Raw genomic sequence first — 55750 nt, forward strand, 5'->3', positions numbered from 1 at the left:
TGTGATAACTATTTATTATCCTACCTCAATCTACATGAATAAATATGCTAATAGAGATAAAGAGTATTATAAATTCACCTCTTCAATAGAAAAGAATAACATCATTATGATCAAGGCTAATAAAGCTTGTGGCATAACATCTTTTCTCAAAGAGAAAATAAAATTTCACAACTTAAATCTTGTTATTTATGTGGATGCTTCTTCTAGTGAATCATTGACTCAAAGAGTATTGTCTGTTCTAATGAAAAATGATTTATTTAAAGAGCAATTGCAAGATATTACAAATGATAAACTATGTGTAATAAATAAGAGCCCCCTAATACAGAGTGCAATAAAGGCAATTCCTTTTGCTGGAGAACTTGCTTCCGCACTTTGGTCTAAATTTGTAAGTAGCTTCAAAAAAAAGAATCGTTTAAAAAAAATTCTTATAAAATATTCTAAAGAAGGGACTTCAGGCATATATTCAGGCGATTACATCTCTGTGCAAATAGAGATATTAAGCCTATTTTTTGAAAAGTTTACCCTGCCTAATAATGGAAAGTTAGTTTTGGTAATTGATAATGCGCAAGATGCAAACGAAGAGACTTTGGATTTTTTTAGTATAAATAGTAAGAATAGCAACAACATCTGCTCTGTGTTCGTTATCACGGATAATGATATCAATAAATATTCAAAATTAAAGAATTCAATTAGCTTACATAATCAATTAGAATTAGATGAAATTGAGTTTTCTATTCCTGATATAAATCTAGTTATTGAGATAGGAAATATATTTGATAAAAAAATAGAAGAAAATAAAGCAAACATCATATTAAACCAATCACAATATAATATTCACCGAATAATCGAATTTATAAGAAATGAGAATTGTATAACTCTTGAGTCTTTATCTCTAGTCGAAAAACAAATATTATTTACTCTCCTCATTTATAATGACCAAGTTTCAAAGAATCAAATTTACAATATATTTCTACGAGGAAATATATACTCGGAGGATCTCAATAAAGAAATAATAGAGAAACTGAAAATTTTAGAAGAAAAATCCTTGATTCATAAGATTGATAACGTAAGTGGCGAATTAGTTTTTTATCAAATTATAGCAAGAAACAATCCTATTATTCAATCCTTGAAAGAACAGGTTGCAGAATTATTAATTATTGAAACTATCATCCTAAACTACCTTTCAGACAAGGATATCGATTGCCTGAATGAATCAGAGATCTTATTGGCATATAATCTGACAGTAAAGCACCATAATAGCAGCAAAGAAAAATATGCCCGAAAATTGTTGAAGATATATTTGAAGAATAAAGCTACAATAGAAAGTGATATTGTATCAAATGCTACATTACAGAAAACAAATATTAAAGATTGTCTGATAGCAGCGATTTACCATTGTAAATTAGGGGAGTATAGTATCGCTCTAATGTGGATTGAATATATCCCCAAATCCAAAAGAAATTTTAATATCAATAAATTACATTCGGTTTTACTAGATAGAACAAGAAAACTGAAAGATGCTTACAGCTTGTTAAGCAATTGTATAGATAAGGAAAAAGATAATAAATACAAGTCTATACTTTTATCATTCCTTGCTGCTAATTTGCTTCATTCTAACAGAATTGATGAGGTAAAAGAATTATATAATAAATGGGATAAACATTTATCCGGATGCAAAAACTATGGATATTTTCTACGCACAATTACTTCTGCTTATCGAAATACAGATGAATTATATGAAAAAGCATTATCCAATTTCTCATTAAACAATGATAACTTCGGTTATTACACTTCCCTATGTAATTATGGATACTACCTCATTCTAAGAGACAGATTAGATGAAGCTTTCGAGAAATTATATGAAGCAAAAATAGGAATGGAGAAATTTGGAATCCATAATTGCCATATAGTTTATAATGATATAGGTATATATCATCTCATGCGGGGTAATAAAGATGATATCCTAAGAGCAGTTCAATATTTTAATTTATCTATCAGTATCAGTAAAAACAGTATGCCCAGAATTTTTTCACAGATAAATCGAGCCTGTTGTTATACCTTTTTGGATGAACACGAAAAAGCTTTATCCGCGATTAGAGACCTTGAAAAAGATGTAACAACACACACTTTAGATCGGGTTAGGGAACAATATTATGCAAACAGGATATTTATCGAATATAGCTGGGGAAATAAAAATCTTATCGAACTAATAGAAAAAAACAAATGTTTTAAAAACAGGTATAATCCCAAGCTGACAGAAGAAAGATGCAAGTTTTATGAACGGGCAATTAGTACTGAGTTTTCATATACATCTGGTCAAAAGCGATTCCTTTATTCACCTTGTGGTCTTGTATATTGGTTTGTTGATCCTCTAAAATTGCTTCCCGAAAGTATTTTGAATTAAACCTCCTCGGAAAAGACTAGAATAAGTTATATTTAGCAATAGATTTTCATAACTTATTCCTACACTTTCAGCTGATTGTGATATAGTAGAATGCTCTCCTAGATTGCAACATACATTAAATTCAAGAAAAAAGATTTCATTTGTATTAGAGTCAACAATATAGTCGAATCGAGTATAATCCAATGGTTGAATTAACTTAAACATTATTTTAGAGTTGTCGTGTAGCTTTTTCTCAATATATAGATCTTCATTTATAGAACGAGTAAGTCCTCCTATGATTTTCCGTTTTTGTTCATATGTCACTACATTTCCTTGTAATATAGATAATTCTTTGATACATGGTAGAAAAAGAGGATTTCCAAAATTATTTAAAACAGGAGATGTATAGTATATTCCATCTATCTGTTTCTCTAAAATAACATCTAATTGTTTTGAATGAAGATACTTTATTCGTCTCAGAGCTTTCTCCCAGTCGATGCAAATTGATTTTTCGTCAATAAATTTAGATGCAGCCCCAAATCTAGGTTTGACAAAATAAGGACCCTCAAATTCTGGAGGATATATTTTATTTTTAACATTATAGACAATCCATTCAGGAGTATTTATACCACAACTCTTAGCCATCATTTTGGCTAAATGTTTATCTTCGGCTAATGCTCTTATATTAGGTGTTGCTCCTAAGTATGGGATTTTATGGTATTCAGCCACAGAAGAAATAAATATTTCTGAATTATTGAATGGCATACGATTATATAGCGAAAATATATAATCGATTTTACTTGATAAACTATCATCAAACATGATCTTTGGATCATTGGTCGATATTACATTTTGGAAATTATTATATAAAAACTTATAAATTCTATGGTGATACACTGCATATACCTTATCTGGGATATCAACAGGCAAAGGTTTGCAAATATCCGGAGGAGCATAGTGTCCTAAAAATAGTATATTTAAGTTGACTTTTATATCTTCCATAATAAATAGTTATCAATTGTTCATTGCGAGTTGCAGTGTTTCTCTAATATGGTTTTTATATAACTGATAATTTTATCCAATGATGGTGGATTAAAATTCATACAAGGTAATAGTATTAATAGTATATTTACTAATCAAAAGGTTTAATGATTTATATTATAAATAAAATTGCTATTTTTGTATAAAATATAGTACATTATGAAAGGAACAAAGACAGTGCTATTGCCCAGACTAACTAAAATACTGGAAGAAATTGGTGGAAATATAAGGTTGGCTCGTTTAAGAAGGAAGCTCACAACCGAGCAGATAGCGGAACGTGCCGGAATATCGCGTTCTACATTATGGCAAATAGAAAAAGGACTGCCGAGTGTTTCTTTAGGAACTTATGCTCAAGTTCTGTTTATATTGGGCTTGGAAAAGGATTTACAACTAATAGCAAAAGATGACGTATTAGGCCGGAAGTTGCAGGATGCAGATTTATCAATAGGTAAACGGGCTTCGAAAAAGTAATAGGATATGAAGATCGAAAAGAAAAAAATATATGTTTATGCTGATTGGATTGAACTCAAAAACCCAACCTTAATGGGTATTCTTTCAATAGAATTTTTAAGAGGAAAAGAAATCTTTTCATTTAACTATGTGGATGATTGGTTAAGTTCTGATAATACACAAATATTAGATCCTGATTTAGGGTTCTATTCAGGAATTCAATATTTAAGGGATGAAAAAACAAATTTTGGTTTATTCTTAGACTCCTCGCCTGACCGTTGGGGACGGGTATTGATGAAACGCAGGGAGGCTGTTCTTGCCAAATCGGAGAAGAGAATAACCAAAACTCTTTATGAATCGGATTTTTTATTAGGGGTTTATGATCTGCATCGCATGGGGGCATTACGATTTAAACTTGATCCTGATGGCAGTTTTTTAGATAATAACAAAGATTATTCTGCTCCCCCTTGGACTTCCATACGGGAATTAGAACATGCAAGCCTTGAACTGGAAAAGAATATCGGACAGGATAATCCTAACTTGTTGAAATGGTTGAATATTTTAATGGCTCCCGGGTCTTCTTTGGGAGGTGCCAGACCTAAAGCAAGCGTACAGCATACGGATGGGTCTCTTTGGATTGCCAAATTTCCCAGCAATAATGATGATACGGATATAGGAGCATGGGAGATGGTTGTAACCGAGTTGGCACAAAGATCAGAAATAACCACAGCTGAGTCAATCATAAAGAGATATAATAATAAGCATCATACTTATTTGACAAAACGTTTTGACCGTACTGTGGATGGAAAACGTATTCATTTTTCTTCGGCCATGACTTTACTGGGATATACAGACGGAGTTGGAGCAGAAGATGGCGTCAGCTATCTGGAACTGGTTGAATTTATTATTCAAAATGGATCAAATGTCAAAAAAGATCTGACCGAATTATTCCGACGAATCGTGTTCTCAATTGCAGTCAGCAATACGGACGATCATTTAAGAAACCATGGGTTCATCTTAACAAAATACGGGTGGACTTTATCTCCTGCTTATGATGTAAATCCTAATCCATATGGGACAGGGTTAAAACTAAATATATCCGAAAACGACAATTCATTAGATTTTGATTTGGCATTAAGCGTCGCTCCTTATTTCAGATTAACCGAGAAAGAAGTTATTACTATAGTCGGGAATATCAAATCGACTGTCTCTGATTGGGAAGAAATTGCAGCTAAATATCAAATCTCTAAATCGGAGCGCGATATGATGAGTACTGCTTTCAGATATTAATTATGGTTTAAAGAATCCTCATAATTTGATCGAATAAGAATGAAAAAAAGTAAATTCCCAATGAAATACCTCCACATCAAGACAGACAATCAATCATTTCCCGTCAGTTGTAGCTTTCTTCTCGGATGTTTGGTCGATAATATTTTCTTTTGCTTGCTGATATTCACATGAGTGTATATTTGTGTTATAGCGATAGAACTATGTCCCAGCATATTTTGGATATATTTTATATCTACATCCTCTTCCAAAAGCAAAGTTGCGAAAGTATGCCTGAATGTGTGTGGCGTAATATGCTTAGTTAATCCGGCTTTGCTAACATAGGATTTCACCATCAGTCTGACAGACTGTGTCGATAATAGAAGTCCTAAACGATTTATAAAGAAATTTCCATTCTTGATCTGAGTTTTATGTAATTGATAATAGTTTTTTATTATAGAGATCGTTTCAGACTGGCATATTTGTATCATCCGCTCTTTGCTCCCTTTACCGAAGACTTTGATAACTCCAGTTTTCAGATTTATGTCTTGTAATTGCAAACTACAAACTTCCGAAACTCTCATTCCAGTAGAAAACAAGATTTCAACAATTGCTATATTACGAACCAGAGCCTTATAGGTACATTGATTAACGTTGTTGCTATTTTCAAGTTCTTTATACATGATGCTTAATATTTTTTTTACTTCATGTAGTGTCATAACTGATGGAATAAGGCTAGGTTCTTTTAAGCGAACTTTAATTTTTCTGAAAGGATTAATATATTCATCGTCTTCATACTCTAAATAGTTTAGCATAGCTTTTAATGAGGCTACTTTTCTTTTTATTGTTTTTGGTTTTAGATTTGAAATTTTCTGAAGATAGCTTTTCAGTGTATCTTTAGTCATACTCTTGAATCTTTTCTCATCTTCAGTGCCTTTTATATATATAGCGAATTGTTCCAAATCTGTTGTATAGGCCCGTAATGTTTTTGTACTTAGATTCTTTTCGAATTGGCAATGGAAAAGAAAACCTTTGATAACTTCCTTAATATTTATTTCTTGTGTGTTTTTACCTGGATTTTTTGAGTTCATATTTTATCTGTTTTAATGATTTAGATGCGAAGAAACAGATTTATGGTATAAACTGAGCAATATTCAAGTAAAATTTAGGCTACTTGAATAACTGATAACTTAATATTATGAGTGATACTGAAAGGGCTAAAAGAATAATCGATTTCTTCAAAAAAGAGGCTTCTGAGATTTCTGTATTCCTTGTGATAAATATGAAAACACAAGGGTTTTCATCAAATGATATATATGACTTGCAGACAGAATATTTTTCTGATGAAGAGTTAGGAGATTTTATTAATGTACTTGAAGAACTTGGTATCTACCATGAAATTTCATATGGAGAAAAAGAGTTTGCTCAAAAAGTAATCTTTGGTAAAATACCATCTCTCCGATTTAAATATAAAATAGTATATAACACTACTGGTGGAGGCAAAAGTCGCTCTAAATCGTCTATAGTTCCTGCTATCTGCGAATTATATGGATTAAGCTATGCATCTTCAGATATATTTTCTTCGTCATTACTCGAAAATAAAGTTCAAAGTTTTGCTTTATTGAAATTTTACCAATTACAAACTCCGCATTTTTGGATTTATGATAATGTGAATGGTTGGCTCAATGGGCAACCTAGTGACGAACTAAAACTGATATCCAAACCAGCTTACGGTTGTGCAAGTCTTGGAATTTCCTCCAGAAATGTTTCTTTTTTTACAGAGAATTATGAATTAATGATTAGTAAGCTGGCGAGAAAGCTAAATCAGCCTATTATAGTACAAGAATTTATATCTGGCTGGGAAGTTGAAATGCCTGTTTTTGATCTAGGATATCCCGTAACTTTCGTTCCAGTTGGTGTAAAAATAAATGAGACGGAACATTTAGGAGAGGATATTCTTACTTATGAATTAGTTTCAGAAGATAGGTATAGCTTTTATGATTTTGAAGCATACAATCTGCAACTTGCAAACAAAATCAGAGAGATTGCACGTCATTCTTTCAACATGCTATCATTAAAAGGAAGCGTAAGAGTAGATTTTAGAATTACTAGTGATGGACAATGCTATATAACAGATTATAATAATTCTCCACACCTAACACGCTTTCATTCATATGCTTGCTCTGCTAGTTATGCTGGATTCAGCTACTCGGAAATGTTTTGTCTTTGTCTGTATAAAGCAATTCAAAATATTGAATACTAAAACTCTGTCCATATTTGCAGATCCGAGAATAGATATCCCTTTTTAAATTTTGTCCAAATTGGACTTAGATAAACTGATTGTTTTTCTTCAAATTTCTGTTGAATTTCCTGAAGATTGATACAGTCTTCATTTTCCAAGATATAGAGCAGTAAGTTATAGTGTTTATTGTAATATTTTGTAATATTAGAGGATACTTGGTCGGTATATTTTCCTATTTCTATTAGTTGTTGCAGGGCTGCATCCTGTTGCTTATTAAGGTATAATATTATGGCATAATTGAGCTGGTAATAATAATGGTAATAAATATCAACTTCATTGTTACATTCATTTTTTTCAATTAATTGCAGTGCTTCTTCATGTTTTCCATTAGCAACTAATAAACCAGCAAGATTTGTAATAATCAGTATCTCATCTTCTTCTGATCGAACGTCAAATATAGCTTTATACTTATCAATAATCTGATCAACCTCATTCTCATTAAAAAAAAACAGTGCAAGGTAAAGATTATTATAACATACTTCACGATGCGAAAAATGAACTAATGAAAATTCATTAATCAGCCAAATTGCCTTATAAGACGATTTTACGGCAGTATCATATTCGCTTAGTATCAATGCATTACCTGAAAGATTTGTTTCTGCAATATATAGTTCAAGAATTGAATCATATTTTTCGTTATTTACTTCTTTTTCCAACTGATTTACAAGAGTAATGAGTTTTTTATGTGAGAGCTCAGGCGGATCTATAATATCAGAATATAAACAAATTCTATTGAGTAACTTTGCCGATTCTTTATCAAAAGGAATCCGTTTGGAAAGGGTGTTAATTAGCCTTGTCCGTGTTATTTTAGCTTCATTTACTAAACAAATTTCTGCTTCAAGTGCAAATTTCAGAAACATACACCGTGTCCAAATTTCAAGTTCTTCCTTTTCGAGAGAAGCTATAATCTCATTCATTTGGAGTAAAGCTTCTTTCCGATTTTCTATATTGTTACTTTTAAACTGTATGAGGCAAATTAAGTATTGTTTTTCAACCAAAAGGTAAAATGGTAGAGAATCGGGAATGACATAAAGTTCTAACAAAGCAACCGAATCCTGACCATCAAATACTAATCGGTAGCACTCTAATAGTTTTTTTAAATAATCTGTAATAATTGCTTTATTAGGTGAAATTAGTCTATCTTGAATGTTGGCAACTTCCCCAAACATTCCATTTCTAAATCTTTGTAATGCATAAAGAGCATAATAGATGTCAGCAGTAGAGTAATCATTTATTTTTTGTGATAATAATGCTCTTTTGGCATAATGTGAAGGTGAAATTTCTTTTATACAGTTGGAGTATTTAAGATAGAAAGCATTGGAAAATTCATTTGCGAAAAGATCGAAGCAACTCTTTACTATTTCATGGCTGAAATATATATAATCATCTTTAATGGTTAACAGATTGAGGGATATGGATTCATTTATAATATCACACAAATTGTTCGAGTTTCCCATCAAACAATGTATTTCGTTATTGGAAGCTTGTTCGCCGATTAGTGAAAGAGAACAAAACATCTCCCTCGCTTCGTCACGATTATCCCCAAAATCTTTTAATCTTGTTTCAATTATCTTAAATAAAAGATTCTTTTTATCAATTAGATGTGAGGAATACATAACTTCACCAGTAGAGAGATATTCTACAATACATTGGATCAAATAAAGATGTCCACCAGTAGATATATGTATAACCTCAAGCATTTCCTCCGAAAGCTCTTTCTGAAATTTCCATTGTTTTATTATTTCTCTAATTTGTTTTTTATCAGGTAGCTTTAGATGAATATCTGTTTCTTTATTGTTTAGGAAACTTATTCCTTTGTTAGGTGCTGATGTATTGATCGAATTAATCAAACTGATGTTAGCTGAAAAGTTGTATTGTAGTTTACGGAAAATATCATATAGGTAATTTGCCGTTTTCTGATCAAAATACTGGATATCATCGCAAAATATTACGACTTTCTTGTTTTGGTTTATAAGTGATAGAAGTTGTAATGAAAATTCCTTATGAATCTGAAAAGTATGAATATTAAATATATCTTTTTGCTCATTAAACTGATCATAATCAACGACTTCTTTTAATATTTCGTTTGTTGCTTTTCCAACCACTGGAATTTCAGAAATTAGATTCATTACAACATTGGTGCTTACTTTCTTTATTTTGTAAATCTTTTCTAGGTATTCGTCAAGAGGATAATAATCAATTTCTTTTTTTCCTATATCACCTTTTAGTAGGATACATTTATATCCACTATTATTCAAATCAGAATATAAATTTCTCAATAAATAGGTTTTTCCTGTACCAGATTCACCATATAAATTAACAATGGCAGAATAGTTTTTTGTAATTAAACACTTAACTCTGTCACTATAATCTTTTATGTAATGAATCATTTTATCACTCATAATATTAAGTTATCAGTTGTTCATCGAAAGTCAAATATACAGTTAATTTTTATTAATTTATATGATAGGGAATAAAAAAATGGGATTGATTTATTTCAATCTTTACAATTAAGGAGTAACATTCAGTTTTATTTGTTCACAGTTGAAAGTGAATATTTAATTTATGGTGGCATTTTAGTGTTTGGGTATATAGTTTGGAGAATCGGCTGAAGTATTTGCCAGTTTGTCGCTTTTTTACGCTTAAAAATACAAACAATCAGATACTATTTTTTCAGAGTTTATGGATGAGCTTCCTCAAGATTATCCATGAATACAAGAGTTAAGCTCTTCTAATAATTTATATTTGTAGGATAGCTTTGATATACTCATAAGATTTAGAATCATTTGTGTTTTACTGTTTTACCAAAGAATAATCCAATCACAGATTTAGCCCCTAACTTTACCAGTTTTCGTTTCATCTGAATAAAGCTGTCTCCGGTCGTAAATATATCATCTACCAAAAGAACGTCTTTGTCTGTTATATATCTGCTATTGAAGTCGAGATTGAATATTTTATCCTGACTGGTTTGCCCTTTCATCTGCTCCCGGTCTTCCTTTATCCATATTGCTTTAAAGCCATCTTCTGTTTTCAATCTTTTTGCCAGTAAGTAGTTGAACCGCGCAAACCGTTGTCTGTTCCGTTCTCTTGTTGCCGCGGGTATGGGGATCAGTACCGGATTTCCCATCTCTTTGAAAAAGGGCATACGCAAGATGGCTAAAGAGAAGAGTTTAGCAACTAAAGCTGATTGCTTCCCTTCCTTAAAGCGAAAGATAAGATTAGAAACTTTTTTTTGATGGATCGATATTTCTTTTTGATGCGAGACCGGATAATAATCGTGGATATAGAAGCACAGGGCATCATCTACCCGCAGTTTCCCTTTGAAATGGTTGGTATAAGGGAAAAACTGGCGAACGAAACTGCTCAGAAAAGTAAAGTGAAGAATATCCCGCCACAGAGACAGGGTCTGTTCATCCTTCAATTTATACACCTCGCCTTCAGCATGATCTTCTCCGGCTAAACCGGCCCCGATTAGCAGTGATCGGTTAAACCTGTCCTGGGATACAATATACCAGTCGAACGAAAGGCATATCTTTTCAATAGGGCAATTATCAGTACATAGGAAATAAAATTGACTGTCTTCCTGCTGAATTAACAGAAATTCTCCGGGCAGTTTTAAAAACTCGAAATAATTCCCGACATCATTTACTCCGGCTTCTTCTATCGGGATGGATATTCTAAGGTTGTCGATCATTGGGGGAACAGGTTTTTATAATTATGAGTCTTAGCTCTCGTTTGCATCCATCGTTGTATATTACAATTCTCTAAAATAGTAAAAAAAGGGATTAAATAGCCCAACATCCAACTTTTTTTATAAAGCCTTTGCCTTAATACCGAATATTACTTAGTGAGGCTTTCTAAATTATACATTTTAGAAAGCCTCATTACTATTTTTAGAGAAGATAAATAAAATAGATAACAATATTGTTCACCACTATATTAAGTAATGAACAATGTCTATTTTAATTATATATTAGTTTAGAGAGAAAGTCAGGATATTACAATTAAGATCGAATTTTTCGTTGTTTACTCTATTGTTATAAAGATTTACTTGTATATGCCGCCTTATGATTTTTGAGTACATGGAACATATCCTGTAGCACAAGGCTATGATTACCTCAAAACTATAATAAATGGTAATACGCTCAATACCTTGTTCCTTATACCGGTACTCCTTGACAACATCTTTTTCATCTAAGATCCCAGCCTTAAATATTACCCGTAAATTGTTACTTATGGTATTTTGATAGACCATCAGTAAGCGGGCTATCTCCGGTTTTGTCATCCAAACCTCTTCTCCGGCAGGAACTATTTCAATAGATGTTGCTGCTTCTGGGTTTTCTGTTATTTGAACTATACTTCTGTTCATAACAATCTTATTTTATTATTTAACTTAATTACTTATTTCTTAGGTTTTCGCTTTATAGTATGTTTGACCGAGAGTATCGCCAGATTAAGTTCTACGGTCGTCTCTGTGTCCGTTGTTTCAAAATCGCTGGAAATGACATCTGCAATTATCTCCCCGCTTTTCTGCAACATGGACTGACGAGTATTGTTATCCTCCTGCTGGTGTAATTCTGCAATATTTCTTGAAAGTTCCCTTACTTTAGCAAAGGTTTCGATGATAGATATTGTTGTTTCGGTCGCTTTGGGTGATTTTAAGATCGTTGCAATCATGTACAAAGCCTTTTCGGTAAATGCTTTGGGAGAGTATTTAAAATGCCCTCCACGCCCCGGATTCTTTAAGGTCGAAAATTTCGACCTTAAAGAATCTGCTTCGTCATCCGACAGGTAGATAATATACCTTTCAGGGAATTTATCAGGATTATTTTTTACAGCTTCATTGACACGCTTTGTTTCAACACCATATAGGCTTGCGACATCTGTATCCAAGATCACTTGTTGCCCTTGAATATGTATGATCTTATCTTTAATATTATTTATATCCATTGCTTTTATTTTAAAATTGAACTTGTATTGATTCGATTAAACAGCTAATGTCGAACTGTTTGAGTCAGGACCTTTTAGTCTTTTAGCCAATTGATCCATATCATCACTTAGTTTCTTATCAATTATCCTGGCATAGATTTGAGTCGTTTTTATTTTGGTGTGTCCTAATAATTTTGAAACGCTCTCAATAGACATACCCTCTGTAAGACAGAGGGTTGCAAACGAATGTCGGGCTACGTGACAGGTTATCTTTTTATTTATACAGCAAAGATTGGCGATTTCCAGCAAATATTCGTTCATCTTTTGATTACTTATCACAGGTAAAAGCTTACCATCTTCCTGCAAATAATCATATTTTTTCAGAATAGTTACAGGTATGTCCAATAGGCGTACTTTATAGGGGACTCCGGTTTTATTCCTCGTATCCATAATCCATAAGTTGCCATCAATGCCAGTTTTAATCTCTTCTTTTGTCAGATTATACAAATCTGAATACGATAAGCCGCTGTAACAGCAAAAGAGAAAAACATCCCTGACTCTTTCAAGCCGTTCCGAACCGAATTTCTTATTGTACAATACTTCCAGTTCTTCTTTTGTCAGGTAAGATCGTTCAATTTTTTCAAAGCTGATTTTAAAATTGGCAAATGGATCTGCAAAATGTTCTCCTGTATTTTTGATATAGAAGAATACAGCTCTCACATGCTGAATGGTTTTCATGGCATTATTATTCCCCGATTTATATTCATTGCGTAAGAATAAATAAAAGTCCTGAAGAAAGACCGTAGTTATTTCCCGATATGGCATGTCTTTTACCTTACGCGTTTCTTCCATAAACTCACCCAAGCGTTTTTGAGCCAATTCATATCTCAAATAAGTGGTTCGTGTTACAACTGCTCCTACTTTCGACTTGTACTGTTCATTAAATTTATTGAAGTAGTACATGATCGTTTTACTCTTTTCTTCCAAACCAAACAGGGCATTTTTAATCTTTTCGGGGTGGGCATATCCATTTATATCCATCAGTTTATTGTAATGCATGGTGGCTTTGCCCCGAAAATTCTCTAACGCATTATTAATGCTTACAGCTTTTGCGTTATTGCCTTTTACTTTACCGGATTTGTTATCCCAGACCGTAGGGTTGATTTCTAACTTGGTGCTGAATTGGGAACGCTCACCATCGATAGTGATTCGTCCCATGATAACGACATTCCCATTTTTCTTTGGGTTACCTCTTTTGATATAGAAGAGGATTCTAAAAGTGCTTCGTCTCATACTCATTAATTTAAAATTGCAAAAATAGTTTTAACTTGTCCTGAAAGAAGGACAGATTGACGGACATTATGCGACAAATCAATGACTTAAGTAGGCGAATAGGTACCAATTTTAGATGAATTTGAATAGGTACCCAGCTAGTACCGATTCGGTGTTTGTTAGTGGCTTTTCTTAGTCTGTTAACTGGAATAGATATTAAAAAAAATAGCTTCCAATCTATTGATTCGGAAGCTATTATCTTCAATTTTCTCTCTGATGTCTCTCAGAGTCTGAGCGAAAGACGGGATTCGAACCCGCGACCCCGACCTTGGCAAGGTCGTGCTCTACCAACTGAGCTACTTTCGCAATTGCGAGTGCAAATATATAGGCTATTTTTAATTTTTCAAAATTTTTGCTTATTATTTTCAACCAAAAGATGTTTTTTTGCACAATAAATCTGGTATCTATCCTTATTTAGCAATTATAGACCACACTGTACAGCTTGCTTCTGATATCGATTAAATTCTTCTCTACATCCAAACTTCCGTATGTCATCAACTTCATAGGAATGGCAATACCGTCTTTATGATAAGCCGGTTGCTGATATTGTACATTTTCCCACAATCTGAATCCTATACGTTGATAAAATCCAATACGGCGCTCCGACAGTATAGTGGTAGGCAATTCCACCTCTAGTATAATAGGCTTGATGACATCTTTTATAAATAGATCCATCACTTTACGCCCATATCCCCCATTGCGAAACTCGGGCGAAATAGCAAAATGCTCGGCAAATATAAATTCATCCAGATCCCAGTAAGTTAGGAAGCCCACTATATTATCGTCCTCGAGGGTTATGGCAATTACAAAAGGTGAATTCCCTTTATATAAATCGAGCATTGTTTCCACCGGGCGGCGCTCGCTCAACGGAAAAGATTCTATATAAAGGTTTTCAATAAATGAAACCTCATTACTCTTTGTTAAATCTAATTTTCTTATTTCCATAATTCCCTCTGCTATATTTTTACTTAGTGATTCTGTGATTGGATCTGATTTCCCATCTTCACATCTTTCAGATGACCATCCTCACATTTTATGATTCTTCCCGGATATTTCTGGACAACGGCATAATTGTGAGTTGACATTATAACGGCTGTATTTCCTTCCGATATCGTATGCAAGAGTTGTACAATCTGATTTCCTGTTTCAGGATCCAAATTCCCCGTCGGCTCGTCGGCTAGTATAATTTCAGGTGAATTAAGAAGCGCACGCGCTATAACGATACGTTGCTGTTCTCCTCCCGATAGCTCATGAGGCATTTTATAGCCTTTATTCTGCATGCCAACCTGTGTAAGCACTTCCCCGATTCGTATATCTATCAGATCTTTATTCTTCCATCCGGTAGCACGAAGGACAAATTCAAGGTTCTTAGCCGCAGTACGGTCGATAAGCAATTGAAAATCCTGAAATACAATCCCCACCTTTCGTCTCAAAAATGGAATTTGTTTTTTCTTTATACTTTCCAGTTCATAATCGAAGATACGTCCATGACCTTTCTCTATAGGTATCTCATAATAAAGACTTTTCAGGAATGTACTTTTTCCCGAACCAACCTTCCCTATAAGATATATAAATTCACCTTCATTTATTGAGATGTTGATATCACTAAGGATGTTATTACCATCCCTGTCCAAATCAACTCCTTCATATTTTATAATTACATCCTTATCCATAACTATGTCAGTATAAAGTGAAAAGTGAAGAACGAAAAGTGAAAAATTAAAAATGGAGATTGATAAACATTTTTCACTCTTCACTTTTAGTTTTTAGTTTTTCTTATGACGCTTTTGAAGCTCCCTAGCGAGGTCTTCGAGACTTAGGCCTTTCGATGTTAATAATACAATCAGGTGATAAAGCATATCCGCCGATTCATATATCAAACGGTCGTCGGTACCATTACAGGCCTCTATTACCGATTCCAGTGCCTCTTCGCCCACTTTTTGGGCCATGCGGTTTATACCAGATTCGAAGAGTGATGTCGTATAAGAGCCTTCCGGCATCTCTTTGTAACGTTTTTCAATAAAATGCTGAAGATATTTCAAAAACAGGATATCTTCTTTATTCTCTTCTTCGAAGCAAGTATCTGCTCCTGTATGGCAAACCGGGCCAACCGGATTTACCTTAATGAGGAGTGTATCCTTATCGCAATCTTCCTTTATACTGATTACGTTCAGAAAGTTCCCGCTTTCTTCACCTTTTGTCCAAAGCCGCTGTTTTGTACGGCTAAAGAATGTCACCTTTCCTGTTTCCTGTGTTTTCTGCAACGCCTCAGTATTCATATAGCCAAGCATCAACACTTTGTTTGTCTCATTATCCTGTATAATGGCAGGTATTAACCCACCTACTTTGTCGAAATCGAGATTCATATTTTTAATTTTAGTCGTGTTTAATTTTCACATTCACTAACAATATATAGTTAAAAAGTAACAGAAGTAACAGTTTTTTAGCTATTAGCTGATAGCTTTTTGAGGACCTTCACATTCTGTCATGTTGAGCGGAACGAAGCATCTCTTCCTTAAAAAGTTTCTCTCGCAAAGATGCAAAGTCTAACTCATCACTTATCACCTCATTCACGTTTATTAACTACATTTAGTTAAAACCTGACACTTCTGACAGAATTTTCATTGTTTTCATTTCAAAATTTTCACATTAATTAACTATATATAATTAAAAGGTAATAAAGGTAACAGTCTTTACAGTAAACAGTAATACGATTTTCTCAACTTAGTACTTATCACTCAAAACTCATTACTTGTTAAAGAGTAACAACCAACGGTCACAGGAGCGAAGCGTATGTAAAAGTTACACTTATCACTCCTTCGCTAATATGCTAATTTAAAAATCTGCTATTTTTTTTTTCAAAGAACTATAAGCTGACAGCTAAAGGCTATCATCTCCACTACATAGATAAAGTTCTCAAATACTGATTCACGTAAACTACCTTACGTTTATATTTTCTTTTTTCAAATAATCCTTCAAATCTTTTATCGCTATCTCGCCAAAATGAAAAACGCTGGCTGCCAAGGCTGCGTCTGCTTTACCATTAACAAACACATCGCGAAAATGTTTCATATTCCCGGCCCCGCCGGAGGCAATAACAGGGATATTTAATATTTCGGATAATCGGCACAATGCCGCATTCGCATACCCGGTTTTGACTCCGTCATGGTTCATACTGGTAAAAAGGATTTCGCCCGCACCGAGGTTTTCAGCTTCCTTAGCCCAGGAGAAAAGTTCTTTATCTGTTTTGTTACGTCCACCGCTGGTGTAACATGACCATATCCCGTCTTCAAAGTTAGCATCTATTGCGCAAACACAAACCTGTGAACCGAAGTTTTTGGCTATCTCCTCAATTATCTTCGGATTTCTTATGGCTGTAGAATTTACAGAAACCTTATCTGCTCCGGCATTCAACAAGCGGTCTACATCCGATAATTCATTGATACCTCCACCGATGGTAAAAGGTATATTTATATTTGCGGCAATACGTTTTACCAATTCGGTAAATGTCTTACGCTCCTCGTGTGATGCCGTAATATCAAGAAATACCAGTTCGTCGGCTCCCTGTTCACTGTAACGCACACCAAGTTCCACCGGATCTCCGGCTTCCCGGAGGTTTACAAAATTGGTACCTTTCACAGTCATCCCATCTTTTACATCAAGACAAGGTATTATTCTTTTCGCTAACACGTGTTTTAATTAAAAATTATATGTTTATAAGTTATGTGAATCAATCATTGAAAATCTTAGACATGAGTTACACTCCTCTTCTGCGAAGGAAGAATTGCGCAAACTGGATTTATGATAGGCAAATATTGATATTATACATTACGTTCAACTACAGATTCGTATATTTTGTAAAAACAATAAAATTTATATTTTCTTCCGTTTTTTTACTCTGTTGAGGGTCTATATATGAATCAAGTTTTGATTTAACTTTTCTTGTATAATTGCTAATGATCGGATAATCTTTTTCATCATATCTGTCTATTTTTATCAACGATGTATCTGTACTATATATGTTCTGGATTTTTATTCTTTTTACCATATCCAATTCTTGAAGTGTAGATTCCCAAATATAAGATGTTAGTTGATTAGCCGAATGTTTTGCTGCGAATAACTCTAGGTTGTGGTTTACTATTAGAACTGATTCGTCAGGATTGGTCTGGTAACTTAAATGTGTTGTGTCGTATTCGCATTTTATAGTTCCGGTTATTGTGGTTCTAACATCATTTACTACTATTAAGGTTTTCATATTGGCCGACACCATATTCCCATCGCGGTATTTATATTCTACAATATCTTCATAACTTCCATTCGCTAACTCCCCATCATAATAGCGTATTTTTCTTTTGATGCAATTACCCTCCCATTCAAATTCATCTATAATGGGTAGCACATATCCTTCGGGTTGCTCTATACGTTTAACAATCTTGCCCGAACCATTGCATTTTAGTATCACTTTTATGTCCTTATTATGAGAATCACCAGTATTTATATCTATTATTTTTTCTACACCGTCAATATTAATAGTTCGTCCTAAATGTGTATAATTACTGGTTCTGATATATTGCTCTTTAATGTTCCCAACACTGTCTTTCCCGTAAGAGATAATAACAGAACTTATAAGTATTCCCTTATCGTCATAAACATATTTGGTAAAAGGTCTCTTAACCGAGTCACTGAACTCAACTTCTCCAGATTCTATCACTCGTTCATTATTTATCTGCACGTTAGTACTACAACTACAATATATTGCGAATGGTAGCATTATCGATATTATGCTTCTTATCATAGTTTTGTTTTCTTGGATATAATGATCTTATTGTTTCCTAAATTAATAATTAAATCTTGAGTTGCCAAAATGAAGGATACTTCTGTACGTAAAAAGTAACTGACGCATAAGATTATTCAACGACTACTCATAACTCGTAACTTACTTACGACTCAATTCGTCCAACGTCACCCGTTCTTCATAAATCGCTTTTCCTAAAATAACAGCAGGTACACCCACGCGCTCCAAATCGAGTATATCCTGAAAACTACTGACTCCGCCACTTGCAATTAAATAGAGATCCGGAAAAGATTTCAGGATTTCCTTATACAAGTCAATAGACGGACCTTGGAGCATGCCATCCTTGCTGATATCCGTACAGACAACTTTATTTATACCCTTCGCTTTATAATCTCCTATAAAAGGAATAATATCAACCGATGTAGATTCCTGCCAACCGGAAACAGCGATCTTACCATCCTTACAATCAGCCCCCAAAATTATCTTTTCGCTGCCATATTTCTCTATCCAGGAAATAAATAAATCTCTATCCCTCACCGCAATACTCCCTCCGGTAACCATAGAAGCTCCCGAATCGAAAACAATATCCAGATCGGAATCGCTCTGTACCCCTCCGCCAAAATCAATAACGAGGGATGTATTCGACGCAATCTTTTTCAGAACAGCCTGATTGACTACTCTTTTTGCCTTCGCCCCATCGAGGTCGACGAGATGAAGACGGCGGATACCCGCGCCTTCAAACATTTTCGCTACCTCCAGCGGATCTTCGTTATATACTTTCTTTGCATTATAATCGCCTTGTGACAGACGAACACACTTACCGTCAATAATATCTATAGCAGGGATAATCTCTATCATGCTCTGTTATTTAAGAAAAAAAAGTGATTGATAACGGATACTTCCAATATTCTCCGTTGCTGGCTTTTATAGCTGCAATGATTATGAATACGATTTCGAGTATTGCTATTATGATAAGCATCGGAAGACCTATTACAATTCCTATTATCGTGATGCAGAAAATACCGGCTATTGTCGCATAAATAAGCATACTTATCATGAAATTCGCGATATTCTTTCCATGCCTGTCTACCTCAGGATATTCTTTTGCATTTACCAGCCATAACACTATGGGAAGAATAAAGCCTAATCCCGGAATCAGGAATCCTGCAAACTGAGACAGATGCATCAGTACGATATATGTATCTTTCTGTATGCCGCCCAATCCTCTTCTATCGTTACCATAGCTGCCGGGATTCAATATTCTATGCTTTTCCTGCTGAAATTCTTCTTCCGAAATTGCTCCCTGAGCCCTAAGCTCTTCCAGCTTTCTTAATTCATCGTACTTATCCATGATAAATTATTATTTAGTGTTCGACAAAAAATTCTTTAATATCTTTTCACCCGCTCCTCCACTCTTTTCGGGGTGGAACTGGGTTGCATAAAAATTATCTTTATGGATTGCCGCACTAAATGGAAGGATATAGTTTGTTGTTGCTGCTGTATGCTTGCAACCGGATACATAATAACTATGTACAAAATATACAAATTCCCCCTCCAGTGAATCGTCAAAAATCTCACTCTTTAGATTGGTTATCGTATTCCATCCCATATGAGGCACTTTATCTTCATGTCTTTCAGAAACAAACCGTTTTACTTTTGCATCAAATATATTCAAACAGTTCACATCGCCTTCTTCGGAATGGGCGCACATCAGCTGCATGCCCAGACATATGCCCAAGACCGGTTGCCTTAGATCGGGAATAAGCTTATCCAATCCTGTTTGACGCAAATGGTGCATCGTGGAACTGGCCTCTCCCACCCCCGGAAAAATCACTTTGTCAGCAGTCCTTATCAATTCTTTGTCAGCAGTCACAATAGCTTCTACACCCAGACGTTTAAAAGCATGCTCTACCGAAAAGATATTCCCTGCATTATACTTTATAATAACGATACTCATCTGTATTATTTTTTCTCTACTAAAGAATCAATCAAGGCAACCATTTCGTTAAACTCCTCCATCTTGAAAAGCCGGGTAAGCATTACTATCTTTCCATTTTTATCAATAATGATATTCCTTGTGATCCCCGCTTCTTTTTCCGCGTATGTACCAAATATATCTGCTTTCGGGTCTAAACCTATAGGATAAGTCACTCCTGTGGCTTTGGCAAATTTCAAGACTGTTTCGGCCGGTTCTTCGCGGTCTATACCATATAACGCAAAATTAGGATTATTCTTATGCTTCTGCCATATCTCTTTCTCTATATGGGGCATCTCTTTGCGGCAAACGCCACACCAGCTGGCAGTGAACTGTAACATAACAACCTTACCCCGCAGAGAGGATAATTTCACCTTTTGCCCCGAAGGCAGACTCATTTCAAAATCGGGAGCAATGTCTCCCACTTTTACTTTATATTGATAATTCTCTTCCTGAGAAAATATACTCATTGAGAAAAATAACGCGAACAAAATAATGATTGATTTTTTCATATGTCTTCTTCCTGTAATTGTCTGTTTAACATAAAACGTCTAAACCATAGGGAAATAGGCAGGGATGCCAGTACACCCAGCGCATCAGCCAGAAAATCGTACCAATCTCCACTCCTTCCCGGGAAATATTCCGCTTGTATTATCTCTATCACTCCCCCGTAAATTATTGGGACCAGTATGGCGAAAACAACAAGCTTCAATATAATAATATGCCCTTTTTTGTAAAAGATATAATTGAAAGATGCCACTCCGGCCAGACCGAAATACATCAGGAAATGCACAATCTTATCGGCGGGGATAAAGAATTGAAACCCGACATCAGGTATATCATCTGTAGGGATAAGACAACATAAATAAAAAATGATAACAGCAATGACCGCAGGGGGCCAGGTATATCTTACAATTCTTTTCAGCATAGGATGAATAAGGTCGCTGACCTATTTATTACAATGATAAGTAAAACAGCAATAGCAGGTTAAGACTTGAGAATATCCCATTGAACTGCATGCATTACTCATATCAGGTATTTCCAATATAGGTTCAAAGATACAGAAAATATCAATATGTATATTATTCTGCGTACGAATCGTTAAATACTTTCATCTCACAATTCCGGCAATCGAACGAAAGACGCAATTTTGTATTGTTATATATCAAAAAGAAAGGCTCTTTGTAAGGATGTTTTTCAGTTCCTTCTTTCGGACACCAACCTAATGACTGTTTGATACAATGGCGTGTAAACATCAGAGGTACATCTTTTTGTCCCTGTTTTTCAAACGCAGGCTGCATCACCGACGATTGATGTTGCGTATAAAATCGCCTGCCCTTTTCGTTCATCACATTCCCCAGATATGTAATATCTTTAACAGGAAAAGCATGCGAGGTCTGTTTATGCAGGACAACTTCCTGTTGATATCTGATTTTTCTCACGGATAAAAGTTCCTCTGTCAGTTGTCGTCTCCATTCCGACAACAGCGACACCGGGACGAACCAACTATCGCTCCAATTTATATTGACCTGCTCTACTCTAAATATCGTATTGCCCGTCTTACTCAGGTTATTCCGGATATTTTCAGTTTGGTCTTTCAGGGCTGTTTGCTTCTCCGTTTCAAAATTGAGAATGGCGTAATTGTCGTCTTCATCGGCAATCTTTAAAGAAAAGCCGAACGGAATTTCATTCAGGTCAATGGTCGCGCTTATACGGCGCTCCGCCGATTTTTTCGACAACAACTTTTCAAACTCATGATCATAGTTGCGGTAAACAAAAGCACCACGCTTTACATCGGGAATCGTTGCCGGGAAGATAAGGTCTCCTTCTACACGGTTAACATGGATACCCTCCAGCTCTTTTTTATTATTGAAATAGCAAAGACCATCGCCGTTGTGTATCTTTACAGCGCTATTGACTTTTATATACTTTGTTGTGATCTCTGTTATTTTCCCAATTGGTTCACCTATCGATTTGGGTGAGTCTACCGACCACATATTACTACTGCGCTCGTGCAGAAAGTATTTGGTAAAGCCACGATTAAAGCTTTTTTCTGGATTAGGCTCGAATGTATAAACTGAAGTACCCGATGAAGCCCTTATATACTGAGGATTTCTCTTCAAAATCGCATCCAATTTCAATCGATAATAAGCTACCACATTCTTCACATAGGAAACATCTTTCAACCGCCCTTCTATCTTGAGAGAACTGACGCCAGCCTCCAGTAATTCTTCCAAATTATCCGATAGATTGAGATCCTTCATCGACAGAAAATGCTTCTTCTGTATTATCTCTTCCCCGTCTGCGTCAACCAGCGTGTATGGTAAACGGCAATACTGAGCGCATGCCCCTTTGTTCGCACTTCGTCCCGACAAGGCCTGACTGAGATAACACTGCCCGCTGTAGCATACGCATAATGCGCCATGAACAAAGACTTCGAGAGGAGTTTTTACCTGGGCGGCAATTTCGCCTATTTCATCTATTGTCAATTCCCGGGGTAATACGATTTGCTTAAATCCTGCATTTTCAAGAAACTTCGCCTTCTCCGCACTCCGGTTATCCATTTGTGTGCTTGCATGCAATGCAACCGGTGGCAGATTGAGCATAGTGATACCCATATCCTGAATTATGAGTGCGTCTACTTTGGCATCGGCGTATAACTGCCATATGAGTTTTTCCGCGTCATGCAATTCACTATCCGTCAGTATGGTATTCAGGGCAACATATACTTTTGCACCGAACTGATGTGCGTGCTCCGCCAGCGACTTAATATCATCAAGTGTATTTCCGGCGGCTGCACGCGCACTGAATTTCGGTGCGCCGATGTACACTGCGTCCGCCCCGTGATTGATAGCCTCAATACCACATTCCAGATTCTTAGCAGGGGCAAGTAGTTCTATTTTGCGTGCTTTAAGCAAAGATTACCTTGTTATAATGTTACTTAGATATGGTACATATATCCCTCATTCATAGGATCTATATTACCCAGATCTTTGATCTTCGTTTTATCATACGGAGTTTCCTGATAGACAAAGTAGTTGAGCCAATTATTAAATAAGAGATTACCATGACCCGACCAGCGCACCACCGGCCCGTTCTCAGGATTGTCATTTTTATAATAATTGAGCGGAATCTTTATAGGTAAGCCTTTTTCCGCATCCCGTATATATTCGTTATGAAGTGTATATGGTGCATATTCGGAATGTCCTGTCAGGTAAAATTCACGTCCTCCACGGGATGCAACTATCCCGACACCGGAATCATCCGACTCCGACAGTATTTTCAACTCATGATGCCGAAGTACATCTTCCCTCCTCACTGTTGTATGGCGGCTATGAGGAATATAAAACTCATCGTCGAATCCCCTGAACAACGGGAACTTCTTATCATGGGCAATATGCTTGAATACACCGAACATTTTCTCCGGTAACGGATATTTCTTCACCCCGTAGAAATGATACATGGCAGCCTGTGCAGCCCAGCATATATACAATGTGGAAGTCACATGAGTACGTGCCCAATGAAATATAGAAGATATTTCGGGCCAGTAAGTCACTTCTTCAAATTCATACAGTTCGACTGGTGCGCCTGTTATTATCATACCATCATAGAAATCATCTTTTACCTGACTGAAGTTCTTGTAAAACATTTCAAGGTGCTCTTCCGAAGTGTTTTTAGATGTATGGGTTTCCAGTTTCAGAAACTCAACTTCTACCTGCAACGGATTGTTTGATAATAACCTTATCAAATCAGTTTCCGTCATTATCTTTATAGGCATCAGATTGAGAATAAGCACACGAAGAGGACGTATATCCTGTTCGTTAGCTCTGAGTTGGTTCATTACAAAGATGTTCTCTTTCTTCAGAATCTCAATCGCCGGAAGATTGTTAGGTATATTAACTGGCATGGTCTATAGCTTTTACAAATCAAGTATGCAAAGTTATGATTTAGTTATGAGTTATAGGTTATGAGTTATGATTTTTTTAAGTTAACAGTCCCCCAGGGCCCGGAAGGGGGATACTGTTAACAGTAATCGGTTATCAGACACTTAATACTTACTACTGATTACTCTAAAATCAACAAACACTTTTTAAATACTGCACTGAGTATACCTGAATCTATTATATAGATAAACTTTTATATCTTCAAAAATGCCAGTTAAAACCGAATGTATAAGTCAGTTCAGCAAACCAGAAAGCCTGATGCGCTTGATCGTCCGGCGATTCGGTCGTCCTTATACTTGGCATATTGATATATCCTTCTTTCACTTCGGAACGGACGAAAAACAAGTTCCACAAGTTTACATCCAATCCGCCTTTTGCATTCAGTCCGAATCCCGCGAGATGAAAAGCATCGTGCCGTTCATTTCCCATCATCATAACATTACTACGGGGCATAAGGAATCCGGCTCCACCACCAATCAGGCCGTTCACTTTGAGAATACCTTTATGGTAAAAATTCTTATAATATTCTACTTCGGCATTGATATAGTTCAAACCGTCGGTATGCTCAAATGTAAGGAAATCATCTGTTAGTTTTATAGAGCCATCGTCTCTTACATGAGACTGATAATCAGGTTTTACATATCCATCTATATCTACCGTCTGATTCTGGTCCATCACATATTTCATATGATCCACACCTAAAGTTATAGCCAGATTATCCTTTATAAAATAACCCACTCGTAAATTAGTCTGGGGAATAGTTATGCGATCGAGACGAAGATAATTGAAGTAACTGATCTTATTCTGCTTATCGGAAGCCTTCACTTTATGGAGTGTAAAGTTATAATCATTACCTTTGAAATGAATATCCGAGTTTGTATATGCATCTCTGTTCCAACCCCACAGGGCAAAGAATGTTCCTTTTTTGTAAGCTGGTTCAGATTGAGCGAATATCAGTGATGAGTAGACAATTGCCAATAGGGCCAGTAATAGTTTCCTTTGCATGTTAGTGTTTTTTATTCGTGATTTTAAACACTAAGAACAAAAACAGACGACATTTGTTCAATCTATAAAATCAAACAGCATATAGAACAAACTAATAACAATATAAAATAATGTCATTAAAGAGAATTACATCGCATCAGGCCAAAGAAAAGTTATCCAAACCCGGCACAATACTGGTAGATATAAGAGATAAAGAAAGCTTCCGCAACGGGCATGTAGAGGGAGCAACACATCTTACCCAAGAAAGCCTTCCTCTCTTTCTAAACTCAGTGAATAAAACCGCCCCGATATTGGTCATGTGCTATCATGGAAATAGCAGCCAGATAGTAGCCAGCTTCCTTACAGAACAAGGATTCGAAGATGTATACAGTATAGACGGCGGATATGAAGGATGGGTATAATTCCTATTCCATTTCACTCTGACCGCCAGACAATATAAGATATATTCCAGAGTTCTTCCGATTGGGTTATTCCGTATTCAGTTTTCTTATGTTCTTTATCGTAGTACCATCCAAATGCAGTATTGCTGCCTACCAGATATATCGCATCGGTTACCCCGATATCGACCAGTGCCTGAGCAAAATCATGGAATGACTCGGCGCTACGGCTTTCTACCATTATCACCTTCCCTGAGCGTGTAGCTAATGCCCTGCGAACAGACTTGTTCTTCGGATTATTTTCCACTAGTACCCCATCATCTACCAATGGATATTGCCGGAAGAAATAACCTTTGGACTCAATTGCTTTTTGCAACAATGGTGTATTATCAGAAACCCCGATAATAACTTCGCCGTCAATGACCGCACAAAATCCGGTTTTGGCAACTCCTCTCGATAATTTTTCACCGGCAAGGACAAAATCGCCTACTATCTCATAATTATCACCCCTGATATCGGCAGCCTGTGTGATGAATACAATCGTTGAATCGGATTTATCCGGCATGCCTACAGATAATGACAGTGTTGCATGATGTGGTACGTAAACAAACATAGGCACGTCATTAACCGTCTCTTCCAATATCTCTACATAGCCCTTTATTGTATCGCCGGGGATAGCCTTTATCGTATCGGAAGTTACACCAGCCGTATACACAGCCTCTTCAATTTCAGGCTCGAAGTAATAGTCAGCAGTCGGTTTCCGCAATAGCAATATCAACAATATCGCTATAATAGCCACCACTATACAAGCCACAGCTATCAGCCACCACCTATTTTTGGAAGCGGACTTTTTATCCCTACTTTCTTTTGAGCCAAGAAAGTAGACTTCATTTTCCGTTTTTATATCTTTCTTGCTCATTATTCTATCCTCCTGTCCTTTAGACTTTCTTCCAATACTGTCTTCAACGCTTTCAATGCTTCTTTTGATGCAGAGAGGGCAAATTTATGGGGAAAACTGATATCCGAAAGGACAATCTGCTGTTTGGATACATTCACATAATAGATATATTGCGCATTTATAATCAAGCTTTTACCCAGACGAATAAAAGTACCGGCATCATTATCCAGCTGTTGCTCAATAACCTTTTCGAAAGTACCCAGATTGAACGAAAACAGATGTTCTTCCTTATTGACCAACACCATAGTGGAATAATTCCCGTCGGAGGATATATAGACAATCCTCTCGGGAGAAACCCTCACCAAGTCGTTACTGTTTGCCAATACAAGATATCTCAACATTACCTCATTAATTTAATACAAAAATAGATTATTCTTTATACAATCCGCTATCCCAAGGTATTTTATGTATTAAACAGGCTTTCTATTGTATGAAATATGTATGTCAAAGAACGAAATAGAACCGATCATCTTTAATAAAGATTTATTTATGTTCATTTTGGCATTGTCCAAAACGAACCAAAAGGCTAGCGCTTCATTCCTCGGCGACCCAAAACCGCCTCGATGGCTGAATCAAATAAATGGGCTATCGCCCCATTTGATTCTCCGCCATCTTTACCGGATTGGGTACCCCGCCTGCGGAACTAATGCACAGATGCTGACGCACTAATAGTGCAAAGCCCTTAAAAATTTTCAACTCTCAATTCTCAACTGTCAACTAATTCACTTTACTATCACTTCTATCCTTCCCGCCTGCAAACCTTTCGCCTTTGCTTCAAAGATCATCTTTCCGGCTTTTTCACCCGATTGTACTATCGAAGTCAACTGTCCGTTAAAGGCCTGCATCCGAGGCAAATAAAAGAGTTCGAGGGAAGTAGGATCTCCGTTTGCTGATGCTTTGTAGCTACCATTGCCCGTTACGGAGAAAGTTATCTGACGCTGATCATCAGGGCATAGATTACCGTCTTTATCTACTATTCTCACATTTATATATGCCAGATCTTTACCGTCAGAAGCTAACTGCATTCTGTCGGCTACAAGTTCTATATGATGAGGCTTACCTGCCGTACGCACAATCTTTTCTTCTGCGATTTTACCCTGCGCATCATATGCAACTACTTTCACTTCACCCGGTTCGTATATGGCATCCATCCACATCAGGCGGTAGCGGTTCTGCACCGTAGTATTATTTTTACTTTGTTTTCCATAGCTTTTACCATTGATAAAAAGTTCGGCTGACGGATAGCTCGTATAAACGAATACAGGAGTTTTCTCTCCTTCACGCCCTTTCCAGTTCCAGTGAGGCAGGATATGCAACGTGCTCTCATTCTTATTCCACAGGCTACGATACAGGTAATACCTGTCCTTAGGAATACTTGCCAGATCTATGATACCAAACATAGAACTATGATTCGGCCATGCATCCGTATCATAAGGAGAAGGTTCACCCAGATAATCGAATCCTGTCCATACGAATTGTCCCATAGTCCATTCATAATCGTCTGCCAATGCAAAATCATCATCGGGCAGATTTGACCATGCGCAATATTCGAAATCGTAAGATGAAGACTGGTGATCATCATATACGGCATCCGCTTTTTTCTCAACAGGGAATTTATATACTCCCCGCGAACTTACTGTTGATGATGTCTCAGCTCCAAGCACCAGATTTTGAGGCAGTTTTTCGTAACCTTCCAGATAACGATGAGCACGGTAATTGAATCCCGGAACATCCAGCATAGCTGCAAAACCGTTATTCAACACGCAACTAATCTGGTCCATTCCACAAGTAACAGGACGGGTAGGATCTTCACGATGGCAGATATCCTGCAAGAAAGAAGCCACCTTGTATCCCTGGTCACTGCACTGGGTAGGCACCTCATTACCAATACTCCACATTACCACACTGGCATTGTTGCGGTAATTGCGCAGCATATTTACCATATCCTTCTCTGCCCATTCGTCAAAAAAACGGTGATAGCCATTCTTGCACTTGGCGATGTCCCATTCGTCGAATGGTTCTATCATCATCATAAAGCCCATCTCATCACACAGGGCAACCAGTTCCGGCGCAGGCATATTATGTGCCGTGCGTATAGCATCACACCCCATATCTTTCAGCATAGTCAGCTGGCGACGCAATGCCGCTACATTAATAGCTGCTCCCAGAGGGCCGAGGTCGTGATGATTACAAACCCCTTGAAACTTACGTCTTTTACCATTCAGAAAAAATCCTTTGTCGGCAATCAGCTTTATATCCCTTATACCGAAACGTGTGGTATATTCGTCAATCTGTGTATCTTTTACATATACTTTCGATACTGCATTATATAGATATGGCGTCTCTGGTGACCACAGTTGTGGTTTATCCACAATAAGATTCTGCTCGAAAGGCTGGCCATGGTTTATCCTGAGGGTATTATCTTTTTTAGCAACGACATTTCCCAATGCATCTTTTATTTCGGTAACTATCCGTACATCCGCGTTATCCGAATTGCTGATTTCGGTTTTCAGCTTTACCGAAGCATATTCTTCCGAGACAAAAGGTGTAGTAATATAAGTACCCCATACAGGTACATGTATTTCTTCGGTCACTACTACATGTACATTTCGGTAAAGGCCTGCACCCGGATACCAACGCGACGACTGCGGTTTGTTTTCGAGCCGGACTGCCAGTATATTATTTTCACCGTTAGTATTCAGCAAATCCGTTACATCGCAATGAAAAGAGTTGTAACCAAAAGGCCAGAAACAGGCTTCTTTTCCGTTTACATACACACGCGCTTCACTCATAGCTCCATCGAAAAGCAGGCTGACACGCTTTTTTCCTTTCTCGAAACCGTTTACATTAAAAGAATTTCGGTACCAACCAATACCGACATAGGGTAATCCTCCGGTACGTCCGGTTTTTACAGTCGCTACTTTTTCCCCGTTCTGGGTAACCGCCACTTCCTGTAAATCGTGTTCGCGGTCGAAAGGTCCGAATATAGCCCAATCGTGGGGAACAGTTACCGACTCCCAGTTTTTATCATCAAAACCTGTTTTGACAGCATCCGGATAATCGCCTTTGCTGAATTTCCAATTCTTTTCTAATAAGAACTCTACTCTTTTTGTCTGCGACTGAATGGTGGCATTGCAACAAAACAGTATGGCTAAAATAAAAGTTATAAATTTTCTTTTCATTATAAAATTTAATCAGTTTCATTTTTAATTTTCAAAAGGTAACAAAAGTAACACGAAAAGCAATTAAGAATTAAGAATGAATAATTAGCTTTTATCAATCAACAGATCCAATGACTTATTACTTAAAACTTACGACTTGTTAAAAGGTAACAATTGTAACACCTTTTGTATCTTTATTCACCTGTCACTTTTATAGGTACAAGACCTGCCCCTAAATAAAATCCCAAAAGGTAATAAAAGTAACACATTTTACATATTTCTATCCTGTTACTTTTTTGTCCTCCCTCATTCCTATTCTCATTTTCAATTTCTTGCTTTTTATTCTCTTTGTAAGTCGGGGATTGAGGGGGCTCGTTCACCTTTTCAAAGAGCAATAAGCTGACAGTCTTTAGCTGTCAGCTTATAGTATAGATAAATATTATCTGAATGCATCCAAAGCAACCGTAGGTTTTCCCGAATCGTCAAAAGCACCGAGTGTATACGCATTCCAACTACCATACGCCTGCGGTTCCCAATAGAATACACCTAAGCCTTTGCCGTCTGGTAATGATTTTGTTTTTTCTATCAAATCGGTCAGAAAGGCTTTTGATGCTTCCGCTTCATCCCAGCTCATTCCTACTTCACAAAGCATTATTTCCGAACCATAACGCTCTATCATATCTTTCATATTGGCAAGGCAATCGTTGTTCATGGTCTTCCAATCATCGGCAGACGGATATAAGGACATGCCTATTACATCCCATTTTCCATTGTTACTTTTCAATCCGTCGAACAACCAACGGAACAATCCGTTATCCTGCCCGTTTTGCAGATGAACAATCACTTTCGCATCAGGAAAAACTGCCTTGACCGCATCATAGCCTGCATTATTAAGATCAGCATAGTTTTTCATATTGTCTTCTGCTTTTCCATCATCCCATAACATCCCGTTGCCTGTCTCATTACCCACCTGTACCCATTCAGGAGTGATACCATTTGTTTTCAACACATTCAACACTTCTTTCGTATGATTCGCTACGGCATTTTTCAACTCTGTAAAACTCAGGTTAGTCCATGCCGCCGGCTTCACTTGTTTCGATGGATCTGCCCAGGTATCGCTGTAATGGAAATCTACCATAATACGCATACCAAGATTTTTAGCCCGATATGCTTTCACCAACAAATCTTCGGTATTGCACCATCCGTCTACAGGGTCTACCCATATACGCAGGCGGACAGAGTTCGTCCCAAGACTTCTCAACAGCCTTATACCTTCCATTTCAGCCCCTGCTGCATTGTAGAATTTCTTTCCCGATGCTTCCATCTGGGTTATCCAACTCACATCAGCCCCTTTGGCAAAAGTTCCGGATGATAAGTCAGGATTGGTTGCACTGTTATCATCATCCTCGCTACAGGAAATAAACCCGAGGGAAACAATGAATGAAAGCGCTATAATCAAATGTTTTATATATAATTTCATACTATAATTTTGTTTTTAATGGATTAATCATTCGATTGTATACGTATACTTCTCAGGATTGCTCAGATTCATTGTAATGGTATAAGTACCCGGCGTGGCAATTTCTATATTCGCTCCGCCCAGAGTAATCTCTCCGTTACTGCCTCCGTATTTCGAATTCCAGTCGTTATTGGCAATTATCTGAATACCATACAATGTGTTCGAGATATTACAAGTCACTTTCCATACTTGATTTACAGCATCGTAAGTCATCACATCAGTAGCAAGGCTCCATGCATTGAACTCTCCGGTAACGGCAAAGGCAGTAATTTTCGTCTTACTCCATTTCATCGTATTGGTATTCGCTTTCAGAAGGAAATATCCGTCCTCTTCGAACCATATGTTCCACTGGTCGCTGCTATCATCCAATGTGTATAAATCATTCGGATTGGAACCATAAGTTACACCCGAAGTACTGCTCATTTCGGTCGTAAATTTAAAGTTATTCCATGCCTTAGCATTTACAAATCCTTCATATTCGCCATTTCCATTGCGTGAGCATAAGCGTGTTGTGTATTTATCCCATCCGCCGCTCAGGTCGCCCGGCATATATAAGAATGCTATTTCTTCGTAAGGGGTCACAGTCACTTCCACCACATTACTGTAAAGAGGATCCACATTAGCCGCAATAGTAGACTTCAGGCGTACATAAAGTTTTGCAGCCTGCGCTGTTTCCAAGCCCATACTCAGGGCCAGCGAATTCAAAGCCTTGCCTGTATAGGATTTCGCACTGGCAGTTTCCACCACATCTTTTGCACTGGCAAATGAACTCTGTGTATCGAACTGGAGTGTTGTCTTCAATGCATCGGCAGGAAGCCCGTACTTTTGCGAATATGTATTTGCTAACTCCCCTGCATTCCACATAAAGGATAAAACCAGTTTCCCGCTGTTATCATTCGTCAATACGACTTCCGATGCAGTCGCCCTCAATTCTCCTTCCTGAAAACCCGAAAGCACCACTTCATCTCCGTCACTATTACATGACACGGCCAGTATAGCCAGAAGGAACAGGAATATATATTTATTTATTGTTTTCATACTATTCTATATCTTAAAGATTAATACCCTTCGTTTTGTTTCAGATTAGGATTAGCTGCCAGATCGGCCGGAGGAAGCGGATACAAATTGAATTTGCTATCTGTCCCCGTACCATCCATTGTTCCACCTTTCCATTGCCACACATAAGACGAGCCTGTGAATTTTCCGAAACGGATAAGGTCGGTACGGCGGGTGCCTTCCCAATATAATTCACGTCCTCTTTCGGCCAGAATAAAATCGAGAGTCAGTTCATCTTCACTAACCTTTCCCGTCTCATTACCGTAAGCTCTTTTGCGTATCAGATTTATGTATTCAGCAGCAAGGCTCTTACTTCCACCCGTACCACCTCTTACTACAGCTTCGGCATACATCAGATACACATCAGCAAGACGTATTATCGGGAAATCGGTATCGACCAATCCTTCTGAAAAGTTTGAGCCGTTCTGTCCTGTCGATGTCTTATTAATGTATTTCACAATAGAATAGCCTTGAGTACCGATAGTAGGGTCTTCAATATCGAGACTCTGCCCATCAGTATAGAATGCTGCGCGTTTATCTGTCGCCCCTGTAATATCTTTGAAAAGTTTCACAAATTCCTTTCTGGTACGGATACTGCCCCAACCGGATTGCACTCCGTAATCGGTAGCTACCATAGAGCCTACTATAGGTCCGCAAACCAGATAGGTACTGCCACCCCATGTAGTGGTATGCTGTCCGTCGGCTTCTATAGGGAAGATAATTTCATTTGTGCGTAAATCGTTATCAGCATTGAACAGATTGGCATATGTATTTTCCAACGCATAACCTCCGTCTATTACTTTCTTGCTGTAAGTAATACATTCCGTATTCTTTTCGGTGCCTGTGTATACTTTAGCATTCAGATATAGTTTTGCTAATAACGACCAGGCTGCCGCACGGCTTACCCGCCCGTATTCGTTCTGCAATGGCAGAGGTAATTCTTCTTCTATGCCTTTCAACTCCGATTCCACATAACTGAACAGGTCTGCCCGTGTAATACGTGGAGGGAAGAATGCTCCCACAGGGTCCGACTCGGTTACAAAAGGTACATTTCCGTAAAAATCCAACGCATGATAATAAACCAAAGCTCTCAGGAAACGGGCTTCACTGCGGTAAACCTTTATCTGTTCCCTGTCGCTGTCGTTGAAACCTGATAGTTTATCATCGGTCGCATTGCGTAAAAATTCATTACAGATGGCCACAGTATAATAGATACGGTAATACATCGCCGAAGTCCATTCGTCCGAAGAATTCCATGTCATAAACTGGATACCGTTCAAAGCATCACCCCCACCCCATGTGTAAATGGCCTCATCGGTAGGTAGTTCCTGCAAATTGTAGAAAATACGCAGGTAGCCCCAATATGTTTTACCTCCGAGGTCGGTGTTCCCGTCCCCTTTTTCCTGTCCGGCAATAGCAAGGGATGCATATAGTTTTGCCAAAACGGATTTATAGCCTTCGGGTGTATTGTAAACCGTTTCGGGTGTAGCTTCTATTTTGGGTATCTGGTCGAGGTCGCCCAGACATGAGGTAAACAAACCTAGGGTCATCGACACCAAAAGAATGTATATATATTTTATCTTTTTCATTTTCGTAATTTTTAAGGTCGCAGACCTATTTATTATTTTTGTATGTATAGTAACAACAGTTAATTAAGACTGAAAAATATTTCATTATTTTTTTCGGTTACTTATAATTTATTAGAAATCAAGATTCAGACTTAAAGAGAATATTCTCGGACGAGGATAGAAGGAACTATCGAAACCATTTGTTATTTCAGGATCTACTCCATCGTATTTGGTAATAGTAAATACATTCTGGACCAAAGCACCTATTCTGAGGTTAGGGCCATTGAATACTTTCCCTACATTGTACCCTACCGAAATATTGTCCATTTTGAGGAATGATGCGTTTTGCACGTAATAATCGGAACGGAACTGGCGTGACTGGAATCCTGTATTCAGGAAGTCTCTCGACATATTATTGATTGCATACGGAATGTATTGCATCGTTTCCCATGCTCCTGCATTGGCTGCCATATTATTGTAAACATAGTTACCGAAACTCGCTCTCAAAGCAAAACCCAGCGACCAGTTCTTATATCTGAATTGTGAGTTGAATCCCAACAGGTAATCAGGCATCGGTGAATGGTAACGGTACAGGTCTTTTTCATTGATAACTCCATCATCGTTCAGGTCGGCATACATTCCTTCAATTGGTTTGCCTGCGTCATCATACACCTGTTTGTAGACATAGAACATATAAGGAGTATATCCTTCTGTCAGAATTTGTAGACCTTGCCCACCGACTTCAGGACCTGTATAAGATCCCGGAGAATTTTCGTTCTTAACCAATGACAGGTTTGTAATCTTCACTTTTTGGTATGTCGCATTAAAGCCGAGTGTCCAGGTTATATCTTTTGTGTCTATAGGAGTCGCGTTAATTGCAAACTCAAGACCGTTGCTTTCGATATTACCCACATTAGTGGTTGCTTTCTCGGCGAAGTTTGTACCTGCCGGAACTGATACTGTCGCCAGCAAATCCTTCGTTTTACGGTTATAGTAATCGAATGTACCATTGATGCGGTTATTGAGGAATCCGAAATCGAAGCCTGCATTATACGAATCTGTTGTTTCCCATTTCAAGTCAGCAACATAGGTCGACGGACGATAGAGGTGGTAATACTTATCCCCAAAACGGTATTGTGCATATTCGTTACTCAATGTATAAACAGGCAGGAATGAGTAGTTCCCGATACCATCCTGTTGGCCTGTCACCCCATAGCTTAAACGAAGTTTCAAATCGCTGATTACATTATTATCTCTCAGGAATGATTCCTGCGATATCCTCCACGCTAGTGCTACCGACGGGAAAGTTCCCCAACGGTTATCCGGATTGAAGCGGGACGATCCGTCGCGACGAACAGTTGCCGTCAGCATGTACCTGGAATCATAAGAATAATTCACACGCCCGTAGAACGATAATAAAACGTGAGTCTGATCCTGTGCAGGAGAGGTGCTTACCGTTTCGCCTGCAATGTTCTTATCTATAAATACGGGAGTTTTAGCTCTCCAGTGCTGGTAATCATAACCGGCAGTAGCGTCCAGATTGCTTTTTATGTTCTTAAAGAATTTCGAGTAATTCAGATAACTTGTAAACAGCTTGTTTGTTTTTTCCTGCGAATATTCATTATCCGTACCACCAATCTGATATACATTGGCAGCCTCAGCAGGAATATAGTTTGTACCTTCACCTTTGGCATAATCATAACCTAATGTCAGATGCGCTTTCAGTTCAGGCAGAAAATGAAATTTATAATCCACATCCATATTCCCGATACTGCGTTTCACTGTACTCTCATGTTGTTCCTGTTTCAATAAACCGACAGGATTGAGCAATGCTCCTGTTGCGGGAACACCTGCATTGTCGAGGCTTTCGTAATATCCTCCGAAATTTGAATTACCGGAATAAACAGGCTGGGTAGGATTAAAAACCGTCGCATTCCAGATAGCATCGGTATTGGCAAAGCTGTTTTTATTTATCGAGCCTTTCAGGTTGAAGTCAAATTTTAAGTGATTGTCGAAAAAAGTAGGACTTACAACGATACTTCCGGTATAACGTTTTGCATTATCGGTTTTCAAAATACCTTCCTGGTTATAGTAACCTGCCGACACCCTGAACGGAACTGTTTTGGAGAAGTTTCCGGCTACGCTCAGGTTATTATCCGTACCAACTGCCGTTTGATATATCTCATCATTCCAATTTGTATTGGACTCACCTAATAAGGCCTTCTGCTGGTCATTGCCTTTGCTGGTTATCAGATCACGGAACTCCTGAGCAGAAAGGGTTTCTGCTACTTTTGTCTTATTCTGCAAAGAGAATGTAGTATTAAAACTAATTTTCAATTTGTCGGAACTTCCTTTTTTAGTAGTGATAATGATTACCCCGTTCGAAGCCCTTGAGCCATAAATGGCTGTGGAAGAAGCATCCTTCAACACTGTCATACTCTCTATATCATTCGGATTGATAAGACTCAAGAAGTTATTGCTGTTACCGCTGATACCTCCGCTTTCCAAAGGCACACCGTCAAGAACGATTAACGGATCGTTACTCGCATTTAGTGATGCTCCCCCACGGATACGGATAGTGCTTCCCGATGTAGGCGAACCATTATTCGACATAATCTGCACTCCGGCGACCTTTCCGTTTATCAGTTGTTCGGGAGAACCGATAAGCCCCTGGTTAAAGTCTTTACTACTCACACTGGATACTGTTCCAGTCAGGTCTTTTTTCAGCTGCGTACCATAGCCTATTACAACGACTTCGGTCATTAGCTGCGCTTTGGGTTCCAGCTTTATGTTTACAACCCGGTTGTCAGTAACCATAACTATTTGTGTTTCATATCCGAGAAAAGAGAATTCCAGTTGGTTGCGCCCTTCCGGCAGATCAATCGAGTATTTACCATCTATATCGGTGGTAGTACCTAATGTGGTTTCCGAAACTTTCACAACGGCTCCGATAACCGGCTCGTTTGTTTCGTCTACTACTGTTCCCGTAATCGTCTTTGACTGTGCCGCAGCCATCAGGGGCGCGAGCAACAATAAAGCCAAAGCCATTACGAAGCGGAAATAAGTAAATTTCTTACAACTATCGTATTTTTTCATGGTTTTAAATATTTAATAAGGTGATTATTTCGTTTGTTCATATTCTAATTTATTTTTCATTCCAGCCATACACTGCCTAAATCTAAGGTCGCATCATTTATTATATCATCTACGGTTGACATTTCTAACATCTCTATTTTTTCTGTAGCGAATGGTATCTGTATGTCAGGCTCGAAATATCTCTCGAGAAAAGTCGGATACGGGGATGGCAACAGAGCCGTCTTCACCTGTCGCAAGTCTGATAAGGAAACTTTGTAAAGTCCGTCTTTATCGAGATTTACTACCGCAGTATAAGTAAATCCGTCGGAGGTAACAAAACCCACATTCAACTTATTGATCCCTTTTGTATTTTTCAGATTGACACATAGGTATTTTGATTTTTCCAGCCTATCTTTCCTTTTACTGACATAATCCCTGATATATTTTCTCCAAAAGAAGCGGGCATCTGCATCCGTTACCTTAAATCTGAATTTCAAAGAGTTCGCGCTTGTTAAATCTGTTACAAAGTTTCGTAATACATAAGACGTTTCCGGAATGCCATATGCCTCTACATCGCTGTATTCGTCCGTTATCTTTAGCAATACCAAAGGGTCTTCAGCTCTTACAACCGCACTCTCCCAGTATTCAGAACAGGTATAGTCCCAATCCAAGGGATTGCCTTCCGTTTTAGCAGGGTAAGTATAATTCTTATTATCCTTGCATACTATTATATTATACCTGAAAAGCCCTTCATTTATCATATCGGCAGGTATTTCCGCTCCGTAAGTATACCCATGTATACGTTTCATTTTCACAGACGGGTTCTTATCCGACCAGAAAGAAACTTTGTCTGTATAAATAATGACCGAATCGGGAAACGACGGTCCTACGATCTGTGCTTCTACCGGTAAAGGCTTGCCGCTTTCAATTACCTTTGCAGGCTGATGTACTACTGAAAATGTTTTTGCATGAGCCTCCGGCGCAACAAACTCCCCCAGCAGGATATCATTCCATCTGGTGTTTTTACCCCATTCGGCACTTGGGGTATAGCTTGCATTTTTCAGAAGATAGACGCCCGGTTTTACAGAAATGCCCGCACCCTTTGATAAACCATTATAAGCATTCCCATCATTGATAGCTGTGACAGTGAAATTCTCACCTAAACCGGGCAACCTAACTTCCATAGCCCATGTATTCCATGCGATAGTAACCACCTCTTTTTTCAGAGACGGCTTACTGAACGGATCTTCTATCTGCACGGCATCGGGCATAACCTCCAATCTCCATAACCCATTTTCCAGCTTGTCCAGAAAATAAGCGCCTGTACCTTCATATTTTACTATTGGTGAACTTCCGCAACCTGCTACCGACTGTAACTGTTCTGGCATAACAGGTGAAGATGCCGTATTATTCGAATAAAAGAACTTGTCCGTACTGTTCAACTCACTTAGATCCTGTGCATAGCTGACATGAAAATCGGTGAATACCGTATCATTCGGATATTTTGCATATTTCTGATACATCGGCACCTTATACGCCACTTCCGCTGCAATCTTCATACTGATTGCCTTATTCGGGGTATATGCCAGATTAAGGAAATGAGTCTGATATTCGGTATTTGCCCATGCTATATCGATAGGATCATAAGCAAACTGGGTAATCCACTGGAATCCCTGCGTGCGGAATGCGCGGGTCATTGCCGGGTACATATAAGAATAAGTGATGTCGGCAGGATCGTATTCATAGACGGCTTTCGCTTTTGTATCGAAGCCTTTCACATTAAAGAACGGTATGCCATAATCATCCACATACGGCAGAAAATTACCTTTGCGCGTATGTCCTGCAACCAGCCCGATAGGATACCACTGGTAGGTAGTACCCTGGATAGCTGTATTGAAATAGGCCTGTACATGCCCCAGATTGTGGCTCACATTATAAAACACAGGCTTATTGTTGCCTGCCTTTTTAATAGCAGACAGCATCCTGTTAATGTAGCTTTCGGTCTGCTGCGGAGTATCTGCATGGCAAGGTTCGTTATTTATTTCAAAGCCTACAATATACGGGTCGTCTTTATAAGATAGGCGTGTATAAGGATTTACATGTTTTACAAAACTATTTATATAATTTTCTTGAGCAACAATAGCTTCTTCAGTACTATGTATCTTACATTTATCATACAGATAAGAAAATGCCCCTGTATTCTGATTCCTTTCGGGATAACCATTTCCGAAATTTGTCATTGTTGTAATCAATACGCGTATATTGCGTTCCCTCAGCTTTGCTATCAGATAGTCCAGCAGGTCGAGATGATCGTTCTCTATCAGATTGCCTTTTGCATCGGATATTTCCACATCCCATACATGGATACGGTAAGCATTGAAACCTAGTCGCGCGAAATGGTATACATCCCTGTCGATGGCTTCTTTATGATTCTTCCCTATATAATTGACTGCACGGTAAGCATGGGCAAAAGGCATTGTATAATTTACCCCGTAGAAAGAAGCTTCCTGACGGGTATCCGACCAGCGCATCACACCGCTTTTGTCTATATAAATTGTAGGAATATCTGCTTTCTTCTGAGCGAAAACAGATAAAGAGAACAGCAAGCTGCATAGTGTTGTGAAAAGTAATCTCATGGTATTTATATTTAACTGTTTTTCCTTTTAAGGACAACAGCAAATTTATACCCAATGAATGATTTACACTATGCACAAATTAGACAGATGAGAACACAAACAGGACAATGGAAGAGTTTAACTTATTCCGAACAAATCAGTAAACACCTACAAATAAACACGTTAACTTTCACTCTCCATAAACTCGCGCGGGGTTTTTCCAAATTCAGCCTGAAAGCTTTTCGAAAAATACGAACGGTTAGAGAATCCGACCATATACATCACCTCAGCAATGGAAAACTTATTTTGGGAAAGGAGCATCGCTGCTTTTTTCAAACGTACCGAGCGTATAAACTCAACAGGCGAGAGTCCGGTCAATTGTTTTATTTTGCGATAAATCTGTTTGGATCCGACACCCGAAATATCACTGAGCGCATTTACGTTCAGATCGGGGTCAGCAATCTTATCTTCTATAATCGTTGTTATCTCGGAGAGGAACTTCTCATCGGGAGATGTAGCTTCTATTGCTTTCGGGGCAGCTATAGTTTCTATCCGCAGTTTGTCTTCCAGCTGTTGCTTACTCTTCAACAATTGTTCGATACGGGACAAAAGGATTTCAGGATCGAATGGCTTGGATATGAATGCATCTACATTCAGATTTATACTTTCCAGCTCGGTGGTCTTATCATCTTTAGCTGTAAGCAAGATAATAGGTATCGTAGAAGTCGGTATATTCCTGCGTATACGGCGGCTCATTTCCAATCCGTCCATCACAGGCATCATGATGTCGGCTACTATCAGAGAGGGATTAAGATTTAAAGCCATTTCCAGTCCCATTTTACCATTATGAGCCACTTCATACCTGTATTTGGACACGAGTGTCTGACATATGAAATCCGCTATTTCGGGATTATCATCGACAACCAATACAAGCGGCTTATTCCCATTATTATTTGCATCTCTTCTTTGAGATACAATATCTGCTTCAGCCTCATTGTCGTCCAGAGGCAGAGTAATAACAATCCGGGTTCCCTTATCTTCTTCAGACGAAACAGTAACCGCGCCTCCGTGCTGTTCGCTGTATGTCTTTGCCAGATAAAGGCCGATGCCTGTCCCCTCCTTCTCTTTCGAAGTTTTTGATGACTGGTAAAAACGTTCGAATATATAAGGAATATCCCGCTGAGGTATACCTATACCTGTATCCGAAACAGTTATTTCCAATATTTTGTCCGTATCGTTTGCTACGAGATTAAAGTTTACGTCTCCATTTTCTCTGGTATATTTGCAGGCATTGACTATAAGGTTATTCAGTACCGATTCTATTTTCAATACATCTATATTTATATGGATTTTCTCTCTATTGGTATGAAATGAGAACTTCAGATTCTTCTCTTTATACCCTTCTTCATAAACCGAGTACAGGCTCCGGGCAAATTCCACGAACTCGACTCTCGATAATATCAGGTTTGCATTCGTATTACTATCTATCCTGTTAAAATCAAGGACCTGACGGATGAGAGAGTTCAATTTTAAAGCATTTCGCTGTACCGCTTCAAGTTGTTTTTTCTTATACGGATCTTTTGTTTCCAACAAAAGACGGCTTACCGGAGCTATAATCAAGCTCAGCGGCGTCTTGAACTCATGCGATACATTCGTAAAAAAATCTATCTTGAGGTTAGATAATTCCAACGTCTTTTCCTTTTCTATCCGCTCTATTTTCAAATTGTTCCTCACCCTGAAAAAATTCATTATCCAAAGTAACAGGCATAATAATAAAAAAGCATAAATACATTTCGCCCAGACCGTATAATACCACGGCGGATTGATCTGAATGAAAAATGTATATATTTTATCTGATGGTTTGCCTGACGAGTCGAGCTTACTTATAATAAGGCTGTATTTTCCATACTCCAGGTTGGGATAAGTTATACGACCCGAATTTTGTTTCAGTATATTCCAGTCCTTGTCTATTCCTTCAAGCCTGTATACAAATTTACTCCCTTCCTCTTGCGAATACATCAAATCCGAAAACTCAAACCCCAGATTATTCTGCTTATAATTCAATTCTATTTTGTCCAGATAGCGGATACTATAACCTTTGTAGTCTATGCCGGACTGATATAACTTATCATTTACATACAAGGCCGTAAGTACAACTGGCAGATCGGGGCGTACTTCCTGTAACATGGCCGGTGAAAAAACAGCTAATTCATCGCTTCCGCCTAAATAAATCTTATCTGAGGATCTGTCGAAGAAGCCGCTGGTATAGGCTTTATTTGTTATATTCAAACGCTGCACATTATAGTTCTGCTTATTCAGTACCCATGCACCATCGCTTGTGGATATCCATATATGTTGTCCTTCTTCTACCAATGATAGTATTTCACTATTACTGAAAGCATCGAACTTAATGAAACGGGATTCATCGTTTTCGGGATTTATACGTACCAGCCCGCCCCGGAATCCTGCCCAGATAAAGCCTTCATGGTCGCATATTATATAGTTCGGATTTTCATTATTGGTTCCCGATTCTATCGGGATCTTTGTCACGCTATTCAGTTTTGTATCTATCTTATTGATTCCATTGTTATAAAGCAATACCCAAACATTGCCTTTGTGGTCAGGCACAATCTGATTAATGAAATTACCTGACAATCCATTACGTGTAGAATAATTATAGTCCGCTACATAATTAGCGGATGGCGAAGACTGAATCAGTTTTTGTTTATCCACAACGAATATTCCACCCAGACAAGTTGCTATCCAAAGGTGGTCTTTATCATCTTCGAAGATATGATATGCCCAGTTGGAATTGAGCGTATGCGTACTGTCGACAATGCTGTAATGTATAAATTGCTTTTTGTCATAATCATACCGGTTGATGCTCCCATCTGTTGCCACCCAAAGGTTTTGCTCTTTATCTTCATAGATATGTCTGATACGATTGTGCGAAATAGGATAACGTCGGTCTCCCATCCTGTACCAGACAGAGTTTTCAGGGTTATTTGTAAAAGACAGGGATAAGATAAGGCCGTTGGTTCCCCCGAACCAGAAGTTATTACGCGAATCTCTAAATATGGCATGGAATCTGTTACCGTCGCCGATCCCTGTTATTTGAGAAATAGGAACAATCTGAAACACTTTGTTATAGCGCGATAAGGATATCCCATAATCGGTACCTAACCATATATTTTTCTCCCGATCTGCAAATATCCCCCACACGATATTATTGGATAAAGATTTTTCATTGCGGGAGTCATGAACCACATGTTGTATATCTTTTGTAGATTCACTGTATACATAAAGACCGTTATCTGTTCCCAAAAGCAGATTATTATTAGAATCTGTCTCAAGGGATTTAATAGAATTATCATGGAAAAAGCTGATCTCTTCTACTGTATTATACCCCGGCGTATATTTTAGTAATGCTCCTTCAGTGCCAATCCATATACATCCACGGGCGGTATCTTCTAATAATGAATTTACAAACTGATTATTTCGTTTTATATTGGCGGGCAAATTGATAATAATGAATTTATCTGTTGCCGGAATGTATTTACATAGTCCATTATAAGTACCGATATATAAATCGTTATCTTTTGTATTTATAATGGAATAGACTGTTCTGTGGGGAAGGCCGCTATTTTCTTTTTCGCTAAGGTTCTCGATCTGCTTTGTCTTAATATTGTATCTGTAAAGTCCATCAAGAGAACCAATCCATAAAATACCATTCTTTAATACCATAGCCCTTACATCAGGTGGAAACTTCAGATCGGTATTTTTATAACTATCGGTCTTGTAATTATAAAATAGTATGCCGTTATCAGTCCCCAGACATAAGTATGTATCATCGAGTACCAGAATACAATATATCTGCGTATTAGTCTTGCTGTCGAATGAAAAGTGTTGCTGGGCTGTGTATCCGTCATAACTGAAAAGCCCTTTATTAGAGCCTATCCATATCAGGCCTTGAGCATCCTGTGCAAAACAATTGATACTCGAGGCTTCCGAATTAAGATTGATATTGCTGAAAGTCTGATAGTTCACCTTTTGTCCCGTCACTAAAAGAGTGGACAGAAGGAATAGAAAAGTATATAGAAATCTAATATGTATCATCGTAATTTTCATACTATCCAGATACAAATATAAGATTTTAATAGCTTCTACAGTAAGTTTACAAATTTCTTATGCGTGTCCGGCAGGATATGCTACAAGTATTTTTTCTGAAATAGGATTAACAATTTCTATATTAAAAAACCGGAATTGGTAATCAGGGACAGCCGCTTTCAGCACAGGAGGTATTTCAAAAAAATCCTTTCCGGTATGATAGAGTGATATGAGCAGCACAGGCTTATCTCTTTTTATAGTTTCCAGTGCACCCTGAATAGATGAGTATTCGGCTCCTTCTATATCCATTTTTATCAGTCCCACATTACGGTCTCTGCATTCCTTATCAATAGTAGTAATATGTATAATCTCTTTTATAGCTGAAGCGCCGGCGATATAATCATTTGTTGTACAACTAGATAGCTGTTCCGGGTTTATATAAATATCAACTTTCTCTTCTTTATCTCCCAGACCTTTATTTACAACTATAATTTTATCTGCATTATTTTTCCGGACAGTTTCTTTTAGCTGCTCTGCATTCTTTCCGACAGGCTCATATGCAAAGATCCTTTCCGGATTATATTTTTTCAAAAGTAAGATAGAAGTATCCCCTAGGTATGCACCCACATCGAGAAAATCTTTCCCCTTAATATATTCATGCACATATCCGGGAAGATATTTCAAACCATAATCATGAATATACGTATGCTCCTGAAAAGAATCGCTTGGTAGAAAATAACTCAGCCCATCCAGATCTAAAGAATATCCGTCGCTCAGTTTTTTTGTTTTAGCTTGTATCAATTTTCTTTTCTCTATTATATCCTTCTGTCTTTCTGTCATATTCAAACAGCTGTATCCGGCAATGACCGATTTTAGTCTATTATCGATAAAAGATATTATTTCAACTTCATCTTCATGAGGATAATATATATTTGAATCAAAATTGACTTTCTGTGAGAAGCAATATCTGGCAAATTCTACTGCTAACGGATGCAAGGATTCTAAAGGAATATAATTCTCTTTTGACTTTCTTATACTCGCTTTTCTTTGGAGGTAAATCGAATACACAGGATTAAAAGGATGAAAAATTATACCTCTAAGCCATTGCGGAAAACGAAGCTTTATCTGATACAACCGATTACTCTCTTTTTGTTCGATACGACTGCTTTGCTGCTTCTCTTTTATCAGCGTTTCAATGCGCTGAACCAGATAGTTATTATCTATTATCATAAATACGTTTTTTCTAGAACAAAAGTAAGAAAAAAAGCATGCAACATCTGTATTTATTATAAAATATGGTAAACGCTCGAAAAATTGTAAGTTATAGCTATTTGCTTATTTTGCATTCATTGACTATATTTAGTTAAAAACTGACACATCTGACAGTTTTTTCATTGTTTTTATCTTGTGCATTTCATATTCATTAACTATATTTTGTTAAAAGGTAATAATCTTTTTATGTTACACTGAGAAGACACTGAATTTCACTGAAGCTTTTGTTAAAAGGTTACAAAGGTAACAACCCTTTCAGTCTTTTGTAGGGGCGGAATATTTTCCGCCCGAAATGACCTACGGGCGGAAAATATTCCGCCCCTACAGTTTTCTCAAAAGGTAACAAAGGTTACACTTATCACTCATTTGCTAATATACTAATATACTAATTTACAAATCTGCTAATCAAAATTTCAAAGAATACTATAAGCTAACAGCTAAAGGCTATCGGCTCTAACTACATAGATAAATTTATTCAAAAAAATAAATTTCAGGTTTGCCCTAATTATAAAAAAGGCTCTCAGATTATTTCAAATCCCAATTTTGATTTCAGACCAAAAAAAACTATCTTTGAACGAGTTTTGAAATAGCCAGGATCGCAAACCTATTTATACTTTGCGAAGCAAAGAAACAAGAAACAAGGTGCAATCCGAAATGTATCATTAAATTCTATCTTTTACTTAAAAATCAGATATTACACATGTTCCCCGAAGATATTATCGACGAACCAGAGAATTTAGAGAACGAAGAGCCCGTTATGGATGAAGAATCGGAAAATGACAGCAGTCATTCCGATTATAAAGTACCAGTAAAAGACTCGGGAGACAATCAACTGCATCTGTCAGGCATGTTCCAGAATTGGTTTCTGGATTATGCTTCTTATGTCATACTCGAACGTGCCGTACCGCATATTACCGACGGTCTGAAACCGGTTCAACGCCGCATTATGCATTCAATGAAACGCATGGATGACGGGCGTTACAACAAGGTGGCAAACATTATAGGACACACCATGCAGTTCCACCCGCATGGAGATGCATCTATCGGTGACGCCCTGGTACAGCTGGGACAAAAAGATCTACTCGTCGACTGTCAGGGAAACTGGGGAAATGTCTTTACCGGAGACGGTGCTGCCGCACCCCGTTATATAGAAGCCCGCCTTTCCAAATTTGCGTTGGAGGTACTCTTCAATCCTAAAACAACCGAATGGAAACCATCATATGACGGGCGTAATAAAGAACCGATTACCCTGCCCGTAAAATTCCCTTTATTGCTGGCGCAAGGAGCTGAGGGTATTGCCGTAGGTCTTTCTTCTAAAATACTTCCTCATAACTTCAACGAATTATGTGATGCCGCCGTAGCGCATCTGCAAGGAGAAGAATTCACTTTATATCCAGATTTTCAGACAGGGGGTTATATAGACGTAAGCAAATATAATGATGGAGAACGTGGCGGTTCGGTAAAAGTACGCGCCAAAATATCGAAACTAGACAACAAAACTCTTGTCATAAGCGATATTCCTTATGGAAGAACCTCTTCTTCTGTCGTAGAGTCTATTCTGAAGGCAAATGACAAAGGCAAGATAAAAATCCGTAAGGTAGACGATATTACCGCCCAGAATGTCGAAATCCATGTACACTTAGCTGCCGGCGTTTCGTCTGATAAAACAATAGACGCGCTATATGCATTTACCGATTGTGAGATAAGTATCTCTCCAAACTGCTGTGTGATTGAAGATAACAAGCCGTATTTCCTTACTGTAAGCAGAATACTCAGAGATACAACCGAGAATACCCGAAGGCTCCTCAAACTTGAACTGGAGATACAAAAGAGCGAACTGGAAGAAACACTTCATTTCTCCTCTCTCGAAAAAATATTTATCGAAGAGCGTATCTATAAAGATAAAGAATTTGAGAATGCGGTGAATATGGATGCAGCTGTTGAGCATATAGACAAGCGTTTGGCCAAATTTGCCAAATTGTTTATCCGGGAGGTAACCCGTGAAGACATCATGAAACTGATGGAAATCAGGATGGGACGCATCCTCAAGTTCAATTCCGACAAGGCGGATGAACTGATAGCCCGATACAAAGAAGAAATAGAAGAAATAAAGCACAATATCGAAAATATCACAGATTACACTATTTCATGGTATGTGATGTTGAAGGAAAAATACGGTAAGAATTATCCCCGTAAAACCGAAATACGGAGTTTCGATACCATTGAGGCCACAAAGGTTGTGGAAGCCAACGAAAAACTTTACATCAACCGCGAGGAAGGATTTATCGGTACGGCACTCAAGAAAGATGAATATGTATGCAATTGCTCCGACATCGACGACATCATTATTTTCTATAAAGACGGAAAGTATAAGATTGTAAAAGTCAGTGACAAAATGTTCGTCGGCAAAAACGTACTGTATCTTTATGTCTTCCGCCGTAACGACAATCGTACAATTTACAATGTGGTATACCGTCATGGAAAACATGGGCCCGATTATATCAAACGCTTTGCAGTAACCGGTATCACCCGTGATAAGGAGTACGATGTAACACAGGGAAAGGAAGGTTCACGGATTGTATATTTCAGCGCAAATCCTAATGGAGAGGCAGAAACAATACGTGTAATACTGAAACCGAAACCACGCCAGAAGATACTTGTTTTCGAAAAAGACTTCAGCGATATAGCCATCAAAGGACGCCAGTCGATGGGTAATATTCTGACAAAAGCCGAAGTACATAAAATATCATTAAAACAAAAAGGCGGCTCTACCCTCGGAGGACGTAAAGTATGGTTCGACCAAGACGTGCTGCGCCTTAATTATGACGGACGGGGCAAATTCCTCGGAGAGTTCCAAAGCGACGACCAGATACTCATTGTAAACCAAAATGGTGAATTTTACACTTCAAATTTCGATGTGACCAATCACTACGAAGCAGGTATTATCCGTATAGAAAAATTCGACGCGAATAAGATCTGGACAGCCGTACTGTTTGATGCTGATCAGCAGTTTATGTATCTGAAACGTTTTGTATTCGAGGCCTCAGCAAAGAAACAGAATTTCCTTGGAGAAAATCATGAATCGAAATTACATATACTGACCGACATTGTTTATCCTCGGATACAGGTTACATTCGGCGGTCGTGACAGTTATCGTGAAGCATTGGAAATAGATGCCGATGAATTCATTGCAGTAAAAGGCTTTAAAGCAAAAGGGAAACGCCTGTCGACATTCGAAATCGGAGAAATCAGGGAACTGGAACCGATCCGCTTCCCCGAAGTGGTAGAGGAAGAAGAAAAGAAATTTGAAGTACAAATAGATGACGACGATGACGAAATCGACAACCGACCTATATCAGATATCATAGATGAAATAACAGGGCAACAATCATTGTTTAAAGATGGAGATAAGGAGGGTGAAGAGTAAAATTATATGGATATTATCTTATTTACTTTTTTGCAGCAGTATATCTGCCCAAATAAAGGAAGACTCTCTAAAAGCTGTAGTGATTGAAGGTTATGCTCCACAGAAGAGAACGATAATTATCGATGACTCTAGTCTAAGTATACCAAAACCTCTTATCACCAACAACACCATCACTACATCCATTGGCTCTGCCAATATGTATGATACATACTTGTCTCCATTAGAATACAAAGGATTTTCCATACATCTGATGTATGAGCAAATGCGACACACCACATGGTTCAATTATAAATTCTATAAACAGCAGGTCTTTCAACTGGATTTTTCCAAAGGGGACAATCCGGCAAAGAACGCCACTGAATACTGGGCTTTGGCAAATTACCGTATCGGCGGGCATTACAGTCTGTATAATACCGATGCATTCCGCTTCGGTGTCGGCGGACTGTGGGACATCAATGCAGGCGTGCTTTATAATGAACGCAACGGGAATAATCCAGCCACAGCACGCGGATACACCAATCTGAACCTGTCGCTTACAGCATCCTATAAATTCAAATGGTTTGCAGTACGCTGGCAAATGGATACGCCCTTTATGGGCATGCTGTTCTCTCCCAGATACGGACAATCTTATTATGAGATTTCATTAGGAAACTCTGTCGGGGTAGTCAATTTCGCTTCATTACATAATCAGCGGGCATTGCGCAATTACCTGACAGTAGATGTACCAATACATAAATATACTATCCGCATAGGTTATCTTGGTTCGTGGTATCAGACGAAAGTACATGATATACAAACTCACCACTATACCAATAGTTTCGTAATCGGGTTTCCTATCGAGAGTGTGAAAAGACCAAGAGAGAAAGCTAAGAATAATTATTGGAACGGAGACTAAGCCCCCTCCCAACCTTCCGAAAGGGTGGTGAACAGAGTGGGTAATTTATAAATATAAACCAAAGGCCCCTCCTTTGGAGGGGTTGGGGAGGCCAAATGTTTAGAGAAATAAGACGACAAAACAGAATACTGGAAGACGAGGTTCGCATAACCGAACTACTGCAAACTTCCGAATACGGATTCCTCAGTTTAGGAACAACCGAGAATGGTTATGCTTATGGCATACCTATCAGCTACGCATTTGATAAGGAGGGTAACAACATCTATTTCCATTGTGCGCCGGAGGGGCAGAAACTCGATATATTAAGAGGAAATAATAAAGTTTCATTCTGCGTGGTTGGCATTACTAAACCCATCGCCGAACAATTCACAACTCTCTTCGAAAGTGTTATCGTATTCGGCAAAGCCAATATGGATTTGTCTGATGATGAAAAACGAAAAGCCTTGCGATTGCTGGTACGAAAATATTCCCCGGAGTATGAAGAGCTCGGTGAAAAGTACATGGATAAATCATGGAGCCGGACAGCCACATTCAAAATAGAAATAGAACACATTACTGCAAAAGCAAAATATTAACGGGACTATTTCACCACTAGAAATCTAAATTTCATACAGTAAACGCCGTATTTGGTACAAACGTACTAAAACAATTACAAAATATAAAAGATAGAATATACTTTTGTCTCAGTAAACAACCATTGTTTTATGTGATTGTTGGGACTGAATACGTTGACATAAAAGTAAAATATCACTAAAATATATTCTCTCATAATATATTTTAGCGAAAAGTAAGTAGCTTTGCACAACTTTAGAAAAATAGTTTCAGAATCAAATAAAACATTAGATTAAATTGTTGATTGTGAGTACATCTAATAATTCGTATTTTGGTAAGGCGATCTTATTCGTAGCCTTATCTATAGCAGCCTTTTTAGTTTTCAAGGAAGTTTTGCCGGAACGCTTGTTTTCGGAACACGTGGAAGCAAACGAAAATATCCTGATGGATAGCATGGCGCTTATGGCTCAGAGTGATACGACAGAAATACATGACACCCCTGCTATAGTAGAATCGGACAGTGCAAAAGCCCAGGCCTACGAGGAAGTAGATGCCAATTTCAACCCCGCATTAGCAGCCGACGGATATCAAAACCTCAATCGTTTCTATACTAAACTACGCGAACTGCAAGAAACGAAAACAGGCAAAGTAAGAATTGCTTATTTCGGAGACTCTATGAATGACGGAGACTACATAGTACAAGATGTACGCAGCGAGTTTCAGGAAAATTATGGAGGAGAAGGTGTCGGCTATGTAGCAGTATCTTCACTTTCGGCAGGAGCCAGAGGATCCATATCGCACCAGTATTCTAAAAACTGGTTCTCCCAATCATTTATAAAGGTGAAAAAACCGATGAAGCCATTCGGTATAGACGGGCAGGTTTTCTTTGCAAAAGACCCTGCGCAAGCATATTGGGTCAGGTATAAAGCTCAGTCGCAGAAGCATTCTACACAACTGAATAATCCTGTATTATTATACGGCAGGGGGAATAATAGCAAAGCCTACGTTACGGTCGCGGCAGATAAAGATTCGGTTTCCAGCAAGAGCCTGAATCCGGTAAATCTATTAAATACATTATCCCTTTCGTCCCACAATGCCAAATCGATACAGGTCAATTTCCATAATGCAGATTCCATACCTATCTACGGATTCAATTTCGATAACGGAGAAGGCGTGCATGTGGATAATTTTTCTACGCGTGGTAATTCGGGTCTGCCCCTATCCATTCTAAACCCGGCATTAATGAACGCTTTCGACAAGGTATTAAATTATGATTTAATAATCCTTCATTATGGAGCAAATGTATTAGGCTATGGTTCATTAAATTACAATTGGTACGAACGGAATATGACAACAGTAGTGAACAATCTGCATGAATGTTTCCCGAATGCCGACATATTAGTCATCTCCACAGCCGACAGAGCATTAAAGATAGATGGGACTATGCAAACCGATCCTGCTGTGGTACCTCTGGCCAATGCGCAACGGAATTATGCGCGTAAAACTAATTCCGGCTTTATATCCCTGTATGAAGTGATGGGTGGCAAAGGGTCGATGGTAACCTGGGTAGATAACAAACTGGCCAATAAGGATTATACTCACTTCAATGGCTCAGGCTCAAAGAAGGTGGCTAAACTGATATATACTGAAATAGATAAAGGATATACGAAATTTAAAGCGAAACAATAAAGAAAATAACCTGCTGATGAAGTTTGCAAAGAAAATACTACCCCTATTCTTCCTGTTTTTATTATTGCCTGCAATCATGCTATCTGCCAAGGGCAGATACAATAGCAAGGAAACAACGGATAGCGGTGATAATATTTTTGCTAATCAGGCATTACTGTCAGCCGTTTTTGAGAAATTATACAATTTAGAGAAAAACAAGCAAGGCAAAGTAAATATAGTGCATATAGGCGATTCACATATTCAAGCCGACTTTTTCACCAATGCAATCCGGGAAGCTTTGCAGTTTAAGTTCGGAAATGGAGGATTCGGATTTACATTCCCTTACAGCTTGGTAAGGACGAACGGTCCCCGTTATGTAAAATATGCATGTAATGCCACATGGCAGAGCCTTTTGAATGTATATCCTGTTGCCGATGTGGGTGTGGGACTGAGCGGGATAGCGTTGTATACCTCCGCCGAAGACTTCGTCCTGCAACTATCTACACAGGAAGGATATGAATTTAATAAAATAAAAATCATCTACCCTACGAAAGAGCCTCAATACAGAATGTCCGTAACAGCCGAGCCATTACAGGTTTCGTCATCGGGCACTGTCACCGCATCTACTATAGGGATGAGATACCACACTGTAAAAAGTGGGGAAAGCTTATCGGTAATAGGGCGTAAATATGGGGTTACCGTAGCGCAGATAAAGAAAGCCAATGGAATGAAGTCGAATATGATAAGACCAAAGCAGAGGCTTAAGATACCGGTAAAAGCAGGGGCTAGAAGCACCAAGCCAGTACAGGTTAAAGCCCAGATATCCAATATAGCGAAAGACAGTATAGACTATGTGAGTATGGTAACTAAACCCTATTACTCATCCTATACCAGCGATACATTGATGAGCCGTATTACTATTTTACCGGCCGAAAAACAACCAATGTATAATCTAAACGGATTCGTTATAGAAAATGACAAACCGGGTGTCATATACCACTCGATAGGTGTTAATGGAGCAAAACTATCGGATTATAATAAATATCCGTTGTTTTTCGAACAATTGCCTATCCTCCACCCCGATCTCGTAATCTTGTCTTTTGGTACAAACGAGTCGTTCGGAAAGCTATCGGATACGGAATATATTTATCAGATACAGGAATTTGTAGAGAATATAAAAAGACTTAATCCCTTCGCAATGGTATTGGTTATGACTCCACCTCCATCCATGTTTCGCCGGCGCCGGGTAAATACTTATATAACCGACTATAGTAATGCCCTCATGGGACTGAGCAACCTGCCTGTATGGGATTTATATACACGTATGGGTGGAGCATCCGGTATCGCGCCCAAAGGAGAGTATGCACGTCTGATTGCCCGCGACAAAGTCCATTACACCACCAGTGGATATGAGGCTCAAGGACAGCTATTTGCTTCCGACTTTATTGACGCATATAATAATTTTAAGAAGAAAAAGATAAATTGAAAGCACTGTTAAACATAACTGATATATATCTTCCCGATTATATCTCCAGGCTATTTGCGAAACTGGATATTCATTCATGGTTTGTATATAATCCCGAGCACCCATTACTATTCAATAGTCCGTTGTTTCTGGGGCTTTTCCTTGTATTCTATATTATATATGTACTCACAAAGTCTCAGAAGCTTGAGCTTTTCCGTAAGATATATATTATCGTTTTCTCGCTATTCTTCTATTATAAAGCAGGTGGAAATTATTATATACTATTGGTCATTTGCGCAGTCGTTACCCATCTGTTATCAAAAAAGATGTATGAGATAGAGAAACCTTCTTCCCGGAAACTGTTACTTGCACTCATCATCATAGCTAATCTGGGAATGCTATCGTATTATAAATATACAAACTTCCTTATTGATAATATTAACGCTATATTTCACGGCGATTTATCGTTCCAGAATATAATATTGCCTATCGGTATTTCATTCTTCGTATTCGAGGCCATTAGTTATGCCGTGGATCTTTACCGCAAACAGATGGAACCGGCCAGGTCTACCCTCGACTTCTGCTTCTACATCAGTTTTTTCCCTAAACTGGTAGCAGGGCCCATCATCAGGGCAAAAGATTTTCTTCCGCAGATGTACAAAAAACTGCATTTGACGAGGGAGGAGACCAGTACCGCCATATTCCTTATACTGATAGGTCTGATAAAAAAGGCTGTTATATCAGACTATATATCTACCAACTTTGTCGACCGGGTATTTGATTCTCCATTGAGTTATACGGCATTCGAAAACCTAATGGCTGTATATGGCTACACATTGCAGATATATTGTGACTTTTCGGGATATTCGGATATGGCAATCGGACTGGCCTTATTGATGGGATTCACCATTCCACCCAACTTCCTGACTCCGTATAAATCACAATCCATCACCGAGTTCTGGCGTCGCTGGCATATTTCATTGTCATCATGGCTACGCGACTATCTATACATTTCATTAGGAGGGAACCGTAAGGGGAAAATAAGAACCTATGTAAATCTTTTCCTCACAATGCTCATAGGAGGTCTTTGGCATGGGGCATCATGGAAATTCGTTATTTGGGGGGGACTGCATGGAGGAATATTGGTGGTAGAACGTTTCTTCAAACAATTTATAAAAATACCGGACAACCGTTTTACCCGTATTATCTGCATACTATTCACATTCCACTTCGTAGCCTTTTGCTGGATATTCTTCCGCGCAGGTAGTTTCGAACTGGCCGGTGACGTGATTATGAGTATCGGTAATCTGACATTCGCACCACACGACTGGCTGGTTGTACTCGAAGGATACAAGAATGTATTTATCCTCGTCGCCATAGGATATGTTATGCATTTCTTACCTGAAAAGTTTGTGAACAAAGTGAAAACCGGGTTCAACAATACTCCGTTGGTGTTCAAAGCAGGATTGGCAGGATTAGTCTTCTGGTTGGTGTATGCTACAATGTCGAGTGGTCCTCAGCCGTTTATCTATTTCCAATTTTAAACGGTATCACAAAAGTCTTAAAAAAAATGTGTATCCTATGCACCGGATCAAACAATACGCCTTCCACAAGACCAAATACGGCGAAGAGCTGTTGATTGATGTTGTCCGGCTGAAGGATATAAAGATATACCTGAAAGAGGATGCTGTCCATAGGTTAAGCTATCACGATATTACGCTGATTACTGATGGCCATGGAAAGTTTAGAATCGATGAAAAGGATTATTATGTCCGGGAAGGGGATATAATATTCTCCTCACCCAACCAGATACGCTGGTGGGACATAGACAATATTACCGATGGCTACGCACTGATATTTGAAAAAGAATTTCTACTCACGTTCTTCAATGATCCTGATTTTCTGCAACACTTATCATATTTCAGAGACTCGCATACTTTTAGTAAATTAAGTCTGGGTGAAGAATCCGGGCATACTCTCCGGCTGATAAATGAAATTAAACAGGAAATAGACTCTTATAAGGAAAAAGATAAGCATATATTAAGAGCCTTACTATATCAGACACTGAAATCACTCGACAGGATTTATATCCTCAAAAATTCATCTACCGATAATGCCGAAAAACTAAAAAACAGACATGCCGACTCTTTTATAAAACTTGTAGGCATAGAATACAATCAAAACCATTCTATCCGTCATTATGCAGATAAACTCTGTATTACTCCAAATTATCTGAATGAACTGATAAAATCATCAAAGGGAATTAGCGCTAAACAAGTTATTCAGAATAAGCTTATACAAGAAGCAAAGAAAATGCTCTTATATACATCCGATTCCATATCGGATATAGCTGCATCTCTCAATTACGAAACCCCCATGACGTAAAAAAGACGCCAAAGATAATGTAAAAGTTAGCAAAGGCCCTTAGCTTTGGTTATAACCAACTAAAGATTAAGACTATGGAACAGATTACATTTACCCAGGTCGTATCCAGGGGATGCGGCATAGACGTACACAAGAAAGTAGTAGTAGCCACCGTGGATGGCGAAGGCATAAAGAAAACCACACGAGAGTTCTCTACTTTCACGAGTTCTTTGACAGAATTGAGAGAAT

Annotated in this window: 42 protein-coding genes and 1 tRNA gene; 12 read left to right on the forward strand and 31 right to left on the reverse strand. The window is 38.1% G+C overall.

The window, feature by feature from the left end; all coding sequences use genetic code 11:
- Window positions 1-2404: hypothetical protein (locus IR083_RS16405; RefSeq protein WP_206759863.1), on the forward strand; the 2404-nt coding region annotated here is incomplete at its 5' end.
- Here IR083_RS16405 and IR083_RS16410 read toward each other — a convergent pair.
- A complete protein-coding gene (locus IR083_RS16410) occupies window positions 2372-3385 on the reverse strand; it encodes a hypothetical protein (RefSeq protein ID WP_194225146.1) in 1014 nt (337 codons plus the stop codon). The two genes, IR083_RS16405 and IR083_RS16410, sit on opposite strands and share 33 nt — an antisense overlap.
- Before the next feature lie 198 nt (window positions 3386-3583).
- Between IR083_RS16410 and IR083_RS16415 the strand changes: the two genes are divergently transcribed.
- The gene (locus IR083_RS16415) at window positions 3584-3895 is read left to right on the forward strand and encodes a helix-turn-helix domain-containing protein (protein WP_194225147.1); all 312 of its coding nucleotides are present in this window, start codon (window positions 3584-3586) and stop codon (window positions 3893-3895) included.
- Between the two features lie 6 nt (window positions 3896-3901).
- The gene (locus IR083_RS16420) at window positions 3902-5164 is read left to right on the forward strand and encodes a type II toxin-antitoxin system HipA family toxin (RefSeq protein WP_194225148.1); all 1263 of its coding nucleotides are present in this window, start codon (window positions 3902-3904) and stop codon (window positions 5162-5164) included.
- Between the two features lie 89 nt (window positions 5165-5253).
- Here the strand turns inward: IR083_RS16420 and IR083_RS16425 are convergent, their stop codons facing one another.
- A complete protein-coding gene (locus tag IR083_RS16425; protein ID WP_194225149.1) occupies window positions 5254-6231 on the reverse strand; it encodes a tyrosine-type recombinase/integrase in 978 nt (325 codons plus the stop codon).
- Window positions 6232-6338: 107 nt separating this feature from the next.
- Here IR083_RS16425 and IR083_RS16430 point away from each other — a divergent pair, with 107 nt between their 5' ends.
- Entirely contained in the window at window positions 6339-7403 is a 1065-nt protein-coding gene (locus IR083_RS16430; RefSeq protein WP_194225150.1) for an ATP-grasp domain-containing protein, read from the forward strand.
- Here the strand turns inward: IR083_RS16430 and IR083_RS16435 are convergent.
- The 19 genes from IR083_RS16435 to IR083_RS16525 all read right to left on the reverse strand — a co-directional run bounded on the left by IR083_RS16435 (window position 7400) and on the right by IR083_RS16525 (window position 25422).
- Entirely contained in the window at window positions 7400-9844 is a 2445-nt protein-coding gene (locus IR083_RS16435) for an ATP-binding protein (protein WP_194225151.1), read from the reverse strand. The two genes, IR083_RS16430 and IR083_RS16435, sit on opposite strands and share 4 nt — an antisense overlap.
- 380 nt (window positions 9845-10224) lie before the next feature.
- Window positions 10225-11136 (reverse strand): ComF family protein, encoded by a 912-nt coding sequence (locus tag IR083_RS16440; RefSeq protein WP_194225152.1) that lies wholly within the window; start codon window positions 11134-11136, stop codon window positions 10225-10227.
- Between the two features lie 279 nt (window positions 11137-11415).
- Window positions 11416-11811 (reverse strand): hypothetical protein, encoded by a 396-nt coding sequence (locus tag IR083_RS16445; RefSeq protein ID WP_194225153.1) that lies wholly within the window; start codon window positions 11809-11811, stop codon window positions 11416-11418.
- Between the two features lie 32 nt (window positions 11812-11843).
- The gene (locus IR083_RS16450; RefSeq protein WP_194225154.1) at window positions 11844-12392 is read right to left on the reverse strand and encodes an ORF6N domain-containing protein; all 549 of its coding nucleotides are present in this window, start codon (window positions 12390-12392) and stop codon (window positions 11844-11846) included.
- 36 nt (window positions 12393-12428) lie between these two features.
- A complete protein-coding gene (locus IR083_RS16455) occupies window positions 12429-13664 on the reverse strand; it encodes a site-specific integrase (RefSeq protein WP_194225155.1) in 1236 nt (411 codons plus the stop codon).
- A 272-nt stretch (window positions 13665-13936) separates the two neighbouring features.
- Window positions 13937-14009 (reverse strand) — tRNA-Gly (locus IR083_RS16460).
- Between the two features lie 108 nt (window positions 14010-14117).
- Window positions 14118-14648 carry a GNAT family N-acetyltransferase gene (locus IR083_RS16465; protein ID WP_194225156.1) on the reverse strand — a complete coding sequence of 177 codons (531 nt, stop codon included), beginning with the start codon at window positions 14646-14648 and terminating at the stop codon, window positions 14118-14120.
- Window positions 14649-14671: 23 nt separating this feature from the next.
- Window positions 14672-15376, reverse strand: coding sequence for a cell division ATP-binding protein FtsE (locus IR083_RS16470; RefSeq protein ID WP_044215282.1), 705 nt, complete (start codon window positions 15374-15376; stop codon window positions 14672-14674).
- A 93-nt stretch (window positions 15377-15469) separates the two neighbouring features.
- A complete protein-coding gene (gene hisIE / locus IR083_RS16475; protein ID WP_317174753.1) occupies window positions 15470-16078 on the reverse strand; it encodes a bifunctional phosphoribosyl-AMP cyclohydrolase/phosphoribosyl-ATP diphosphatase HisIE in 609 nt (202 codons plus the stop codon).
- Between the two features lie 562 nt (window positions 16079-16640).
- Window positions 16641-17393 (reverse strand): imidazole glycerol phosphate synthase subunit HisF, encoded by a 753-nt coding sequence (gene hisF / locus IR083_RS16480; RefSeq protein ID WP_044215280.1) that lies wholly within the window; start codon window positions 17391-17393, stop codon window positions 16641-16643.
- A 148-nt stretch (window positions 17394-17541) separates the two neighbouring features.
- Entirely contained in the window at window positions 17542-18498 is a 957-nt protein-coding gene (locus tag IR083_RS16485) for a hypothetical protein (RefSeq protein WP_194225158.1), read from the reverse strand.
- A 141-nt stretch (window positions 18499-18639) separates the two neighbouring features.
- Window positions 18640-19356, reverse strand: a complete 717-nt coding sequence (gene hisA / locus IR083_RS16490) for a 1-(5-phosphoribosyl)-5-[(5-phosphoribosylamino)methylideneamino]imidazole-4-carboxamide isomerase (protein ID WP_194225159.1) — start codon at window positions 19354-19356, stop codon at window positions 18640-18642.
- A 10-nt stretch (window positions 19357-19366) separates the two neighbouring features.
- Complete coding sequence (locus tag IR083_RS16495; protein WP_006797600.1) at window positions 19367-19849, reverse strand: DUF4870 domain-containing protein; 483 nt, start codon at window positions 19847-19849, stop codon at window positions 19367-19369.
- Window positions 19850-19858: 9 nt separating this feature from the next.
- A complete protein-coding gene (hisH, locus tag IR083_RS16500; RefSeq protein ID WP_006797599.1) occupies window positions 19859-20455 on the reverse strand; it encodes an imidazole glycerol phosphate synthase subunit HisH in 597 nt (198 codons plus the stop codon).
- A gap of 5 nt (window positions 20456-20460) precedes the next feature.
- Window positions 20461-20943, reverse strand: a complete 483-nt coding sequence (locus IR083_RS16505; RefSeq protein ID WP_410492889.1) for a TlpA family protein disulfide reductase — start codon at window positions 20941-20943, stop codon at window positions 20461-20463.
- 38 nt (window positions 20944-20981) lie between these two features.
- On the reverse strand, window positions 20982-21401 hold the full coding sequence (locus IR083_RS16510; RefSeq protein ID WP_006797597.1) for a VanZ family protein: 420 nt from the start codon (window positions 21399-21401) through the stop codon (window positions 20982-20984).
- A gap of 154 nt (window positions 21402-21555) precedes the next feature.
- Window positions 21556-23391 carry a peptidase U32 family protein gene (locus IR083_RS16515; RefSeq protein ID WP_194225161.1) on the reverse strand — a complete coding sequence of 612 codons (1836 nt, stop codon included), beginning with the start codon at window positions 23389-23391 and terminating at the stop codon, window positions 21556-21558.
- 23 nt (window positions 23392-23414) lie between these two features.
- A complete protein-coding gene (gene metA, locus IR083_RS16520) occupies window positions 23415-24380 on the reverse strand; it encodes a homoserine O-succinyltransferase (RefSeq protein WP_194225162.1) in 966 nt (321 codons plus the stop codon).
- Between the two features lie 238 nt (window positions 24381-24618).
- Window positions 24619-25422, reverse strand: a complete 804-nt coding sequence (locus IR083_RS16525) for a hypothetical protein (RefSeq protein WP_199343242.1) — start codon at window positions 25420-25422, stop codon at window positions 24619-24621.
- Window positions 25423-25532: 110 nt separating this feature from the next.
- Between IR083_RS16525 and glpE the strand changes: the two genes are divergently transcribed.
- Complete coding sequence (gene glpE, locus IR083_RS16530) at window positions 25533-25823, forward strand: thiosulfate sulfurtransferase GlpE (protein WP_194225163.1); 291 nt, start codon at window positions 25533-25535, stop codon at window positions 25821-25823.
- Window positions 25824-25836: 13 nt separating this feature from the next.
- Here glpE and IR083_RS16535 read toward each other — a convergent pair whose 3' ends face one another.
- The 10 genes from IR083_RS16535 to IR083_RS16585 all read right to left on the reverse strand — a co-directional run bounded on the left by IR083_RS16535 (window position 25837) and on the right by IR083_RS16585 (window position 45088).
- On the reverse strand, window positions 25837-26718 hold the full coding sequence (locus IR083_RS16535) for a hypothetical protein (RefSeq protein WP_194225164.1): 882 nt from the start codon (window positions 26716-26718) through the stop codon (window positions 25837-25839).
- Complete coding sequence (locus IR083_RS16540) at window positions 26718-27098, reverse strand: LytTR family DNA-binding domain-containing protein (RefSeq protein WP_194225165.1); 381 nt, start codon at window positions 27096-27098, stop codon at window positions 26718-26720. Before IR083_RS16540 ends, IR083_RS16535 begins: the two co-directional genes overlap by 1 nt.
- Window positions 27099-27479: 381 nt before the next feature.
- Window positions 27480-29939, reverse strand: a complete 2460-nt coding sequence (locus IR083_RS16550; RefSeq protein ID WP_194225167.1) for a glycoside hydrolase family 2 TIM barrel-domain containing protein — start codon at window positions 29937-29939, stop codon at window positions 27480-27482.
- 418 nt (window positions 29940-30357) lie between these two features.
- The gene (locus IR083_RS16555; RefSeq protein ID WP_194225168.1) at window positions 30358-31398 is read right to left on the reverse strand and encodes an arabinogalactan endo-beta-1,4-galactanase; all 1041 of its coding nucleotides are present in this window, start codon (window positions 31396-31398) and stop codon (window positions 30358-30360) included.
- A gap of 27 nt (window positions 31399-31425) precedes the next feature.
- On the reverse strand, window positions 31426-32475 hold the full coding sequence (locus IR083_RS16560; RefSeq protein ID WP_194225169.1) for a SusE domain-containing protein: 1050 nt from the start codon (window positions 32473-32475) through the stop codon (window positions 31426-31428).
- 20 nt (window positions 32476-32495) lie between these two features.
- Window positions 32496-34082, reverse strand: a complete 1587-nt coding sequence (locus IR083_RS16565; RefSeq protein WP_194225170.1) for a RagB/SusD family nutrient uptake outer membrane protein — start codon at window positions 34080-34082, stop codon at window positions 32496-32498.
- 111 nt (window positions 34083-34193) lie between these two features.
- Window positions 34194-37109, reverse strand: coding sequence for a SusC/RagA family TonB-linked outer membrane protein (locus IR083_RS16570; protein ID WP_242052462.1), 2916 nt, complete (start codon window positions 37107-37109; stop codon window positions 34194-34196).
- A 104-nt stretch (window positions 37110-37213) separates the two neighbouring features.
- The gene (locus IR083_RS16575; RefSeq protein ID WP_194225172.1) at window positions 37214-39772 is read right to left on the reverse strand and encodes a cellulase family glycosylhydrolase; all 2559 of its coding nucleotides are present in this window, start codon (window positions 39770-39772) and stop codon (window positions 37214-37216) included.
- A 162-nt stretch (window positions 39773-39934) separates the two neighbouring features.
- On the reverse strand, window positions 39935-43867 hold the full coding sequence (locus IR083_RS16580; protein ID WP_242052459.1) for a two-component regulator propeller domain-containing protein: 3933 nt from the start codon (window positions 43865-43867) through the stop codon (window positions 39935-39937).
- Between the two features lie 69 nt (window positions 43868-43936).
- Complete coding sequence (locus tag IR083_RS16585) at window positions 43937-45088, reverse strand: FkbM family methyltransferase (protein WP_194225174.1); 1152 nt, start codon at window positions 45086-45088, stop codon at window positions 43937-43939.
- A gap of 799 nt (window positions 45089-45887) precedes the next feature.
- Between IR083_RS16585 and IR083_RS16590 the strand changes: the two genes are divergently transcribed.
- From IR083_RS16590 to IR083_RS16620, 7 genes are all read left to right on the forward strand, one after another.
- A complete protein-coding gene (locus tag IR083_RS16590) occupies window positions 45888-48557 on the forward strand; it encodes a DNA gyrase/topoisomerase IV subunit A (protein ID WP_395858087.1) in 2670 nt (889 codons plus the stop codon).
- Window positions 48532-49452, forward strand: a complete 921-nt coding sequence (locus IR083_RS16595; protein WP_194225175.1) for a DUF3316 domain-containing protein — start codon at window positions 48532-48534, stop codon at window positions 49450-49452. The genes IR083_RS16590 and IR083_RS16595 overlap by 26 nt, the downstream gene beginning before the upstream one ends.
- Before the next feature lie 95 nt (window positions 49453-49547).
- A complete protein-coding gene (locus IR083_RS16600; RefSeq protein WP_194225176.1) occupies window positions 49548-50027 on the forward strand; it encodes a pyridoxamine 5'-phosphate oxidase family protein in 480 nt (159 codons plus the stop codon).
- Between the two features lie 283 nt (window positions 50028-50310).
- The gene (locus tag IR083_RS16605; protein WP_245532150.1) at window positions 50311-51693 is read left to right on the forward strand and encodes a hypothetical protein; all 1383 of its coding nucleotides are present in this window, start codon (window positions 50311-50313) and stop codon (window positions 51691-51693) included.
- A 16-nt stretch (window positions 51694-51709) separates the two neighbouring features.
- Complete coding sequence (locus IR083_RS16610; RefSeq protein ID WP_194225177.1) at window positions 51710-53158, forward strand: LysM peptidoglycan-binding domain-containing protein; 1449 nt, start codon at window positions 51710-51712, stop codon at window positions 53156-53158.
- A gap of 41 nt (window positions 53159-53199) precedes the next feature.
- Entirely contained in the window at window positions 53200-54681 is a 1482-nt protein-coding gene (locus IR083_RS16615) for an MBOAT family protein (protein WP_317174754.1), read from the forward strand.
- A gap of 37 nt (window positions 54682-54718) precedes the next feature.
- Entirely contained in the window at window positions 54719-55522 is an 804-nt protein-coding gene (locus IR083_RS16620) for an AraC family transcriptional regulator (protein WP_242052461.1), read from the forward strand.
- The last annotated feature ends 228 nt before the right edge of the window (window positions 55523-55750 follow it).

Origin of the sequence: Dysgonomonas sp. GY75, assembly GCF_015234155.1 — a bacterium.
Lineage (GTDB): Bacteria > Bacteroidota > Bacteroidia > Bacteroidales > Dysgonomonadaceae > Dysgonomonas > Dysgonomonas gadei.

Excerpts from the sequence above, each read along its gene's own strand:
- IR083_RS16575 (WP_194225172.1), bottom strand. The coding sequence starts at position 39,772 with ATGAGATTACTTTTCACAACACTATGCAGCTTGCTGTTCTCTTTATCT.
- IR083_RS16510 (WP_006797597.1), bottom strand. The coding sequence starts at position 21,401 with ATGCTGAAAAGAATTGTAAGATATACCTGGCCCCCTGCGGTCATTGCT.
- IR083_RS16455 (WP_194225155.1), bottom strand. The coding sequence starts at position 13,664 with ATGAGACGAAGCACTTTTAGAATCCTCTTCTATATCAAAAGAGGTAAC.
- IR083_RS16415 (WP_194225147.1), top strand. The coding sequence starts at position 3,584 with ATGAAAGGAACAAAGACAGTGCTATTGCCCAGACTAACTAAAATACTG.
- IR083_RS16430 (WP_194225150.1), top strand. The coding sequence starts at position 6,339 with ATGAGTGATACTGAAAGGGCTAAAAGAATAATCGATTTCTTCAAAAAA.
- IR083_RS16465 (WP_194225156.1), bottom strand. The coding sequence starts at position 14,648 with ATGGAAATAAGAAAATTAGATTTAACAAAGAGTAATGAGGTTTCATTT.
- IR083_RS16420 (WP_194225148.1), top strand. The coding sequence starts at position 3,902 with ATGAAGATCGAAAAGAAAAAAATATATGTTTATGCTGATTGGATTGAA.
- IR083_RS16585 (WP_194225174.1), bottom strand. The coding sequence starts at position 45,088 with ATGATAATAGATAATAACTATCTGGTTCAGCGCATTGAAACGCTGATA.
- IR083_RS16540 (WP_194225165.1), bottom strand. The coding sequence starts at position 27,098 with ATGTTGAGATATCTTGTATTGGCAAACAGTAACGACTTGGTGAGGGTT.
- glpE (WP_194225163.1), top strand. The coding sequence starts at position 25,533 with ATGTCATTAAAGAGAATTACATCGCATCAGGCCAAAGAAAAGTTATCC.
- IR083_RS16550 (WP_194225167.1), bottom strand. The coding sequence starts at position 29,939 with ATGAAAAGAAAATTTATAACTTTTATTTTAGCCATACTGTTTTGTTGC.
- IR083_RS16565 (WP_194225170.1), bottom strand. The coding sequence starts at position 34,082 with ATGAAAAAGATAAAATATATATACATTCTTTTGGTGTCGATGACCCTA.
- IR083_RS16410 (WP_194225146.1), bottom strand. The coding sequence starts at position 3,385 with ATGGAAGATATAAAAGTCAACTTAAATATACTATTTTTAGGACACTAT.
- IR083_RS16425 (WP_194225149.1), bottom strand. The coding sequence starts at position 6,231 with ATGAACTCAAAAAATCCAGGTAAAAACACACAAGAAATAAATATTAAG.
- IR083_RS16600 (WP_194225176.1), top strand. The coding sequence starts at position 49,548 with ATGTTTAGAGAAATAAGACGACAAAACAGAATACTGGAAGACGAGGTT.
- IR083_RS16485 (WP_194225158.1), bottom strand. The coding sequence starts at position 18,498 with ATGATAAGAAGCATAATATCGATAATGCTACCATTCGCAATATATTGT.
- IR083_RS16495 (WP_006797600.1), bottom strand. The coding sequence starts at position 19,849 with ATGGATAAGTACGATGAATTAAGAAAGCTGGAAGAGCTTAGGGCTCAG.
- IR083_RS16560 (WP_194225169.1), bottom strand. The coding sequence starts at position 32,475 with ATGAAAACAATAAATAAATATATATTCCTGTTCCTTCTGGCTATACTG.
- IR083_RS16505 (WP_410492889.1), bottom strand. The coding sequence starts at position 20,943 with ATGAGTATATTTTCTCAGGAAGAGAATTATCAATATAAAGTAAAAGTG.
- IR083_RS16580 (WP_242052459.1), bottom strand. The coding sequence starts at position 43,867 with ATGATACATATTAGATTTCTATATACTTTTCTATTCCTTCTGTCCACT.
- IR083_RS16595 (WP_194225175.1), top strand. The coding sequence starts at position 48,532 with ATGGAGATAAGGAGGGTGAAGAGTAAAATTATATGGATATTATCTTAT.
- IR083_RS16470 (WP_044215282.1), bottom strand. The coding sequence starts at position 15,376 with ATGGATAAGGATGTAATTATAAAATATGAAGGAGTTGATTTGGACAGG.
- hisH (WP_006797599.1), bottom strand. The coding sequence starts at position 20,455 with ATGAGTATCGTTATTATAAAGTATAATGCAGGGAATATCTTTTCGGTA.
- IR083_RS16435 (WP_194225151.1), bottom strand. The coding sequence starts at position 9,844 with ATGAGTGATAAAATGATTCATTACATAAAAGATTATAGTGACAGAGTT.
- IR083_RS16440 (WP_194225152.1), bottom strand. The coding sequence starts at position 11,136 with ATGATCGACAACCTTAGAATATCCATCCCGATAGAAGAAGCCGGAGTA.
- metA (WP_194225162.1), bottom strand. The coding sequence starts at position 24,380 with ATGCCAGTTAATATACCTAACAATCTTCCGGCGATTGAGATTCTGAAG.
- IR083_RS16535 (WP_194225164.1), bottom strand. The coding sequence starts at position 26,718 with ATGAGCAAGAAAGATATAAAAACGGAAAATGAAGTCTACTTTCTTGGC.
- IR083_RS16525 (WP_199343242.1), bottom strand. The coding sequence starts at position 25,422 with ATGCAAAGGAAACTATTACTGGCCCTATTGGCAATTGTCTACTCATCA.
- hisA (WP_194225159.1), bottom strand. The coding sequence starts at position 19,356 with ATGATAGAGATTATCCCTGCTATAGATATTATTGACGGTAAGTGTGTT.
- IR083_RS16610 (WP_194225177.1), top strand. The coding sequence starts at position 51,710 with ATGAAGTTTGCAAAGAAAATACTACCCCTATTCTTCCTGTTTTTATTA.
- IR083_RS16450 (WP_194225154.1), bottom strand. The coding sequence starts at position 12,392 with ATGGATATAAATAATATTAAAGATAAGATCATACATATTCAAGGGCAA.
- IR083_RS16555 (WP_194225168.1), bottom strand. The coding sequence starts at position 31,398 with ATGAAATTATATATAAAACATTTGATTATAGCGCTTTCATTCATTGTT.
- IR083_RS16590 (WP_395858087.1), top strand. The coding sequence starts at position 45,888 with ATGGATGAAGAATCGGAAAATGACAGCAGTCATTCCGATTATAAAGTA.
- IR083_RS16570 (WP_242052462.1), bottom strand. The coding sequence starts at position 37,109 with ATGGCTTTGGCTTTATTGTTGCTCGCGCCCCTGATGGCTGCGGCACAG.
- IR083_RS16620 (WP_242052461.1), top strand. The coding sequence starts at position 54,719 with ATGCACCGGATCAAACAATACGCCTTCCACAAGACCAAATACGGCGAA.
- IR083_RS16445 (WP_194225153.1), bottom strand. The coding sequence starts at position 11,811 with ATGAACAGAAGTATAGTTCAAATAACAGAAAACCCAGAAGCAGCAACA.